Origin of the sequence: Tistrella mobilis, assembly GCF_041468085.1 — a bacterium.
GTDB classification, from domain to species: Bacteria; Pseudomonadota; Alphaproteobacteria; order Tistrellales; family Tistrellaceae; genus Tistrella; species Tistrella mobilis_A.
Map to the genome: position 1 here is coordinate 2495509 of NZ_CP121017.1, position 57334 is coordinate 2552842.

The following is a 57334-nucleotide window of genomic DNA, read 5'->3' on the forward strand; positions in this document are numbered from 1 at the left end:
GCATTGCTGACCAGAATGTCGAGCCCGCCCATGGCGGCTTCGGCATCCTTCACCAGCTGTTCGGCCGCACCATCCGCCGCCAGATCGGCAGTCAGGACATGGACCCGCGAGCCAAGCTTGGTGGCAAGACCTTCCAGCGCGTCCGCGCGGCGGCCGTGCAGCGCAACCACGGCGCCCTGAGCATGGAGAGCGCGGGCGATAGCGGCGCCGATGCCGCCGGTGGCCCCGGTCACGAGCGCGGTGCGCTGCGTCAGATCGAACATGGATGATCCATCACTGTGGTGGACGGGAAAGATCGCAGACGGGCGTGAGACCGCCCTCAGAGAGACTTCAGGAACGCCTCGATCTCGGCCGGAGTTCCAACCGACTGGGCCGAAAGCGAGCGGTCGATGCGCTTGGTGAGACCGGACAGAACCTTACCGGCCCCCAGCTCCACCGTTTCCTCGACGCCCGCCTCTTTCATCGCCAGCACGCTTTCGCGCCAGCGAACCATGCCGGTCACCTGGTCGACCAGCAGGCCGCGAATACGATCGGGGTCGGAGACCGGCGCGGCAAGGACATTGGCAATCAACGGCAGACGCGGCGCGTCGATCTCAACCTGCGCCAGGGCATCGGCCATCCGGTCGGCGGCCGGCTGCATCAACGGGCAATGGAAGGGCGCGCTCACTTCCAGGGGAATGGCGCGCTTGCCGCGGGCTTTGGCGATATCGACCGCACGGTCGATTGCCGTCTTGTGGCCCGACAGAACCACCTGGCCCGGCGCATTGTCGTTGGCAGCGACGCAGACCTCGCCGGAGCCGGCCGCCTCATCGGCGATGGCCCGTGCCTCGTCGGGGTCGACGCCCATCAATGCCAGCATCGCGCCCTGCCCGACCGGTACAGCCATCTGCATGGCCTGGCCGCGGATCTTGAGCAGCCGCGCCGTGTCACCGATGTCCAGCGCTCCGGCAGCGCAAAGCGCCGAATACTCGCCCAGCGAATGGCCTGCCACGAAAGCGGCCTTCTGGGCAAGATCGACACCCCCTTCCCGCTCCAGGACGCGCACCACGGCCATGGAACAGGCCATGATTGCCGGCTGGGCATTCTCGGTCAGGATCAGCTGTTCGGCGGGGCCTTCGAACATCAGGCGGGTCAGCGGCTGCTTCAGCGCCTCGTCCACCTCTTCGAAGACCTCACGGGCCGCGGCGAAGGCCGCTGCAAGATCCTGTCCCATGCCCACCTTCTGCGAGCCCTGTCCGGGAAAGACGAACGCACGTGCCATGGAGCCTCGCTTCAGTCTTGGCTGTCGACCCGATCACCGGACCGCAGCCCGCAGGCCCGGCCGGTCGTCGCCAAGTCATGACCGCGACCGCGACCGATTGTCAAGAACCGCATCGCCCCGCCGCACCGGATATGACCGCCGTGACCGGCACGATCAGCAGTTTCTGGAGCATCGGGGTGCGGAACGTCGGACGCCGGGTCGGCACCAGTTTAGCCGAGGCCGCAGAAGATGCGAGAGGCGAAATCAACCTTTGGTACGCATTTCGTCGAAAATTTATGATCGCCGAGCGAGTATGACATGTGCCGGCGCCGGGCCGGCCGGCAACCACCGATGATGCGGGCCACCGACGGCGATTTGCCTTGCGCACGGAAGGGCATGACGTATAGTGCGCAGCCTCCGCACCGGGTCGGTTGATCCGGTGGCGGGGATGTCGTGCGTGTACATCGTCGAGGCACGATGTATGTGCGCAACGCCACTCCTTGCCGGCATCGTGTGATGTCGGCTGAGCCCGTCCCGCCCGGACGGTCCGGTATCGCCAGACTGGCGACCACCGGAGACCGGGGCGTCGGGCAGGAAAAAGCCGTAAGGAGTCCATTTATATGCCCTTCTACGAGACGACGATCATCGTCCGTCAGGACGCCTCGACCCAGCAGGTCGAGAAGCTGGGCGAGGATATCAAGACCATCCTCGAAAACGCCCAGGGCCGCGTGATCAAGCAGGAGAACTGGGGTCTTCGCCAGCTCGCCTACCGGGTCAAGAAGTACCGTAAGGCCCATTATCTGCACCTGAACATCGAGGCCTCGGCCGAGGCGCTGGTTCAGATCGAGTACATGCTCCGCTACCAGGAAGATGTGCTGCGCTATCTGACCGTGCGCGTCGACGAAGTCTCCGAGGAGCCCTCGGTGATGATGCAGAGCCGTGGCCGCGGTGAGCGTGGCGAACGCGGTGAGCGCGGCGAGCGCCGTGGCGGCGACCGCTTCGAGCGTGGCGACCGTGGTGATCGCGGCGATCGCGGCGACCGCTTCGAGCGTCGCGAGCGCGCCGACCGCTGATCCCGTATCAGAAATCGCGAGGATAGATCGTCATGGCTTCCAACAAGTCGCAGAGCGCCGTCACGATTCCGGCAGCGCAGGGCCAGCGTCGCCCGTTCTTCCGCCGGAAGAAGACCTGCCCGTTCTCCGGTGCCAATGCTCCGGTGATCGACTACAAGGACGTGAAGCTGCTCAGCCGCTACATCTCGGAGCGGGGCAAGATCGTGCCGAGCCGGATCACGGCCGTGTCCGCGAAGAAGCAGCGTGAGCTCGCCCGCGCCATCAAGCGCGCGCGCATTCTCGCCCTCCTGCCCTTCGTGGTGCAGTAACCCATCAGCCCTTCAGACGCCGTCGGCTTAAGACGGTGATCGACAGGATCCGATGGGCCGACCGGCTGATCTGATCCGGATGGTCCCGGAAACACGACCTTCGACCCGGTACCGGTAACGGTGCCCCGGCTTCGGAGGCGGGCAGCGGAACAGGACGCCTATGCGGTTGTCGCGCGATATCTCCATCACCCTGGCGGCGGGTGCCCTTTCGGGCGTCGGCAGCCTGCTGGTCGTGACGGGGGTGCTGGGCGTGATCGCAGCCTATCTGGCGCCCGCACCGCTCTTCGCCGCCGCCTTCCGCTACGGGCTGCCCGGCGGGGTGATTTCGGCTGTGGCCGGCACCATCGCAGGCGCCGCCACCGCAGCGGCTCTGGCCGGGCCCGAGCAGGTTCTCTACGGCCTGGGCTTTGCGGTGGTCACCGCGCTGCCCGTGCTTGTCATCGCCCGTTTCGCCCTGCTTTCCCGCCCCGATGGTGCGGGGGGAACCGAATGGTACCCGGCAGGACGGCTGATGACGGTGGCCATCGCGCTTGCCGGCGCGCTGGTTGCCGGGGGATGGCTGTTCGCAGCCGGTGCCGAGGGTGGTCTGCGCGGCGAGGTCGCGCGGACGCTGGAACCGCTGATCGAACTGATGGCGGCAGATGCCGCCACGGCGAATGCCGCGGTTCTGGCCGAAAGTCTGGCGGGGCGTTTCGTCGCCTTCGCCGCGTGTTTCTGGGTGGTGCAGATGGTCCTTTCCGGCATGCTCGGCCGCTTCGCCGCGGACCGGCTGCTCGGGGGATCGATGCGGCCCGTGCCGCCGCTTGCCTCCTTCGATCCGCCCGAGGCGGTTCGCTGGGTGCTGGTCGCCGGAGTCGCACTGACCATCGCCACCGGCGGCGACGGTGATTTCGGCCTCTTTGCCGGAGTTGCCGCGGTGCTGGCCGCGATGCCCTATCTGGTCCTCGGTCTGGGTGTGGCACACGGGCTTGCCCGCGGTGTCCGCGGCGGCGGGCTTATCCTCGCTGCGGTCTATCTGCTGGCACTGATGCTGTACTGGCCGATCCTGTTGATCCTTGTCTTGGGCTTCGTCGAACGTTGGGCCGGGCTGCGCCGTCGCTCCGGTGCCGCCTGACACAGCCTTAGGAGTACATCCGATGGAAGTGATCCTGCTTGAGCGCATCCAGAACCTGGGCCAGATCGGCGACCGCGTGAAGGTCCGCCCGGGTTATGCGCGCAACTTCCTCCTGCCGCAGCGCAAGGCCATGCGCGCGACCAAGGAGAATCTCAGCTACTTCGAGACCCAGCGTAAGGCTCTTGTGGCGCTGAACGATCAGCGCCGCAGCGAAGCCGAGGTGCTGGCCGAGAAGCTGACCGGCCAGGTTCTGCCGGTCGTCCGTCAGGCGGCCGACAACGGCCAGCTCTACGGTTCGGTTACCGCCCGCGACGTCGCGATTGCGATGGAGCAGTTCGGGTTCGAGATCAACGGCCGTCAGGTTCAGCTGCGCGAGCCGATCAAGACCCTCGGCACGCAGACCGTCTCGATCTCGCTGCACCCCGACGTGGTGGTCGACGTGACCATCATCGTCGTCCGCAGCATGGACGACTTCCTGAACCAGCAGCGCCGCGCGGCCGAAGCCGACGAGCAGCTCGACGACGCCTATGAGCTCGCCGAGGAAAGCGCTGCCTATCAGGGCGACGAGGTTGAGGAGGAGGAAGAGGTCTGATCCTCTTCCGCCCGTGCAGCCCGTCGGGCCTTCTCGGGCCGACACATGCAGCCGCATTCCGGGTCATCCGGAATGCGGCTGTTTTGTTCTGGCGGGCGATTTTTGGGAACGCCGACGGGGGCCTGCCGATTTCACGGTTGATCGGGCTTGCGTCAGCGCTGTTGCAGAAATTCAACAGCCATGTGCATCAAGTCCGTAGACATTTGACGGCGGCTTTTGAAGGGGCATAAGATTGGAACGTGTCTAAACAACGCCGGCCCGGACCGGCGAGCGACGTCGGACCATCCCCCGCGCGTCGGCTGACCCACAATACCCGGTCCATGCTCCTCCCGCATGGTTCCCGGCATTCACGCGCGTGGAGTTCACCCCGCATAACCCGGCGCCCTTCGCCACGGCCCGGTCACGGCTCCTGACGGAGGCGATTGACCGTGATATCCGGTTTGACCTTCCTCGGCGGGCTGATCCGCACGGGGACGCTGGTTGTCAATGACGAGAATGGACGCAGTCACCGCTTTGGCGACGGCTCCGCCCCACATGTCCGCATCCAGATCCACGACCCGGCCATGCTGCGACGCATGGCGGTCAACCCTTCGATGGCTCTGGGCGAAGGATATATGAACGGCCAGTTCGACATCATCGACGGTGATGTCCGGGCCCTGCTCGATCTGGGTGTCAAGAACTATGCCCGCCAGTCGGCGCATGCACATCACTGGCCGGTCTGGGCAACCAGGCTGATCAATTTCTTCTATCAGCACAACCCCCGGAACCGGGCCCGGCGGAATGTCGCCCATCATTACGATCTGTCCGAAGAGCTGTACCGGCTGTTCCTGGATGCCGACCGCCAGTACTCCTGCGCCTATTTTCAGACACCGGATGACGACCTCGAAACCGCGCAGCGCCAGAAGAAACGCCATCTGGCGGCGAAGCTGCTTCTGGAGCCTGGCCAGAGGGTGCTCGACATCGGTTGCGGCTGGGGCGGGCTCGGGCTCTACCTGTCGGGTCATGCCGATGTCGAGGTGGTCGGCGTGACACTGTCGGAAGAACAGCACAAGGTGGCCCGGGCCCGCGCGGAAGCATCAGGCCTCGCCCAGCGCGCCGATTTCCGGCTCACCGATTATCGCGACCTCTCCGAGCGTTTCGACCGGATCGTGTCGGTCGGCATGTTCGAGCATGTCGGCCTGAAGCACTACGATGAGTATTTCCGCAAGATCTATGACCTGCTGACCGATGATGGTGTCGCGGTGGTGCACACCATCGGCCGCACGGACGGCCCCGGCGTCACCAACTCCTGGATCCGGAAATACATCTTTCCCGGAGGTTATGTGCCGGCACTGTCCGAGATGATGCCCGCGATCGAACGCGCCGGGCTGGTGGTCACCGACGTCGAGATCCTGCGCCTGCACTACGCCGAAACCCTGAAGCGCTGGTATGAACGCTTCATCGAGCACCGCAAGGACGTGCTGGCGCTTTACGATGAACGGTTCTGCCGGATGTGGGAGTTCTATCTGGCCGGCTGCGAGGCATCATTCCGGCACTGGGGCCAGGTGGTGTTCCAGGTTCAGCTTGCCCGCCGTCAGGACGCCGTGCCACTCACCCGCGACTACATCACCGACACGGAACGCGAATGGGCCGCACGGGAAGGCCGGCGCGAGCTGCATGTCGCCTGCTGACATGACGGCGCGGCCCGGTTCTCAGAAGCCTTTCATCCCGGCGCCCGCCGGTGCATGATCGCGGCCGTGGGCGACCGGTGGCCGGGGCGAGCCGTCCCGGCCACCGGTCGCCCACGACCTGACCTGTTTCTGAACCGATCCCGAGGCCGATGACCGACACCGATTTCGACGCAGCCGGCCTGCCCGCCATCACCGCCGGCGCCTCCACGGCGCTTACGGCAGGGTCCGATGCGGCCGGCACCGGGCTGGCGGTTCGCAGCCGCCCCAACAATGCCGAAGTCGAACAGGCGCTGCTCGGCGCCCTGCTCATCAACAACGAAGCCACCCACCGGGTCAGCAGTTTCCTGCGCCCCGAGCATTTCCACGAGCCGGTTCACCAGCGGATCTACGGCCAGATCCTGCGCTTCATGGAGCGCGGTCAGATCGCCAATCCAGCGACGCTGAAACCGCTCTTCGACGCCGACCCTGCCCTCGCCAATGTCGGCGGCGCCACCTATCTGGCGCGGCTGGTGGGGTCCGCCATCTCGATCATCAATGTCGAGGACTATGCGCGGATCATCCACGACTTCGCGCTCCGCCGCGCGCTGATCGACATCGGCGAAGAGGTGGTGAACGAGGCCTATGACGGCCGCGCCGAGCGCCCGGCCATCGAGCAGATCGAACATGCCGAGCACCGGCTCTACACCCTTGCCGAACAGGGCGAGATCGAGGGCGGCTTCGTCTCCTTCGACCGCGCCCTCAGCACCGCCCTCGACCAGATCGAAGCGGCCTATAAGCGCGACGGCAATCTGGTGGGTGTCGCCACCGAACTGATCGACCTCGACAATCTGATGGGCGGATTGCAGCCCTCGGACCTGCTGATCCTGGCGGGGCGTCCATCAATGGGTAAGACGGCACTCGCCACCACCATCGCTTTCAACGCCGCGCGCGCCTACCGGACCGAACCCGAAGAGGCCGGCGGCAAGCCGAAGCAGGTCGACGGCGCGGTCGTGGGCTTTTTCTCGCTGGAAATGTCGGCCGAGCAGCTGGCTGCCCGCCTTCTGGCAGGTGCAGCCGGCGTGCCTTCAGATCGGCTGCGCCGCGGCACCATGTCGCCCGAGGATTTCGAGAAGGTGGTGATGGCGGCGCGGGAGCTGTCGCGCATCCCGCTGTTCATCGACGACACGCCGGCGATCACCGTCCCGGCGATGCGCGCCCGCGCCCGCCGGCTGAAGCGGCAGCACGGCCTGTCGATGATCGTGGTCGACTATCTGCAGCTGATGCGGGCGGTGCGTGCCACCGATAATCGCGTGCAGGAGGTCTCCGAGATCACCCAGGGCCTGAAGGCGGTCGCCAAGGAACTGAACGTGCCGGTGATCGCCCTCTCCCAGCTCTCCCGTGCGGTGGAGCAGCGTGAGGACAAGCGGCCGCAGCTGTCCGACCTGCGTGAAAGCGGCTCGATCGAGCAGGACGCCGACGTGGTGATGTTCGTGTTCCGCGAAGAATACTATCTGGCCCGCGCCGAGCCCAAGCAGCGCCCGGACGAGAAGCCAGACAAATTCGCCGAGCGCTATTCGCACTGGCAAAGCCGGTTCGAGATGTCACGCAGCGTCGCGGAAGTGATCGTGGCCAAGCAGCGCCACGGCCCGATCGGCACCGTGCGGCTGCATTTCGACCTGAACACCACCCGCTTCGGCAATCTGGATCGCGATCACGCGGCCCTGCTGGCCGCCAACGCCCCATCGAGCGAATGAGCACGCCGGCCACCACCCCTGCTTTTCCGGCAGCACCTGCGGCCCCGCCGCCGGCCTGGATCGAAATCGACCTCGCCGCGCTGGCCGGGAACCATGCGCGGCTCACCAGGCTGATGCGTGTGCACAACCCGGCCGCCGAGGTGGCGGGTGTGGTCAAGGCCAATGGCTACGGGTTGGGGGCAGATCTGGTGGGGCCCGCTCTTGCCAGGGCCGGCGCCCCGGCGCTGTTTGTCGCGCATCTGGCTGAGGGCGCAGCGCTCCGGCAGGCGCTGGCGGCGGATCCATACCAGCTCCAGCTCGCACGGCCTGTTTACGTCCTGAACGGCATCGCCGAAGGCGAAGCGGATGATTTCCTGGCCTTCGACCTCCGCCCGGTGCTGAACGGCCCGGATGATCTCGATCGCTGGACCCGTGCGGGGCGGACCCGGGGCAGGCCGCTCCCGGCAGCCCTGCATATCGACACCGGCATGAGCCGGCTGGGTTTCGACGAGGCCGGTTTCGCGGCCCTCGCCGCCGATCCCTCGCGCCTCGGCGGCGTCGATATCCGGATCACCATGAGCCATCTCGCCTGCGCCGATGATCCGGCCCATCCGCTGAATCGGCGCCAGCTCGACCGTTTCCTGGCCGTGGCTGCCGCTATCGGGCGGGGCCGGCTCAGCCTGGCCAATTCAAGCGGGCTGTTCCTTGGCCCAGACTTCCATTTCGATCTGGGCCGCCCGGGTGTCGCGCTTTACGGCATCAATCCGATACCGGGGCGCGCGAACCCGATGGCGCCGGTGGTCCATCTGAAGGCCCGGGTGCTGCAGGTGCGAACCATCGACAGCTTCGAGAGCGTCGGCTATGGTGCGGCAGCCCGCGCGCGGCCGGGCATGCGGGTCGCGACGCTTGCGATCGGCTATGCCGATGGCTGGCCCTGGTCGGCTGCAGGCAAGGGTGAGGTGATGATTGGCGGCCATCGGGCTCCGATCCTCGGCCGCGTGTCGATGGATCTGGTGACGGTCGATGTCAGCGCCCTGCCTCCATCGCTGATCCATGGCGGCGCCGTGGCGGAGCTGATCGGCAGTCATCGGGACATTGATGCGCTGGCAGAAGATGCCGGTACCATCGGCTACGAGATCCTGACCCGCCTGGGCCGCCGCTATGCCCGGCGGCTGGTGACGTCAGGCCAGACGCAGGTTTATCCGATTGGCGTGCCCACGCCGCAGACGGAGGTCGACCCCGCACCATGAACCCGCTTGCCGCTATCGGCCGGGCCCTGCTCTCCCTGTTCGAGACCGTAGGCCGCGTCGCGCTCTTCGTCCTCGTCGTGCTGCGCCACCTGGTGACCCCGCCGTTCTATTTCCGTGCCATGGGCCGGCAGGTGATGGAAATCGGCTATTACAGCCTGCCGGTGGTCGGGATGACCGCATTGTTCAGCGGCATGGTACTGGCGCTGCAAAGCTATACCGGCTTCGCCCGATTTTCGGCCGAAAGTGCCGTCGCAGGTGTGGTCGTACTGTCGATCACCCGCGAACTGGGGCCCGTTCTGGCCGGCCTTATGGTCGCCGGCCGGGTGGGTGCCGCGATCGCAGCCGAGATCGGCACCATGCGGGTGACGGAACAGGTGGACGCGCTGACCACGCTGCGCACCAATCCGTACAAATATCTGATCGTGCCGCGGGTTCTGGCGGCGACCCTGATGCTGCCGGTGCTGGTGCTGATCGCCGACATCATCGGCGTGATGGGCGGCTGGCTGGTCGGCGTGTACAAGCTGGGCTTCATCTCGACCACCTATCTGGTCAACACCTTCAACTTCGTCGAGCCGCTCGACGTCATCTCAGGCCTGGTGAAAGCGGCGGTATTCGGCTTCCTGATCGCAACCATGGGCTGCTATCACGGCTTCAACAGCCGAGGCGGTGCCCAGGGTGTGGGCAGCGCCACCACCAACGCGGTGGTATCGAGTTCGATCCTGCTGCTGATCTTCAACTACGTCATCACCGAGCTGTTCTTCGCCCGCTGAACCGCAGCCCCGTGCCCGAGGAGCCCCAGGCGACATGACCACCGCCACCCCGAAGATCGCGCTTGCCGGCGTGCACAAGGCGTTCGGCCGCAAGCAGGTGCTGCGCGGCGTGGATCTTTCGATCGATGCCGGATCGTCGCTGGTGGTGATCGGCGGCTCTGGTACCGGGAAATCGGTGCTGATCAAGTCGATCCTCGGCATCATTCATCCCGACAAGGGCTCGATCCGCATCGACGGCCGCGAGACCATGGGGCTGGGTGCCCGCGACCGCGAAGAGGTCATGGCCGGCATGGGCATGCTGTTCCAGGGCGGTGCGCTGTTCGACAGCCTGCCCGTCTGGCAGAACGTCGCCTTCGGCCTGATCCAGGGCAAGGGTATCGCCAGGCGCAAGGCGCGGGAGATTGCGATCGAGAAGCTGTCGCTGGTGGGCCTGGGTGCCGATGTCGCGGAACTGGCCCCGGCAGAACTGTCGGGCGGCATGCAGAAGCGCGTCGGCCTGGCCCGGGCGATCGCCACCGATCCCGACATTCTGTTCTTCGACGAACCGACCACCGGACTTGACCCGATCATGGCCGACGTGATCAACGATCTGATCCGCAATCAGGTGAAGCGCCTGGGCGCCACTGCCGTCACCATCACCCACGATATGGCGAGCGCCCGCAAGATCGCCGACCATGTGGCGATGATCTATCAGGGCCGGATCATCTGGCACGGCCCGGTGGAAGAGATCGACCACAGTGGCAACCCTTATGTCGACCAGTTCATCCACGGTCGCGCCGACGGGCCGATCCAGATGGAACTGCGCCGGCCCTGACGCGCGTCGGCGCGACGGATTCCGGGAACAGAGTCGATGGCCAAAGCCACCACGCATTTCGTCTGCCAGTCCTGCGGTGCCACCGCCGCGAAATGGGCCGGGCGCTGCGAAGCCTGCGGCGAATGGAACACCATGGTCGAAGAGGCCCTGCCCCAGCCGGTGGCGGGTGGCCGTGGCTCGGCCGTGGCATCGGCGCGGCGCGGCCTCTCCTTCGTCACCCTGGACGGGCCGGTCGAGGTGGTGCCCCGGCGGCGTTGCGGTATCGGTGAACTGGACCGGGTGCTCGGCGGCGGTCTGGTACCGGGAGCCGCGATCCTGATCAGCGGCGATCCCGGGATCGGGAAATCCACCCTGCTGATCCAGGCCCTGGCTGCCCTTGCCGGTAATGGCGTCGATGCCTACTACGTCTCGGGCGAAGAATCGGTCGATCAGGTGCGGCTCCGCGCCCATCGGCTGGGCCTCGACCGCTCGTCGGTGAAACTCGCCGCCGAAACCAATATTCGCGACATCGTCTCGACACTTGAGAAGATCCCGACAGACCGGCCGGCCGTGGCAGTGATCGACAGTATCCAGACCATGCGCCATGACGGGCTGGAAGGCGCACCTGGTACGGTGTCGCAGGTGCGCGCCTGCGGGCAGGAGCTGATCCAGCTCGCCAAGCGGCGCGGCATCGCGGTTGTCATCGTCGGTCATGTCACCAAGGAAGGCCAGATCGCCGGGCCCCGCCTGCTGGAGCACATGGTCGATACCGTGCTCCACTTCGAGGGCGAGCGCGGCCATGCCTATCGAATCCTGCGCGCCGTCAAAAACCGGTTCGGCGCCACCGACGAGATCGGCGTGTTCTCGATGACCGACCTCGGCCTGATGGAGGTGGAAAACCCCTCTGCCATCTTCCTGGGCGATCGCGACGAGAAGGTATCAGGCAGCGCCGTCTTCGCGGGGCTGGAAGGCACCCGGCCGGTCCTGGTCGAAATCCAGGCCCTGGTGGCCGCCTCGGCGCTCGGCACGCCGCGCCGCACCGTGGTCGGCTGGGATGGCGGACGTCTGGCCATGATCCTCGCCGTGCTCGACGCGCGGTGCGGCCTTTCGCTCGGGTCGAACGACGTTTACTTGAACGTCGCGGGCGGGTTGCGCATCCTTGAACCGGCCGCTGATCTCGCAGTTGCAGCAGCGCTGCTCTCGTCGCTCACCGACCGGGCCCTGCCCAAGGAAACGGTGGTGCTGGGCGAAGTGGGGCTGTCGGGCGAAGTGCGTGCGGTCTCGCAAATGGAGGCGCGGCTCAAGGAGGCCGCCAAACTGGGCTTCACCCGCGCCTTCGTTCCCAAGGCCGGCGCCAGCCGGCAGATGCCGGTCGAGATCAGGCCACTGAAACGCCTGGCTGAACTGGTCGAACTCTTCGTGGGGCCGAATGGCGAATACGCCCCCAAACCTGCCGGCGATCAGGCAGGCGACCGGGACGGCGCTGCCCGCCCCGGTCGGCGCGGCCAGCCGCGCGGAACGATCGATTGACGGATGCGGGCTCCTCTGCCTCCCCCGCTGCCCGCCCCTGTTGAAGGAAGACCCGGATGTCCCTGACGCTCGCCGACGTGGTTGTGCTCGCCATCGTCGCCCTTTCGACCCTGGTGGCATTGATCCGCGGCTTCGTGCGCGAGGTGCTGTCGATCGTCGCCTGGGTCGGCGCGGCACTGATCACGGCCTATCTCTTCGATCCGCTGCGCCCGCTTGCCGATGATTTCATCGCCAGCGAGACCGCCGGTGACATCGCCACCATCGCGGTGATCTTCCTGGTCTCGCTGCTGATCCTTTCGGTCATCACCCGTGCGATCGGCGATGTGGTCTCGGGCAGCCCCTTCACCTTCCTCGACCGCCTGCTCGGCGCCGGTTTCGGTGTCGCCCGCGGCCTGGCGGTGATGGCGGCCATCTATCTGGGCCTGCTCTGGGTCTGGGGCCCGAACGGCGAGCCCGAATGGGTACGCAAGTCGGAAACCCGTCCCGCGGTGGTCGAGGCGGCCCGGATCATTCAGGAACTGGTCCCCGAGCGCATGCGCAGCCAGTTCCTTGAGCGCGCCGACCAGGCGGCGGGCGCCGCGGCAGGGGCAGCCGGCGATGCGGTTCGGGGCACGCTGGGCAGTGCGATGCCGGGCATGCCGCGTGACACCGCGCCTGGAACGGCGCCCGCGCAGAACAACCCCTCGGGCAATGTTACCGGTGCAACCCCCTCCGGCGGTGAAATCGGTTACGGCGAAGGGCAGAGACATGATATGAACCGCCTGCTCGATGCGATCGAGCCCGCACCTGCGGGCGGCCAGGGCACGCAAGGCCAGGGCAACTGACGCATCCGGCTGACGGAGCGACCGCGAGCCCCAAGACGGTCGTCGAAATCGGTGCGAGGCGATGATCATCACCCATCCCTTCCGATCCGGGCCCGACGGCCGGGACCTGGTCCATGCAGATGAGGATCATCTGCGCGAGGAATGCGGCATCTTCGGCATTCACGGCCATCAGGAGGCTGCCCGTCACGTGGCCCTCGGCCTGCATGCCCTGCAACACCGCGGCCAGGAGGCCTGCGGCATCGTCAGTTACGACGGCGACCAGTTCCATCCCCACCGCGCAGTCGGCCTCGTCGGCGATGCCTTCGCCGACGAGCGGCTGATGGCGCAGATGGCCGGCAAAATGGGCATCGGCCATGTCCGCTACGCCACGACCGGCGGTGCGGGCCTGCGCAACATCCAGCCGCTTTATGCCGATTTCGCCTTCGGTGGCTTGGCGATTGCCCATAACGGCAATCTGACCAATGCGCTGACCCTGCGCAGCCAGCTGGTCCAGCGCGGCTGCATTTTCCAGTCCACCTCGGACAGCGAAGTGATCGTGCATCTGATCGCGATCAGCCTCTATACCGATGTGGTCGACAAGCTGATCGATGCCCTGCGCCAGGTTCACGGCGCCTATTCGATCGTGGCCCTGACCCGCGACAAGCTGATCGGCGTGCGCGACCCCTGGGGGGTGCGCCCGCTGGTCATCGGCAAGCTCGACGGCGCCATGATGCTGGCCTCCGAGACCTGCGCACTCGACATCATCGGTGCCGAATTCGTCCGCGACGTTGAGCCGGGCGAGATCGTGGTCATCGAGGAAAGCGGTCTGCGCTCGATCAAGCCCTTCCCGAAGACCGCCAGCCGGTTCTGCATCTTCGAGCACATCTATTTCGCCCGCCCGGACAGCGTGCTGGAAAATGTCAGCGTGTACGAAGCGCGCAAGCGCATCGGTCGCGAACTGGCGCAGGAAAGCATGGTCGAAGCAGATGTGGTCGTGCCGGTGCCGGACAGCGGCGTGCCGGCGGCACTCGGCTTCTCGGAGCAGAGCGGCATCCCATTCGACTACGGCATCATCCGCAACCACTACGTCGGCCGGACCTTCATCGAGCCGACCGATCAGATCCGGCATCTGGGCGTGAAGCTGAAGCACAACGCCAATGTGCCGATGATCAAGGGCCGGCGGGTCGTGCTGGTCGACGACAGCATCGTGCGCGGCACCACCTCGACCAAGATCGTGAACATGGTGCGCGAGGCCGGTGCGGCCGAAGTCCATATGCGCATCGCCTCGCCGCCCACCACCCACCCCTGCTTCTATGGCGTCGATACACCAAGCCGCGAGAAGCTGCTGGCAGCGCGCATGGACATCGAAGAGATGGCCCGGTTCATCAATGCCGACAGCCTGGCCTTCATCTCGATGGACGGGCTATACCGCGCAATGGGTGAAGAGGGCCGCAATCCGGTTCAGCCGCAGTATTGCGATGCCTGTTTCACCGGCGATTATGCGCTGCCCTTGACCGACGGACAGGTGGATGGCAGCGATGCCAAGTTCCGCCTGCGCAGCGATTTCGCCTGAGCAGGCAGCGCAGCTGCCGCCCCCACGAGCCTCCGGAGCGCCACCGATGACCGAAGACACCCAGCCCGCCGCCCTCGCCGATCGCCCGCTTGAGGGCAGGATCGCCCTGATCACCGGTGCGTCGCGCGGCCTGGGTGCAGCGGTCGCCGAACGCTATGCCATGGCCGGCGCCCATGTCATTCTTCTCGCCCGCACGGTCGGCGGCCTGGAAGAGACCGACGACCGTGTAAAGGCCGCAGGCGGCAGCGCCACGCTGGTGCCGCATGATCTGGCCGATCTCGACAAGCTCGACAGCCTGGGCCAGCAGATCTACGAGCGTTTCGGCCGGCTGGACATCCTGGTGGCCAATGCCGGGTTGCTCGGCAACATCTCGCCCATGTCGCAGCAGAAGCCGCGCGACTGGGATCGGGTGATGACGGTCAACGTCTCAGCCAATCAGCGGCTGATCCGCAATTGCGAGCCGCTGCTGAAGCTGTCGACGGCCGGCCGCGCGATCTTCGTCACCTCGCGCGCCGCCCGCCGGATCCGCGGCTACTGGGGCGCCTACGCCACCTCCAAGGCGGCGCTTGAGGCCATGGTGAAGACCTGGGCCATGGAGATCGAGAACAGCCGCATCCGCGCCAACCTGGTCGATCCCGGTGCCCTGCGTACCCGCATGCGTGCCACGGCCTATCCGGGCGAGGACAAGGATCTCCAGACCCCACCCGAGGCGATCGCCGAGTTGTTCGTGGATCTGGCCCTGCCCGGCCTGACCGCCAATGGCGAGATCTTCGTGGCCCAGACCGCGCCGCAGGCACCGGCCCATGGCCACGATCATCATGGCCATGATCATGGCCCCGGTTGCGGCTGCCATTGAACGTCAGCCCACACACAACCCGACGAATCTTCCGGGGCGCCTGACGGCGCCCCTTTTTCGTGGCCAACCGTCAGGCGCCGGGAAGTTCCTCGATGATCGCCCGCATCAGATCCTCCGTCAGGCGAAGCTGGGGCGGTTTTCCCTCCCGGTGATCCGCCCCCGATGTCAGGCCGCCATCATCCAGCACACCGTGCACCAGCGCCACGCCCACCATCAGCGCCAGTGCCAGACGCGCCTTCTCCCGTGCATGTCTGCCGCCGATCCGCTCGACCAGATGGTCCAGAACATCGGCCTCCAGCCGTTCGCGGATCAGCGGCATGGCCGCACGGCTGTTGATCGAACTCATCAGGATCCGGCTCACCCGCTCGCAGGCCGCAAGAACAGCTGCATCGATCTCGTGATCGGCAGCCTCGTGACCATGCTGTTCGGCCATCCCGGCCGCCAGCAGGCCTGGCCGACCGGCCATCACGGTCAGGCGGGTCAGCACCCGTGCCAGCCTCTCCCGCGGCACGTCGCGCAGCAGAACATCGAAGGCGGCATCCCCAAGGCATACCGCGAACAGACGTTCCTTCGAGCCGTAATAGCGGATAACCAGCGAAACGTTGACGTCTGCAGCCCGGGCAATCTCCCTCAGGCCGACGGCGTCATAGCTGTTCGCTGCGAAGGCGTGGCGCGCTGCATCGAGGATCGCCGCTTTGGTCGCCTCGCTGTTGCGGGGCCTGCTCTCTTTATCTGACATCACTTCTTCATCAAATCAACTTCAAGTTATGCAAACACCTGTTGACATGTCCTGGGATGGACATCTAAGGTTTCAGACGACGGGTGGTGCTGCCGTCGACCAACGGCAGGTGGCGCAATTCCGCAGAGCCGGCGGACATCCTCTCCCTCTCCGATGCCGGCGCATACCCCAGCGTTCAGGTACAGTCTTCGGACTGCGCTGATGAGGGTTTTTGCCGCCACGGCGCAGAATTTGGACGACAGGCAATGCCCGAACAGGACGTGCACGGCCGGACGCAGGCCGCGCAGGTGCGACCCACGCGACTGAACACGCGGGAACTTCTGGAACTCGCCGCCAGCCTGTTGTCGGCGGCCGAAGCGGGGGACACATCGGTTGGCGGGCGTCTTGGCTCCCTTCCGGAGGATCTGCTGCGGGTAATCGACGATCTGCCGCCCGAATCCGAGGATCGATCGTCGGCATTCCGGTTTCTCGACATTGAGCAGGCGCGAGAGACCGTCACGATCCTGATCCGACCCAATGATCGCGACCAGGGGTGGAGTTGACCGGCCTTCTGCCCACACGATATCGGCAGCCGCAGGCGGCGCCCCCGCCCTGCGACAATCGCGGCCTATATGTTATGTGAATCCGACGGGATCTGCGCGCGAAGACCATGATAATGGGTGCGTTCAACGCTCATCCCTGCCCCTCCACGGCGGTCGCCCGCATGAAATGCACGTGAGGGTGGCGCAATTACGCAGGCAGCTGCTACCAGAACAATATTATTGCACAGTATGGAGAGGATCACAGGCGCCGTCGAAGCCGGTCAGCCTCGTTCGATCAGCTCAGCGAAGCGCATGAGATCGACATTGCCGCCCGACAGGATCACTCCGACACGCTGACCGCTGATGTCGATGGCTCCGGAAAAGGCGCCGGCGGCGGCGAGGCAGCCGGTGGGCTCGACGATCAGCTTCATCCGGCCGGCAAAGAAGCGCATCGCCTCCACCAGGGCAGCGTCTTCCACGGTGATAATCCGGTCGACCAGGGCCTGGATCACCGGGAATGTCAGCTTACCGGGGGCGGCTGTCTGGGCGCCGTCGGCAATGGTCTGCGGGGTGGGGATGGTGACGATCTCGCCGGCGGCAAGGCTGCGGCGGACATCGTCTCCGGCTGCCGGCTCAACTCCGATCACCCGGCACCCGGGCTGCAGGGCAGCTGCCACGACCGCGGACCCCGAGATCAACCCGCCACCGCCCACACAGACGAACAGCAGGTCCAGCCCGCCCGCATCGGGCATCGCCGTCACATCCTGGATTAGTTCCAGCGCAGCGGTCCCCTGCCCGGCCATGACATCAGCATGGTCGAAGGGTGGGATCAGCACCAGGCCGCGGGTCTCGGCAATGTGGCGGCCGATCGCCTCGCGGTCCTGGGTATAGCGGTCATAGGCAACCACCTCGCCGCCATACCCCTCCGTCGCCTGACGCTTGATCAGCGGCGCATCCGACGGCATGACGATCACCGTCTCCAGCCCGAGCAGACGCCCTGCCAGCGCCACCGCCTGGGCATGGTTGCCCGATGAAAAGGCGACGACACCCCGCGGCGGTCGTGGCTGCGCTTTCAGCTTCGCCAGCGCGTTATAGGCGCCACGGAACTTGAAAGCGCCCATCCTCTGCAGGTTCTCGGGCTTGAAGAAAAGACGTGCGCCGGTCATCGCATCGGCGGTGGCAGAGGTCAGGACCGGCGTGCGGTGAGCCACGCCCTCCAGCCGCGCTGCCGCAGCCCGGACATCCTCGATACCGATGACGAGACCGGCCATGCCGTCACCTCTTCTTCTTGCGGTCGGCGAAGGGGTTCTCGCTGGTGCGCAGCACAACCCGCACCGGCACGCCGGGCAGGTCGAAGCTGTCGCGCAAGCCGTTCACCACATAGCGAACATAGCTGTCGGGCAGTTCCTTCGGCTGGCTCACGAAGATCGCGAAACCGGGCGGACGGGTCTTGATCTGCGTGATATAGCGCAGCCGCAGGCGCCGGCCATTGGCCATGGGCGGCGGGTAGTTCTCGGTCATGCGTTCCAGCCAGCGGTTCAGCCGGCCGGTCGACACCCGGCGGTTCCAGATCCGGTAGATGTCGAAACAGGCATCGATCAGCCGGTCGGTGTTGTGGCCGGCCAGGGCCGAGATCGTCACCACCGGCACGCCCTTGACCTGTGGCATCACATGGCTCATCCGCCGGCGCAGCTCGGTCATGAAGGCATCGGCGTCGGTGACCGTGTCCCATTTGTTGACGGCCACAACCAGCGCCCGGCCTTCATCGACGATCAGCCGGGCAATGGTCATGTCCTGCTTTTCAAGTCCACGCTCGGCATCGATCATCAGGACCACGACATGGGCGAAGCGGATCGCGCGCAGGGTCTCGTCGACCGACATCTTCTCGATCCGGTCGTCGATCCGCGCCTTTCGGCGCATGCCTGCGGTATCGATCAGCCGGATGCGGCGGCCGGCATGCAGCCAGTCGACCGCAATGGCATCGCGCGTGATACCTGCCTCCGGGCCGGTCAGCACCCGTTCCTCGCCCAGCAGATGGTTCATCAGAGTGGACTTGCCGGCATTCGGGCGGCCGACGATGGCGATCTGGAGCGCCTTCTGCCGGCCGATCTCGGCCATGGCCCGCTCTTCGGCAGCCGCCAGCGTCTCTTCGTCCGCATCCTCGTCGATATCGACATCCGAGCCGTCATCGTCGAAATCGTCGAGACCGACCTCACGGGGGCCATGCTCGGCCAGCTCCGCCGCCTCTGCGCCCTCGGCACCGGCACGGGCCGCGGCGCGACGACGCGCGGCTGCCGCCTCGGCTTCAGCCGCGGCGGCATCTTCCAGCGCCTCGGCATGGGCCGCGCCATGGGCCGAGAGCACGTCGTAGAGATCCGAGGTATGGTCGCCATGGGCTGCGGAGAGTGGCATCGGCTCCCCCAGACCCAGCCCCCAGGCCTCGGCCAGGCCCATATCTCCGGCCCGGCCTTCGCATTTGTTCACCACCACAACCACCGGGGTCTCCACCCGGCGCAGCAGATCGGCGAAATGCTCGTCGGCCGGAGTGATCCCCGCCCGGCCGTCGATCATGAAGAGCACCAGATCTGCGTCGTCGATCGCGGTCCGGGTCTGGGCCTGCATGCGAGCGTTCAGATCCGACGGATCCTCGATCTCTTCGAGACCTGCGGTATCGACGACATTGAAGCGCAGATTACCGAGCCGCGCTTCGCCCATCCGGCGGTCGCGGGTGACACCCGGCGTGTCGTCGACGATGGCAATGCGCCGCCCGACCAGACGATTGAACAGGGTCGACTTGCCGACATTCGGCCGGCCGACCAGCGCCACGGTCAGCATGGACGCGGACCTCCGGAATGGACATGAGGTGGTCGCGAAGCCGCTGCGATCATCAAGACCGCCGGCTCCGCAGGATGAAGCTGCCAAGCGGACGCGACCCCGCAGGCCCTGTGCCTGCGGGGTCGACGCCCTGCATCGGTTCATGCGCATCAATGACGATGCGCGAGGCCCACGTCAACGATAAGCGATCAGCGTCGCATCGTCGCGGAGCACATAGAGTTTGCCATCGGCCACGATGGGCGAGATGTTCACTGCCCCGCCGACATCGGTTTCGCCGGTCTTGCTGCCGTCGGTCGGATCCAGCGCCATCAGGCTGCCGGCGCTGGATGCCAGATACAGACGGCCGCCTGCCAGCACCGGCCCGGTCCAGCGGATCGGATCCTCACGATCCTCGGGATCCTCGAAGGCCGGCAGATCGACCACCCAACGCACCCGACCGTCGCTGCGGCGCATGGCTACAAGGCGGGTCGAGTCGACCACGACATAGATGGTGGTGTCTGCCACCCACGGGGTCTGGTTCACCTTGAACGGCTGCTCCCAGACCCGCAGGCCCGAGCGAACGTCGAAGGCCGCAATCCGGCCGCCGACGGTGCCCGCGAAGACCATGTCGCGATCGATCACCGGATCCGACAGAATGTCGGTCAGCGCGCTCAGCGAAGATCCGGCCGCGGCGAAGCCGGCCAGCGTCTCCGCCCAGCCGACGCGGCCGCTGTCACCGCGCAACGCCACCAGATCGCCGCTGGAATAGGCTGCGACCACGAGGTTGCCCAGAACACCCGGGGCGGCCCCGCCCAGGATCATCTGGGTCGCGGGCACGCCGCCATGACGCCACAGCTCGCGGCCGCTGTCGCCGGCGAGCGCGATCAGCTGATTGTCGAAGCTCTGCACGAAGACGCGCCCCTCACCCGCCGCCGGCGGTGCGCGGAAAGGGGTATGCATCGACGTCCGCCACAGCTCGACACCGTCGGCGGGGTTGAGCGCCACCACGTCGCCGAACCCGGTCGCGGCATAAATCCGCCCGTCGGCAATCGCGAGGCCACCGCCATAGGCGCCCTCCAGCAGATCGCTGTCGGGGGCGAGTTCCACTGACCAGACCCCGCGGCCGGTCGTGGCGTCCAGTGCGACGACATTAGAGTCGGCATCGAGAATATAGATCCGGCCATCGGCCATCACCGGCTGGGACATCAGGCGCTTTGCCCCGCCCGAACCCACGCCCGCATCGCCCCGCCAGGCCTCGACCGGGGTCTCGGGGCCGGCCAGCGCATGCATGGCGTGGTTGCCGTAGCCGCTGGTCTGCGGCCATTCGCCGTTCTGCCAGGCCGGCGGCACCGTGATCGCCTCGGATGCCACGGCCGGATCGATCCGGATGTCGGCCCTTTCCGGCATCACGGCAATCCGCTCGCCCGGCAGGGCCGGCTTATCGTCCGATCCCCACCAGCTGCCGCAGCCGGACAGCAGCATCGCGGTCAACACCGCAAGGCCCGCTGCGCGCACCGGCCGCGACGGGCGACGGACGGCAACCATCTGCCGTCCGGGGCGAAGACTGGTCATTTCGCAGGCTCCTGATCTGCGTCGGTCGATGCGGCATCGGCGGGAGCAGCCCCGGCGGCGGCCTCAGAAGCGATGGGCGCCCCCAGCACACGGGCATAAGAGGCAGCGCGCCCACGCAGATCCTGCGGCGCATCCGCGTCGTCAGCCAGGCGGGCGAAGATCTCGCCGGCACGCTGGGTGTCACCGGCCTTGAAGGCGGCGAGTGCCACCAGTTCTTCGGCGAGCGGCCGCCAGTTTTCCTCGCTGTCGATCAGGCCCGAGACCCGGGCGCGGATCTGATCGGGCGTCTCGGTGCGGATGGCGAGCGACGCAGCCTTCAGCGTGGCAGTGGCCTTGATTGCGGGATCCAGATCGCCGCGGGCGGCCACGGACTCGAAGCCGGCCTGGGCCCCGTCACGATCCCCGGCTGCGAGCTTCGCCTCTGCGGCCCGCATCAGAGCAAGGCCGGCATAGCCGCTTTCGGCATCGGCGGCGAGAGCCTGAAACGCCGCTGCGGCCTGATCCTGCTTGCCCGAGGCGGCCAGCGCCTCGGCCGCAGCATAGGCGGAAGCCTGTTCGTTGCGGCGGTTTTCTTCCCAGGCACGCCAGGCGACATCGGCAGCCACGCCCACCACCACCAGCACCGCGGCGCCGATGATCCAGGGTCCGAAGCGTTTCCACAGCTTCAGGGCCTTGTCGCGACGCAGATCCTCTTCGATCTCGCGGATGAACTGTTCCGACACGCCCCGGGAACCTCCTTCAGACGCCACAATTGTCCGGGCATACGGGCAACGCCACGTCCGCCCGGTGGACGGCGGTTACCATAGTCGTTCGGCATCTTCATGGCAAATCCCCCGAAGCCGCGGGGGTGCATCACCCCGGCAGGTCGCCGGGGGCCGGTGGCGCCTCGGGGACAAGATGCAGATCGTGCAGCGCCGCCCGCGCCCGCACCACCGATGCCGCCCCTTCGCGGATCGCCTGGGCACCCTGGTCGAACTCCATCCAGCGGATATGGCCGACCCGTGGGGCGAGCACCAGGTCGGGCGGATCGCCTGCCATGCGACTGCGTGCGATCCGATCCTGCATGATGCCGATCGAGTGCATCATGACCTCGCCGATGCCGATGCCACCGGCACGCGCCGCAACTGCGGCCGCGCGCCGGTCGGGATCGATGCTGCGCCCGGTGAGCCCCATCAGCCGCCCGCCGAGCCCCAGCAGACGACGGGCCCCGCGCCGGTCGGCGGTCGTCGCCGCAGCAGCGGTCTGGGCACTGCGGGCAAGGCCATGGGCATGGGCTGTCGGGTGGCCGCGACTGGCGGGGCCCGGCTCCGGGTCGACCGGCCGGGGCACGGCATCCGCGGCCTGGGGTGAGGCGACCCCGGGGGCAGGCATCGCCGCTGCATCGATTCTGAGCCGCCGCCTGTAGCCTGCGAGATCGCCATGAAGGGTCACCGCAATCACCGCCTCAGCCCCCAGATGCCGGCACAGCGACACCGGCACCGGGTTGACCAGGCCACCATCGACCAGCAGCCGCCCCCCCGCCCGCACCGGTGCGAAAATCCCCGGGATACTCATCGAGGCACGCAACGCATCGACCAGATCACCATCGGTCAGCCAGACCTCCTGGCCGCTGGCGAGATCGGTGGCGATGGCGCCGAACGCCACCGGAAGATCCTCGATCCGGGTTTCGCCGAAAGCCTCGCGCAGCATGGCGGTCAGCCGGTCGCCGCCGACCAGGCCGCCCGAGCCCATCCGGAAATCCCCCAGCCGGACAACCTTGAGCCGGGTGAGATCGCGCACCCAGGCCTCGAACTCACCGAGCCGGCCGGCGGCATGAAACGCACCGACCACCGCTCCGGCACTCGCGCCGGCGATGACCTGCGGCACCACCCGCTCGGCAACCAGTGCATTCAATACGCCGATATGAGCCCAACCGCGTGCCGAACCCGATCCCAGCGCCACACCCAGCACCGGCGGCCGTGGCGCCGGGGCCGGCCCTTCGCCGCGCCGCGCGGCGGCGGCGTCACGCCGGCGACGCCGCCGCTGCGGCCGCGCCGGTTCGACGGCCGGAACCGGATCCGGAGCCGGAGCGGGGTCACCGCCCTGCGGATGCTGCGTCGCGGCAGATGTTGCAATCCTGGTGTCGCTTCGGGTTGGCGCGGCGGGTCTCGTCATGTAATGCTCGTCCTTGATGTCAGGACCGGTCGCCCGGGCCGGCTGCGCGAGCGAAAGGAAATGCCCATGCACAGGCTGTTCGTCGCTCTTCCTCTCCCGACCACGGTACGGGACCAACTCGCCGGCCTGCGTGGCGGCCTCGTCGGCGCCAGATGGACGGCGCCCGCCAATCTTCACCTCACATTACGCTTCATCGGCGAGGTCGAGGGGCCGTCGGTTGCCGATGCCATCGACGCGCTCGACATGATTGATGTCGTGCCGCTCACCCTGTCGCTCAAGGGGCTCGGTCTGTTCGGCCCCGCCCGGCGCCCCGGCATGCTGTGGGCCGGGGTCGAAGGCGGCGCGCCGCTTGCCGATCTGCAACGCCGCGTCGACGCCGCGATCGATGGCGCCGGCCTGCCGCGGGAACGTCGGCGCTTCACGCCACACGTCACGGTCGCCAGGCTGAAGCAATCACCCGATGATCGGCTCGATCGCTATCTGGCGGCCCATGCCGGTTTCACCAGTCCGGATTTCACCGTCGACACCATGCATCTATATGAAAGCCGCCTTGGCCACGACGGCCCGGTCTACACCAGCCTCGGTGCCTTCGGCAGCCTGCCAGCCACGACGTTCGGTGAGACATTGGCCTTTGGCGAGACATTCGACGAGGATGGCCTGAGCGAAGAGGCGGAACAGCCGGTGCTCGCGGCCGTCGACGGCGAGGTACTGCCGACCTTCGATGAGCGCGGCCGCGGCCGCACCAGTTGGGGCGGCCCACCCTCTCCCTGGCGAGATGCGGATATCTGGCCCAACGCAGGACGGCGGACACGCAGACGGTAACGTGTTGCGGAACGGTGACCGTCTTAACCACTTGGATACCATCCACCGGCTAGTCTTCGCCGAAGGCCGCTTTTCAGGCGACCTTCGGCAAACCTGCTCCCGGATCGAGACGAGATGGCGCAAGCTGTGGCAAACGGACCCACCGGCACCGATGGACGCACGGCCGATACGGCCACGGGCGGTGGCGTTGATGCGCGGCGGGTGATGCGCCAGCACCTGGCCGATCTGGATCGGCGGCTGGCTGAAAAGTCACGCCAGGGGCGGATGCAGATCCTGGCCTGGAATGCCTATGGCACCCGGCTGGAGCTGCTGATGGTTTCGACCAGCCATATTCACGAGGCGGTTGCCCGCGATCCCTTCCTGCTGGTGGGCCCGCGCAAATTCAGCTATGCCCGCATGCGCAGGGTCCTGCAACTCCTGGGGCTGAGGCCGATCGCGATCGAGCTGCCATTCACGCCGGGTACCGATCTGCCGGATACTGCGGTCGAAGCTGCCGTCCGGCGCTATGGCTGCACCGAAATCCAATATCGCGGCATCGCCGGCTTCGAGATCCGCGGCCTGTCGAAGCTGGATCCCCTGCAGGCGGCTCAGGCCGCCGCGGCCCTCTGGGGCCGGGTGGTCCGGGCCCGGCAGCTGCTGACCCGCTCAGGCCTGGAGATCGACCTCGCCAGCCTGCAGAGCGGTGATACGCTGCTGCTGTGGAGCCGCCAGCAGGGTCACAAGCCGGACATCACCCTCTTTGCCCTGATGATGCTGGTGCTGGCCGACGCCACGCTGGAACGCATGGCCGAAGCCGAGGCGAAGGTAGAGGGCGACAAGGCGGAGAAGACCGCAGACGCGCCCCGGGCCGAGCGCGAGCCCGGCACGGAGGAAGGAGAAGCGGAACAGCTCGGCAGCGGGCTTGCCGCCGCCTTCCATGTCGGCAGCCAGCTGGAAGTGTTTCCGCCCGAGAACGACCGCCCCGGCACCCAGCCGGTGGTGATGGGGGAAGCCGTGCGTCAGCTGCGCCAGATGCTGGCGGTTGCGACCGACGACCAGCTGCTGATCGGCGACTTCCAGGCACCGCTGGTCGAGGGGCCGGTGCGCCAGGGCAAGATCTACCGCATGGTCGATACGCCCCGTTTCATCACCCACGCGCAGAGCCTGCTCGACCGGATCGAGGGCGAACGCATGGGCGGAGCCGCCCTCAACCGTCTGGTGACCTACCTTACCGGCGACCGGCTGATCGAAGGCGTCTTCACCATCAAGCGCTACGAGATCGACCGCCCCGACGGCCGGAACTGCGGCTTCTTCAATGCCAAATGCACCCTGCACCGGCTGAACGCCGCCCCGGTCTTCCTGGGCCTGCAGAACGAGCGCATCCGCCGGGCGCCGGGCCGTACCACCACCTATGACAGCCCCCAGCCCCAGCCGCAGATGCTGTGGCCGGACGATCCGGTGACCGAGGCAGACACCCCTGCCTGAGGTCAGTCCGGAACCAGCACCAGAGAGCCCGTCACGTTGCGCGCTTCCAGGCGCGCATGGGCGTCGCCCGCGCGTGAAAGCGGCAGGACACCGGCGACGGTGGGCGAGAGCAGCCCCTCGACCAGAGCGGTGAACAGTGCCGATGTCGCCTCGCGCAGCCGCTCGCGATCGCCGATATAGGCAAAGACGCCAGGCCGATCGAGACCGAGCGCCCGCATCGGCCCCAGAATACCCACATCGATCGGCGGGATCGGCCCCGCCACCTGGCCGAAGCTGACGATCCGGCCGAAGGGCCGCACCAATGCGGCCAGTTTCGCGAAATCCGGCCCGCCAAGCCCGTCGAAAACGACATGGACACCAGCTCCACCGGTCAGCTCGGCAGCGGCGCGACCGGCATCGGCAAGGGCGGCAGCCCCTGTACCCACCACCACGCGTTCGGCGCCGGCTTCCTGAACCGCTTCGGCCTTGACGCGGGTCGCCACACCGGCGATGACCCGCGCGCCCATGGCGGCGGCCCAGCGCACCAGGATCAGCCCTACTCCGCCGCCGGCGCCCCGCACCAGCACGACGCGCCCGTCGAGCCTGAGGCCCAGGCCATAGATCATCATGTGCACGGCAATGCCGGGAAAGAGCGCAGCCGCCCCCACCTCCCAGGGAATCATATGGGGGAAACGCACGACCCGCCCCACCGGCAGCACCCGATGCGTGGCATAGGCGCCGAGCGGCGGCCCGGCATGTGCGATGCGATCGCCCGGTGCGAAGCGGTCGACACCAGGCCCGATCGCCAGCACCTCGCCCACCGAGGCGAGGCCCGGTATATCGACCCCGCCGCCTTCCAGTGGCAGCGTGCCGTCTCGGTAGTAGAGATCCAGATGATTGACGCCGATCGCCCGCGTCGCCATCAGCACCTCTCCCGGTCCCGGCCGCTTCAGCGGCACGGTCGCCGGCGCCAGCACATCGGGGCCGCCCGGATGGGTGACATGCATCACCGTCGCCCGATCAGGCAGATGGGTGGCCGGGCTACCGGGGGAAAGCGGGGTCGGCGGGGTCGTCATCGGATGCGCACCTTCAGGGACGGGCGTCTGTCACGGAACCGCCCCATAGCACGCCCGCCACGCCGCCGCGTCAAGCCTGTGTCGTGCGTCACATCTGTCGGGCAAGTCGCCCGGGCGTTACGCCGAAGCGGCGACGAAAGGCCGTGGTGAAATTGGCGACATCGCCATATCCGGCATGAAAGGCGGCTTCGGCGATGCTGCGGCGGCCGGCGGCAATGTCTGCATGGGCATGGTCCAGCCGACGGCCACGCAGCCAGCCGGCGATCGACGTGCCATAGGCGGCACGGAACAGGCGCTGCATCGTGCTGACACTCACACCGCAGTCCGCCGCGACCTGAGCGAGGGTCGGGGCACTGCCGTCGCGTTCAGAGGCGATGCACAACATCTCCAGCCGCTCGCGCAGCCGGGCGGCACGTTGAAGATCGGCAGGCTTCAACCCCCGCCCGCCTGTTGCTGCGTCTCCCCCGGCCACTGCCGCCAGAATGCCGGCCGCCGTCTCGATGGTATGAGCCTCGGCAACCAGACGCGCCACCGGCGCGGTCAGCGGTTCGGGGGCGATCAGGGCGGCGGCAAGCGCCGCCAGCCGCGGTGAGGGTTGCCATGATACCGATGCGAGATGCCGACCGCAGAACCGGCCTGCTGCCGTACCGGGCTCGACGCCGGCCGCTTCCAGCCAGGGCTGCTCCAGGCGGATGGTCACCTTGCGGACATGGGCACCGGTGTGGAAGTGGCGGCGCAGCAGGTCGGGCTCCGCCAGGGCCACGGCGAAGGCCGCAGGCGCGTCGGGGGTGGCGACGCAGATATGGGGACGGCCGCCGAAACTCGCTTCGACCAGACCATCGAGCACGATCACCGCCGTCAGGGACGGCACGATCAGACGGTCATGGACGCGGTCATCCCGCTCAACGCCGTCGGTCGTGTGGACCATCAACCCCGGACGCGGATGGGCGACGGTCAGGCCGCCATCGGCCAAAGCTGCGGGCTCCACCCCCTCCCCCGGCGACATGACAGCACCTCCTGCAAATGCGCGATTGCGACTTATTCTCATATTTGGGCTTTGATATTGCAAGCCCGCCGCACGGGAGCATCGCCCGTGACACGGCTGCACAAGATTTCGCCGCGGCCGCACAAGCCGGCAGCATGGCGCATACCGGCGCAAGATCGTAATTGAAACTCATTCGCAATTGCGGCAAAGCAGCCCCATCCGCCGGAGACCTGTGACCCATGCGCCAGCCCTGCCCGTTCCTCGTTTTGCCTCTGCTCGCCACCGTCGCCACGGGGGCATTGATGGTCAGTCAGGCCCGCGCCGAGGATGCGCAAAGCCTGCCGTCGCTGGAGGTCGAGGACGAGCGGAGCTTCCCGTCCGATCCCGGCCGGACCGAGGGCAGCACCGGCTATGGTTCCGATCGTGTCGCTGTGGGCGGCAAGCAGGTGCGCGATATCCGCGAGGTACCCCGCTCGGTCAGTGTTGCGACCCGCGCGCGGATGGACGACCAGAACATGACCCAGCTCGAAGACGTCGCACGGCGCACCCCCGGCTTCATGGCCCTGACCAACGATCCCGGCCGGTCGAGCATCTTCGTGCGTGGCTACGAGATCGACAACGCCCTGGTCGACGGTCTGCCGGCACCGATCTCCAGCATCTACGGCACCCAGCCCGACCTTGCGATCTTCGATCGCGTCGAGCTGCTGCGCGGCCCCTCGGTGCTGTTCGGCGGCACGGGGGAACCCGGCGGCATCGTCAATCTGGTCCGCAAGCGGCCGACCGAAACCTTCCAGGCCCGGGGCACGCTGGAGGCGGGGTCGTGGAACAATTACCGCGGGGTCGCCGACGTCTCCGGCCCGCTCTCCCCCGACGGCTCGATCCGTGGCCGGGTGGTCGGCGCCTATCAGGACCGGGAGAGCTTCACCGACGTGACCGAAAACCAGGTCGGCGTCGGCTATGCCGCGATCGATGCCGATCTGGACGAGGATACCCTGCTCTCGCTCGGCGCCTGGCGGCAGGAGCGGGAGGCAACCCCGTTCAGCGGCCTGCCGGTTTCGACGACGGGCGAGCCGCTGGGCCTCAGCCGGTCGACCTTCGTGGGCGCCGACTGGAACCGCTTCGAGAACAGCTCCAACGAGGCCTCGGCCAGCCTCACCCATCGCTTCGGCGATGACAGCCGGCTGCAGCTTGGCGGCCGGGTGGCAGATCGCAGTGTCGATCTGAAATATGCCTATGGCTCCACCGCAGTCGATCCTGCGGTCGGCACCACCAACATCATCGCCATCCAGCGCCACTATGAAGAGCGCGCCTATGCGCTGGATGCCAATTACCTGAAGCCGATCGAGGCTTTCGGTCAGCGTCATGAGTTGCTGATCGGCGCCGACTGGCGGCGTTACGTCCAGTCCCTGGATGCCGGCAGTGCCCGCGGCCTGGGGACCGTGAATGTCTACGACCCGTCGCCGGACATTGCCGAGCCGGACATCGCCATCACCCAGCGGACCCGCACCGAACCCGAACAGTTCGGCATCTACGGCCAGGCTACCATCCGCCCGGTCGACGACTGGACCGTCCTTCTGGGTGGCCGCCTGGCCTGGGCCGAGACCCGGGTGACCAACCGCAACGATGGGTCGGTATCGAGCACCAAGGACAGCGCCGAGTTCATTCCCGATGTCGGCGTCGTCTACGACGTGACGCCCGACATCGCGCTCTATGCCAACTATTCCGGCATCTTTCAGCAGCAGACGGGGACCAATGCAGCCCTGGAGGCGCTCACCCCCCGCACGGGTGAGCAGTACGAGTTGGGTGTCAAGGCCAGGCTCGGCGACAGCGGGCTGATCGGCACGTTCGACGTCTTCCGGATGCGCGACAAGGACCGGGCGGTTGCGGTCACGGGCACCACATACTATGCCGAGGGCGCAGAGGTCGAATCCCGCGGCGTCGAGGCCGAGATCGCCGGCACCATCCTGCCGGGCTGGGAGGTCGAAGCCGGCTACACCTTCACCCGCACCGAATATCTGAAGACTGCGACCACCGCGTCGGGCGGCACCTACAGCACCTATACGCCCAAGCACATGATCACCGCCTTCACCCGCTACACCTTCCAGGACGGGCCGATGGCAGGTGTGCATCTGGGCGGCGGCGTGCGCTGGCTCAGCTCGTTCTACAATGTTGCCGGCAATCTCAAGATCGAAGAAGACGGCTATGTCGTGACCGATCTCCAGGCCGGTTGGGGCTTCGCGCCCGGCTATGACGTCACGCTCTCGGTCAACAACGTCTTCGACGAAGTCTATTACGACCGGGTCGGCGGCGCGGGGTTGTTCAACTATTACGGCGCACCGCGCAACGTGCTGCTGTCGCTCAAGGCCAGCTTCTGAACGACCAGGAACGCCCCTAAGGAGGCCGTCTCATGCCCCGTTCCGAAGCCCGCGTGGCCACCCGGCTCGGCCAGCGCTACATGACCCTGCTCTGCCGGCATTTCCGCCACAAAGTGCCGGCAGAGGTCACCGGCGACACCGCCCGTGCCGATTTCCCCTGGGGGGCGATTGCCGAGATGGCGGCAACCCCCGAGCAGTTGCGGGTGACCTGCACGGCCGGCAGCCCGGCGGATCTTGTCCGTACCCAGGACGTGATCGCCATCCACCTCGCCCGCTTCGCCTTCCGCGACAGGCCGGAAATCAGCTGGCAACCGCTCGCCGACTGATCAGCGCCCGCCGCCGGCGTGCCGGAAGGTGATGTTGATCCGTCGCCGACCGGTCGCCGGGTGAAACCCGTCGCGCAGCTCCTTCACCCCGTGATGGGCGAGCCGCCAGGCACCACCCCAGACCACGACATCGCCATGGACCAGTTCCATGTTGGTAACGGGGTCCTTGCGCGACGGGCCGCCGAACTGGAACACCGCCGGCAGGCCGAGCGAGACCGAGACGATCGGCCAGGTCAGGTCGCCCTCGTCGCGGTCCTGATGCATGCCGAGCCGGGCGCCGGGGGTGTAGAGATTGATCAGGCAGGCATCGGGCCGGAAGCCCGGAAAGCCCGCCGCCACCGCAGCCCGGTCGGCGAGGTCGCGGAAGAGTGCCGGCATCTCGGGCCAGGGGTGGCCGCTCTCGGGGTCGATCGGATCATAGCGATAGCCGCGCCGGTCCGAGACCCAGCCGAGCCGGCCGCAATTGGTCATGGCCACCGACATCCGGCGGCCGCCCGGCGTCAGCAGATGGCGGAAGGGCGCTGCTGCGGTGATGGTGTCGACCGCCTGCAACAGCTCCGTCGCAATCGGCAGGGCAAAGCCGTCGAGCAGAAACGCGCCCGGCGCGCTTCCCCGCGGCAGATCGTCGAAGAGCAGGCCGTTGGCGGACATGAGGCCATTCCTCTCCGTCAGGCGGCATCGTGGAAGATGATGCCCAGCGTCCGCCGCCGGCCGCTGCGCACGGTTGCCACACCATGGCGCATCGTGACGCGATAATCGCCGCGCGAGCCCCTGACCGGCCGCTGGTTGACCGCGAAGATGACCGCATCGCCCTGCCCCAGAGGCACCACCTCGGGCCGTGACTGCATGCGCGGGCGCTGTTCGGTCAGCACGAACTCGCCGCCGGTGAAGTCCCGGCCGGGTGCAGAGAGCAGAACCGCGATCTGCAATGGGAAGACGTGCTCCCCATAGAGATCCTGGTGCAGACAGTTGTAGTCCCCGGGGCCGTAATCGAGCAGCAGCGGCGTCGGCCGCATCTGACCGGCCTGGTGACAGCGGGCGATGAAATCGCTGTGGGTGTCGGGGAAGCGGACATCCAGGCCCATCCGCTGGTGCCAGCCATGGGCGATGGGCACAAGATGCGGCCAGGCCGCCTCACGCAGGGAGGCGACCACTTTCGGCAGCGGGCGGGCGAAATATTTGTAGCGGCCCTGCCCGAAACCGTGCCGGGCCATGATCACCTCAGAACGGAAGCCCTCTGCCCGCTCATAGAGCCCGGCCAGCTCCGTGCAGGTCGGCTCGTCGAGCAGCCCCGGCAGCAGTGCCTGGCCGCCTGCATCCAGCGCGGCGGCAATGGCCGTCCAGTCGGTCGCGTTCAACCGGGCTGTGGGATCATGCTGCATGGGGGGCCTCTCATGCGGGTCGGGTGGAGAAAGACGGGGCCGGATCATGCGGTTCCGTCCCGTCTCCTGCACCTCGCGACCGGACGGAGAAGTCAGTTTCCGTCCGCGCGGACCACCCGGATGTTGTTGGTCGACCCCGCCTGACCAAAGGGAATACCGGCAACAACCACCACCGGATCGGCAGGGCCGGCCAGTTCCTGTTCCCTTACCGTGCGGGTCGCCTTTTCCACCATTTCCTCGTAGGAATGGATCTCTTCCGAGAGCACGCTATGCGCCCCCCAGAGCAGGCAGAGCCGGCGCGAGACCGACAGATTGGGGGTGGTCGCCAGGATCTGCGCGGCCGGACGGCGGCGGGCGATACGGGCCGCGGTCGTGCCGCTGGAGGTGAAGGCGACCAGCGCCGGTGCCCCCAACGCCACGGCGAGATCCGCGGCGGCGGCGGCCACCGCATGCGGCGCGCTGGTTTCTTCCCGCGGGCCCGAGGCATCGACGATGCTGCGATAGAATTTGTGCTGCTCGGTGCGACGGATGATCCGGTCCATCATCTCCACCGCCTCGACCGGATACTGACCGGCGGCCGATTCGGCCGAAAGCATCACCGCATCCGCCCCGTCATAGATCGCCGTCGCCACATCGGACGCTTCGGCGCGGGTCGGCGTCGGAGCGGCGACCATCGAATCGAGCATCTGCGTCGCCACGATCACCGGCTTGGCGGCGAAGCGGCAGGCGCGCACCAGCTCCTTCTGCCGGCCCGGCACATCCTCGGGCGGAATCTCCACACCCAGATCGCCCCGGGCGACCATCACCGCATCGGCGAGCGCCACGATCTCGTCGACATGGTCCAGCGCCGAGGGCTTTTCGACCTTGGCAACCAGCCCTGCCCGATCGCCGATCAGCCCGCGCGCCTCCAGCAGATCGCCCGGCCGCTGTACGAAAGAGAGCGCCACCCAGTCGACCCCCAGCTCCAGCCCGAAGGCCAGATCGGTGCGGTCCTTGGGCGTCAGCGGCGACATGTCGAGCACGGTGCCGGGCAGGTTCACGCCCTTGCGGTTGGAGATCACGCCGCCGATCTCCACCTCGGCATCGATGTGGTCGTCACCGAGGCCGGTGACCCGCAGCCGGACCCGGCCGTCATCGATCAGCAGATGATGGCCCGGCAGCACCGCCGCAAAGATTTCGGGATGCGGCAGAGGAATCGCCTCAGCTCCGCCATCACTGCCTTTCAGCACGAAGCGCAGCGCCTGGCCCGGTGTCACCTCGATCCGACCGTCACGGATGGTGCCGACCCGGATCTTGGGGCCCTGAAGGTCCTGCAGGATGCCGATAGGCCGGTGATGCTTCTCTTCCAGCGCCCGGATGGCGGCATGGACCCGGGCGTGGTCGTCATGGCTGCCATGGCTGAAATTCAGCCGGAAGGTATCCACCCCGGCGCGGAACAGCGCCTCGAGCATGGCCGGGTCCGCACTTGCGGGCCCGACGGTTGCGACGATCTTGGCGCGACGCTTGCGGCGCATGATCACGAACGGCCCCGGGGGCCGCCTCCCTTGTCATGACTGGGGCCGCCGGGGGCGGCCATGGGATCGGCAAGCATGGGCTGCGCCGGTCCCGGTTGCAAGTCTCCCGGTGAGGGGCCGTCGCGCGCGCCCGTCTTCACCCGCCGGGCCGCAAGACGGTGATGAAAGGCCGGTGCCGGGCGCCCGGCCGTTTCGGTCATGCCCCGCACCCGCGCCTCCGCCCCGGCGATCAGCTCTGGGATCAGGGCGGCTTCGGGCAGGTTCGCCCAGTACTTCACCGGCATTTCCGCACGCATCGCCCTGGGCTTCAGCCGGGCCGGATTGAAGATGCCGGCGTAATAGGTCAGCCACAGCGCCTCGGTTTCGTCGGCCAGATCCGGGCGCGTGGCGGGTTCGGCCGAGACCGTCAGCGTGGTGCCGTCGAAAGCGGCACTGCCGCGTGGCGTCAGGATCATCCAGTCCATATCGGCAAAGCGGCCCCGGAAGAAGGGGGCGGTGCGGGCAACGACGTAGTGATCGGGCTCGAACCAGGCGACGAAGCGCCGCCGGCCGGTCGGGCCCGGTGGCCCCGCCTCGCGGAACCGCACGAAAGCGGTCATCTTATGGGCATCGCGTCGCACCGCCTTCTCCAGCCTCGCCGTTGCGACGACATCCGGATCGGTGCGCTGTCCAAGCAGCTGCCGATCCTGCACCAGGCGCCAGAGCAGACGGTAGAGCAGCCCGAAACGGACCGGATCGGCATGGCAGATCACCGACCGGGCAAGGGTGAGGAACCCCGCCGGTACGCCCGGTGCCACGGCGCCGGGGGCCGGATCAGGAAGGGGCGGCGGCGGGTCGAACAGCTGCGCCTCGCCTGCCGGTTCCCAGGCCACATATTCGGGCGGCACCCCGGCCATCAGCAGGGCCCGTGCAGCCCGCCGCCATTCCTCGAAATCCCCCCGTCCGGCCAATGCGACCCGCATGTGCCCCTCCCGGTTCAGAACAACGCCAGCTGTGCCGGTGGCGCCACCAGCGTCCGCAGATCCTCGCGATCGATCAGCCTGAGCGGCGTCCAGCCCCGGGCGGTGACGAAGGGTTTCACCTTGGGGAGCGACACGCGCAACCGCCCCAGATCATCGAGCCCCAGCCGGCGATGGCGCCGGGCGGAGAGGATCGCGCCCACCGTCTTCACGCCGAAGCCCGGTACCCGGAGCAGCATCTCCCGCGGGGCCTGGTTGACATCGACCGGGAAGAGCTGGCGGTTGGCCAGCGCCCAGGCGAGCTTGGGATCGATCTCCAGATCCAGCATGCCATCCGGCCGGCCGGCAGTGATCTCCCCCGGCGCGAAACCATAGAAACGGAACAGCCAGTCGGCCTGATAGAGCCGATGCTCCCGTTCCAGTGGCGGACGGACCGGCGGCAGCCGGCGCGACGCCTCGGGGATCGGGCTGAAGGCCGAGTAGTAGACCCGCCGCAGCCCATAGGCATCGTAGAGGCCCCCGGCCGTGCCCAGAATCTCCGCATCGCTGGTCTCGCAGGCACCGACGATCATCTGGGTCGACTGGCCGGCGGGGGAGAAACGGCGCCGCTTGCGGGTGCGCAGGGTCGGCTCGGCCCCCTCTTCGATCCGGGACCGGATCTCACCCATCGCCTGGCGGATCTCCCGCGGCCGTTTCTCGGGCGCCAGCTCGGCCAGGCCGCGCTCTGTCGGCAGTTCGACATTGATCGACAGCCGGTCGGCGAACAGCCCTGCCTCCGCAATCAGCTCCGGCGCGGCATCTGGGATGGTCTTCAGATGGATGTAGCCCCGGAAGCCGTGGGTCAGCCTCAGCTCACGCGCCACCCGAACCAGCTCGGCCATGGTGTGATCGGGGGAGCGGATGATGCCCGACGACAGGAACAGCCCTTCGATGTAGTTGCGCCGATAGAATTCCAGCGTCAGCCAGACCACCTCTTCGGGCGTGAACCGCGCCCGGGCGACATTGCTGGAGGAGCGGTTGATGCAATAGGCGCAGTCATAGATGCAGAAATTGGTCAGCAGGATCTTGAGCAGGGAAATGCAGCGCCCATCCGGCGCATAGGCATGGCAGATTCCCATTCCGGTGGTGGAACCGAGGCCGCCCGTCGCCGCGGAATCGCGCCGGCCGCCGCCACTCGATGCGCAGGAGGCATCGTATTTGGCGGCGTCGGACAGAATGGCCAGGCGGTCTTTCAGCGACATCTTCATAGATGTTCACTATATGTTCGGAAGACGGCCGGTCAAGGCCCCGCCTCTGCCTCTCCGCTGCGCCGCGCCACCTGCTGCCGCCAGGCCTCGGGCGTCTGCGGCTTCACATAGAGGGCCACAACCTGAGGATGGTCTGCGGTGAGCGCCGCCTCCAGCCGTTCGATACAGGCCTCGATGGCGGTGGTGGTGGTCATGTCCTCGAACTCGGCGCTCAGCGCCACCACCACCTGTTCCGGCGCCAGATGAACGGTGACCACGCCGTTCACCGCCCCGACCACGGGATCGGCATGGGCACGTTCGATGATCGCGGCCTGCAACGCCGGTGCAGCCCGTTCCCCGATCAGCAGCCCCATGCTCTCCCGCGCCAGAACAACTGCGGTCGCCGCCAGAACCAGACCGATGCCGATGGAGGCGGCACCATCCAGCTCCGGCATCTTCAGCAGATCGGCGGCAAGGATGCCGGCAGCCGCGATGACGATGCCAAGCAGGGCTGCGGTGTCTTCCAGCAATACGGTGAACACCGTCGGATCCTTGCTGCGCCTTATCGCGGACAGCCAGCCGAGATCGCCCTTCCGGGCGCGGAACTCCAGCAGGGCCACGCGCCAGGACCAGCCTTCGAAAAGGAAGGCCAGCCCCAGCACCACATAGCTGACGGTCAGGTTCCCGGCCGGTTCCGGCGCCAGTACATGGCGGATGCCTTCATAAAGCGAGACCCCCGCCCCCAGGGCAAAGACCAGCAGCGCGACCACGAAGCTCCAGAAATAGAGTTCGCGGCCATAGCCCAGCGGGTGGATCTCGTCCGGCGGCCGGGACGATCGGCTGAGGCCGAGGAGGAGGAGCAGTTCATTGCAGGTATCGACCAGCGAATGCACCCCCTCGCTCAGCATGGCGGAGCTGCCGGTATGAAGTGCGGCGGCGAATTTCGTCACCGCGATCGCCAGATTGCCGGCGAGTGCCGCATGGATCGTCCGTCTGGTTCCGGCACGCGCCGTCATTCCAGATCCTTTCAGCCCTCGGGCAGCGCATAGGCGATCAGTTCATCGCCGATCGGCGTTTCCATGAAGTGATGCCCGCCGGCCATGATCACCAGATACTGGCGGCCATCGATCTCGTAGGTCATCGGCGTCGCCTGACCGCCGGCCGGCAGCACATCGGACCAGACCGTTTCGCCGGTCTCGATGTCGATGGCCCGGATCAGGTTGTCGGTGGCTGCGGCGATGAACACCAGCCCGCCTGCGGTCACCACGGCGCCGCCGTTATTGGGCGTGCCGATGTCGACCGGCAGCATGGAAGGGATGCCGAACGGGCCGTTGGTACGTGCCTGACCGAAGGGCCGGTCCCACAGCGTCTCGCCGGTTTCCATGTCGATCGCCCGGATACCGCCATAGGGTGGCTCCTTGCAGAGCAGCAGGGTGACCGGCAGCCGCCAGCCGGCATTGACATTGATGGCGTAGGGGGCGCCCATCTGCGGATCGCCGGCACCTTCCTGGCCGCCGAACTCGCCCCGATCCTCGCTCCGCGGCGCCCAGCCCAGCCGTTCCGCCTCCTCACGCGGGACCAGGCGATTGTGGTTCGGCATGTCGTTGTAATTGGCGATGATCACCCCGCGGCTGGGATCCACGGCGATGCCGCCCCAGTCGGACCCGCCGTTATAGCCCGGATACTCCACCCAATGGGTGTCGGTGGCAGGCGGGGTGTAGAAGCCCTTGTAACTCGCCTGACGATACTGGATGCGGCAGATCATCTGATCGATCGGCGACATCCCCCACATCTTCGCCTCGGTCAGATCCTCGCGGCGCAGCGTGTGGTAGAGCGAGAAAGGCTGGGTGGCCGACCTTTCGTCGGGCTCTACGCCGCCCTGCGGAACCGGCCGTTCCTCGACACCGGTGATCGGCCGGCCGGTACGGCGGTCGAGCACATACATGTCGCCCTGCTTGCTGGGCAGGATCAACGCCGGCACCGGTCCCTCGCCCGTCGGAAAATCGACCAGCGTGGCCTGCGAGCCCAGGTCGTAATCCCAGACATCCTTGTGCACGGTCTGGAACGACCAGGCAGGGCGGCCGGTGTTGACGTCGATCGCGACCAGCGAAGTGGAATAGCGGTTCTCCGCCTCCGATCGGTCGCTGCTCCAGTAATCGACGGCCGAATTGCCCATCGGCAGATAGACCAGCCCCAGCTCCTCGTCACCGGATGCCGTGGTCCACATATTGGGGGTGCCGCGGGTATAGGTCTCGCCCTCGGGCGGCAGGCCGGTGATATCGGGGCGGACCATGTCCCAGGCCCAGCGCAGCTCGCCGGTGACGGCGTCATAGGCCTGTATCACGCCCGAGGGGGCATCCCGCTTCTGGCCGTCCAGCACCTGGTGGCCGGTGACGATCACCCCCTGCACGATCACCGGCGGCGAGGTGATCGATACCATCCCCGGCACCACCGGCCCCATGCCCTGCTTGATGTCGACGGCGCCATTTTCGCCGAAGCCGACGCAGGGCGCGCCCGTGCGGGCATCCACCGCCAGAATACGGCCGTCCAGCGTCCCCTCGATGATCCGGGTCGCGCAGATCTCTGCGGCCGACGCGTCAGGCACCTGGTAATAGCTGACCCCACGGCAGGCGGCGGTATAGGGAATGAAGCGATCCTCGACGCCCGGATCGTGACGCCAGCGCTCCTCGCCACTCTCGGCATCGAGCGCGATCAGGATGTTCTTGGCCGAGCACAGATAGAGCATGTCGTCGATCTTGAGCGGCGTGGTCTCGGCGCCATAGGACCCTTCGGCCGCTTCGCTCGGCAGGTCGCGGGTGTGATAGACCCAGGCCCGTTCCAGCCCCTCGACATTGGCAGGCGTGATCTGGTCGAGCGGCGACCAGCGGCGGGCGGCATAGGTGCCGCCATAGGCCGGCCAGTCGGCCCCGGTGTCGCGCAATGACGGATCACTCATCTCCAACCGGCCCGGAGGCGGCAGGCTGGCCAGCTGCCGGTCGGGCGTGCTCTGGACCACGACGACGCCAACCAGCACCGCCACCACGATCAGCACCACGACGCCGGCCACGGCACCGCTCGCATGCAGGCGGACCGGGCGGAGCATGGGGGCGAGCGCCACCATGATCAGCAGCAGCACCAGCGGCCCGACCAGCCGCGGGACCAGTGCCCAGCCATTCATCCCGACCTCCCAGAAGGCCCAGAGCAGAGTGGCCGTGAAAACCGCCGCATAGACCCAGAAGCCGGACCAGCGCCGCACGGCCAGCAGACCGCCGGAGATGATCAGGCCAAGCCCGGCCGGCAGGTAGTAGGCCGAGCCGCCGAGCGCCAGCAGCCAGCAGCCGCCGATGGCGAGCACCAGGCCGATCAGTACCAGCACGGCGGCCAGGATCCACAGCGCCCAGGGACGACGCCTCCGTTCGGGGGCGGGAACGGTTCCGTCGGACATGTCTCTGCTCTCCCGTCATGCTCGGTGCGCGCATCATGCATGCGCATTTCCGCAACGGCGGAACGGCGCAGGACGTTCCCGAAAAGCTTGACGGCCTTATACTCATTCTGACTATATTTACCGGCCCGGCCCTGCCGGGATTTATTGCCCCCTGGAAATGCTCAAATTGAGCATTAATGCCTCCCTCGGGAGGTGCTTCGGGAGATCACGCCGATGACCGCCTTCCAGCCCGCCGTGCCCATGCCGGCCCCGCTCCGCCATCTGATGCCCGAGATCGAATGGGCCGTCCATGCCGAGGAGGTGGCGGCAATCCGCCGGCTCAAGCGCGAGCGCGATGCCGTGATCCTGGCCCATAACTACCAGACGCCCGAGATCTTCCACGGCGTCGCCGATATCGTGGGTGACAGCCTGGCCCTGGCGCGCGAGGCCGTGGCGACCGATGCCGCGGTGATCGTTCTGGCCGGGGTACACTTCATGGCCGAGACCGCCAAGATCCTGAATCCGGATCGTACGGTGCTGATCCCCGACGACATGGCCGGCTGTTCGCTGGCCGATTCGATCACCGCCGCCGACGTGGCGGCACTGCGGATCCGCCATCCGGGCGTACCGGTGGTGACCTATGTGAACACCTCGGCCGAGGTGAAGGCGGCGTCCGACATCTGCTGCACCTCGGGCAATGCGCTGAAGGTGGTCGAAAGCCTGGGCGTGCCCGAGGTGATCATGATTCCCGACGGCTATCTGGCACGAAACATCGCCGCCCGGACCTCCGTGCGGATCATCACCTGGGACGGCGCCTGCGAGGTGCATGAGCGCTTCACCCCCGACGACATCCGCCGGATGCGTGCCGAACATGCGGGCGTCACTGTGGTCGCCCATCCCGAATGCCCGCCCGAGGTGGTCGCCGAGGCGGATTTTGCCGGCTCGACGGCCGAGATGATCGATTTCGTCGCCCGCCGGCGCCCGCCGCGCGTGGCGCTGATCACCGAGTGCTCGATGAGCGACAACGTCGCCGCCGGCTTCCCCGAAATCTCGTTCGTGAAGCCCTGCAACATGTGCCCGCACATGAAGCGCATCACCCTCCCCGGCATCCGGCATGCGTTGGAAACCATGAGCCACGAGGTGACCGTACCCGCCGACATCGCCCATGGCGCACGCCGGGCGGTCGAGCGCATGCTCAGCATCCGGTGACGTCGATGTTCACCCCTCTCGATCCACCGATGGAGACACTCGCGGCCGAGGTGGTCGTGGTCGGTGCCGGTGCCGCCGGCCTTGCCACCGCGCTCAATCTCGCGCCGCGACGCGTGGTGGTTCTTGCCCTCGGCCCTGCCGCCACCGGATGGGCCCAGGGCGGCATTGCCGCTGCCACCGGGCCGGATGACAGCCCGGCGCTTCATGCCGCGGATACCGAAGCCGCCGGCGCCGGCCTGGTCGATCCGCTGGTCGCCGCCCTGGTGACGGCGGCCGCACCGGGCTGCATAGACTGGCTGCAGGCCGCCGGTGTGGTCTTCGATCCCGGGGCAGACGGTCGTCCGGCGCGCGGGCTGGAAGCCGCTCATGGCCGGGCACGCATCCTGCATTCCGGCGGCGATGCAACCGGCCGGGCCATCCTGGCCGCCCTCACCGCCCGGGCGGGGGCCTCGCCCCATATCCACCGGCTCGACAGCGCCGAGGCCACAGCCCTGCTGACCGACGCCCGGGGCCAGATCGCCGGTATCACCGTCGATCTGGCCGGCCGCCGGCTGATGATCCGCGCCGCAGCCATCGTACTGGCGACCGGCGGTATCGGCGGGCTCTACGCCCACAGCACCAACCCGCCCGGCGCCGTCGGCCGCGGCCTCGCTCTCGCCACCCGGATTGGCGCCCGGCTTCGCGACCTCGAATTCGTGCAGTTCCATCCGACCGCCATGGATCTCGGCAGCGATCCGATGCCGCTCGCCTCGGAAGCGATCCGCGGCGCCGGGGCAGTGCTGATCGATGGCGCCGGACAGCCGGTCATGGCCGGTATCCCCGGCGGCGATCTGGCCCCCCGCGACGTGGTCGCCCGGCAGGTCGCCGCGGCCATCGATGCGGGCAGCCGGGTGTTCCTGGACGCCCGTGCAGCGATCGGCCCCGGCTTCACCGACCGTTTTCCGTCCGCAGCTGCCGCCTGCATGAAAGCCGGGGTGGATCCGGCGCGCCAGCCGATCCCGGTCGCGCCGGCTGCCCACTACCACATGGGTGGCATTGCCGTAGACCTCGCCGGCCGTACCAGCATTCCCGGCCTCTGGGCGGCGGGGGAAGTGGCCGCCACAGGGCTGCACGGCGCCAATCGGCTCGCCTCGAACTCGCTGCTCGAAGCCCTGGTCTGCGGCAGCTGGGTGGCGCGCGACATCCTTGCCGCTTCGCCGGATGCCCGTGCACCGGTCATCCGCCCGGCGCTCCGGGGCCCCAGCGCCGACAGTGGCGACAGCGCTGCCGCAGTCCGACATCTGCGTGTTGCGATGTCGCGTCAGGCCGGCGTGCTGCGCGATGCCCCGGGCCTCGATCATCTGATCGGCCTTGCGGCCGCGATCGAAGCCGACCCGAAGCAGCCGGCGGCGATCGCCGACCGCGCCCTTGTCTGCCGGCTGATCGCCGAAGCTGCCCGTGACCGTCCCGACAGCGTCGGCGCCCATCGACGCACCGACACCGCCCCCCTCGCCTCCCGGGAAATCCGTCATGTCCATGCCTGACCTCTCGCCGCTTCCCGAGATCCTCGTGGAGCCGATCCTGCGGGCCGCCCTGATCGAGGATCTGGGCCGCGCCGGCGACATCACATCCGCAGCGGTGATCCCGGCCGGGGCGCGCATGGCGGCGGTGATGGCGGCACGTCAGCCGGGTGTGATGGCGGGCGGCGCCGTCGCCGCCCTGGCCTTTCGTCTGCTCGATCCCGGAATCGAGACACAGATCATCATCCCCGATGGCGCCCCGGTGGTGCCAGGCGATGTGGTGATGACGATCGAGGGGCCGGCCCGGTCGGTTCTGGGTGCGGAGCGGGTGGCGCTCAACCTCGCCTGCAGGCTGGCCGGCATCGCCACGGCAACCGCCGGCCTGGTTGCGGCAGCAAGCCCCCATCGGGCCCGGATCACCTGCACCCGCAAGACCACACCCGGCCTGCGCGCCCTCGAAAAATATGCGGTGCGGGCCGGCGGCGGCGCCAATCACCGCTTCGGTCTCGACGACGCGGTGCTGATCAAGGATAACCACATCGCGGTCGCGGGCGGTGTCGGCGTCGCCATCCGCCGGGCGCGCGCCCATGTCGGACATCTGGTGAAGATCGAGGTTGAAATCGACCATCCCGACCAGTTGGACGAAGCGCTGGACGCGGGCGTCGATGCGGTTCTGCTCGACAACATGACACCGGCACAGCTTGCCGGGGCCGTAGCCCGCATCGGCGGGCGGGCGATCACCGAAGCCTCGGGGCGGATCACCCGGGAAACGGTCGCCGCGGTCGCAGCCACTGGCGTCGACCTGATCTCGGCCGGCTGGCTCACCCACAGCGCGCCGATCCTGGACCTCGGCCTCGACCTGCCATGAGATACCGTCACGCTGAGCAAGCGCTTTTTTCAGTCGGCGAGCTTTGGCACGAAGGGTTTTCGAGCCTTGGCGACGGCGTAGACGGCGACGAGGAGTTTTCGCATGGCGGCGACGAGGGCGAGCTTTGGTGGCTTTCCCTGTGCGCGCAGTCGGTCGTAGAAGGCTTTGAGCCACGGGTTTCGGCGGACAGCGGTGAGGGTTGGCATCCACAAGGCGGTGCGCAGGCGCGCGTTGCCGATCGGGGTGATGCCGGCGCGGGTGGGGCGGCGCTTTCCGGAGTGGCGCAGGGCTGGGATGACGCCGACGTAGGCTGCCAGGGCTGCGGGGCTGTCGAAGCGGGCCGGATCGCCGAGTTCGGCGATGAGGCGTGCTGCGGTGCTGGGACCGATTCCGTCGATGGAGGTCAGCAGCGAGCCGACCTCGTGCTCGTCGAGCAGACGGGTGATGTCGTCGTCACGGTCGGCCAAGCGGCGGCGCCACAGATCGAGATCCTGACAGATGTCGCGGACCTGGACGCGGTAGGCGGGGCCGTGGTGCTGGCCGACCGAGCGCTTGGCCGCGGCGATGATCTGGTCGGCCAGTTCGCTTCCGACGGCGTGGCGGCCATCGTAGCGCAGCTTGGCGAGCCGGCGTGGCGTGGCTTTGGCGACGGCCTCGGCGGTGGGGTATTCCGCCAGGATGGCGGTGGCCAGCATGCTGTCGAGCGTGCGGACATAGCGTCGGAATTCCGGGAAGCCGAGATCGACCAGCCGGCGGAGCTGGCGGACGCGGTCGTCGAAATCCTGGCGCAGCCGGTCGCGGTGGCGAACCAGTTCGCGCAGCTCCTCGCTGGCCCGGCTGCCCAGCCGGGTCGGGGAGGGGCGCTTTTCCCGCCCGAAGCGGGCCAGGCCGAGGGCGTCGATGGCGTCGGTCTTGGTGCGCTCCAGGCTCTCGCCCTGGAAGCGGTGGGTGCGCAGCGGGTTGATCAGGGCGACCTCGTAGCCCTTGGCCGCCAGCACGGCGAACAGGTTCTTCCAGTAATGCCCGGTCGCCTCCATGACCACCAGCGCCTCACCCGGCGGGGCCAGCGCGGCCAGCAACGCGCCGTGCCCGGCCGCGTCTTCGGTGAACGGCTTGGGTTTGGCCAGGACCGTGCCGTCCGCATCAAGGATGGCGAAGACATGGGTTTCCGACGCGATGTCGATGCCGACGAATTGCATGGCGCCTCCCGTGCGGATGAGCCGGAAGCCTCGGAGCCGGTGCTCGTGCCCCTGCTTGTCCATGCGCGGATGACCGCCCCGATCGGGGCGGTCATCCGCCCCCTCGCCACGACACCGCCGGATACCGTTCGGGCAAAAAGCACCGGGCGAGGGCGCCAATCTCATGCACGAAGATCATCCTTCGAGCGCAACGCGGCGACCCTCTCCCGGCTATCAGGCCAAACATCCTACCAGGAGACGGCCCGATGAGTGGAATTCATACAAGCACACTGCAAGACTGATACGTGCATGTCGTCTATCGCTTTAAACGTTCTTTCAGAATTAGGGGATGATAGTCTGGAAACTTTCATGCTCTGCGGGACGATCGACACGTGACCGAAGACGGCGAGGCAGGCGGCTCATCCGGCCGCATCGCGACATTGCTGCTGAACGCGACGGGCGACGATCTGGCGACGATCCTGGATCTGATCGCAGCACCGGCTTTCGTCGTCGATCCGGCGGGAGATGGCTTCATGTTCCGCGCGAACAACATCGCCCATGCGCATGCCACCGGCCTCAGCTTTCGTGAAAAGGCCGGCCAGCGTATGGACGAATTCCTGCCCGACGACATCGCCGCCCAGGTCTGCCGCAATTATGCGACCTGCGTCGCCGAGCGGGTACCGCTCACCTATGAGGAATGCCTCGATCTGCCGGCCGGCCGTCGGTGGTGGCGCACCACCCTGATCCCGCTGATCGGCCCGGACGGCATGGTGCGGCGGGTGATCGGTACCGGTAACGATATCACCGTGGTCCATCAGCTGAGCGAACGCGCCCATGCCCTGGTGGTGGAGCAGGAAGCACTGCGTCGGCGCCTGACCAGGACGCTGAAGACCGCGGTTGACGCGCTCGTCACCGCCATGGAGACACGGGATCCATACACCGCCGGGCATCAGCGCCAGGTCGCGGAGCTTTCGGAAGCGATTGCCGCCGCCTTCGGTCTGGACGACGAAACCCGTGAGATGATCCGGCTGGGCGCCGTGCTTCACGACATCGGCAAGCTGGGTGTGCCCACTGAACTGCTGGTGAAACCGGGGCGGCTGCGGCAGGAAGAATACGCCCTGATCCGAGCCCATGCGCGCGTCGGTATCGAGATGATGGACGGGATCGATCTGCCCGAAATCGTGCGTACCATCGTGACCGATCATCACGAGCGGCTGGACGGCAGCGGCTATCCGCGCGGGTTGACCGCTCGCCAGATCGCCTTGCCGGTGCGGATCGTCATGGTCGCGGATGTAATCGATGCCATGCTGACCGACCGCCCCTATCGCCGACACCTGGATCTTGCGGCGGTCACCGAAGAATTCTCCCGCCATGGCGGCAAGGCCTATGACCAGGAAGTGGCTGCCGTCGCGCTGTCGCTGATCCGGGGCGACCTGCCGGGCTTCTCCCTCCCCGAAACCTGGCACATGCATCGCGCGCCGCGGCTTCTCTGATGCGGGCGAGGGAGGTTGGGTCTTGCAGATTGCCGCAAGACACCGTCCCATCATGCACCGGCTTTTCGCCGGCCCGGTATCGGGTGTCGTATGGCCCGGAGAAGGCCCCCTGAACCGGTTCACGGCTCCAGGGAAGGAGACGCACCCTCATGTCCCGCAACCCGCTTGACGGCTTCACCGTCGATCGCGACCGGATCGGCACGATCGGCCGCGACCTGCAGCGCCCGGAATGCATCCTGGCCGAGCGTGACGGCACGCTCTGGGCGGCGGATGCCCGCGGCGGGGTCACCCGCATCTCCGCCGATGGCAGCCAGCGCTTCATCGCCCAGCACGCAGATGCCCGCTTCGCCACCGCCGATCAGGCCACACCCGGTGCGCTCGAAGCCAGGTTCACGCAGGGCACGCTGCCCAACGGGCTCGCCTTCGCCCGCAATGGCGACATCCTGATCTCGAATTTCGGCACCGACCGGCTCGAAGTCATGACCCGCGACGGCGAGGTCCGCACGCTCTACGACACGATCGACGGCCAGCCGATCGGCAAGGTGAACTTCGTTCTGCGCGACAGCCGCGACCGGATCTGGCTGACGGTCTCCACACGGGTCAACCCGTGGACCGAGGCAGCGGCCCGGCGCGTACGCGACGGGTATATCGCCGTGGTCGACCAGCACGGGCTCCGCGTCGTCGCCGACGGTTTTGCCTTCACGAACGAGATCCGCTTCGATGCAGCTGAAGACTGGCTGTACATCGTCGAGACCACCGGCCCGCACATCACCCGGATGCGGGTGGTCGAGGATACGGCGGGGGTCCGGCTCACCAATCGCGAGATCTTCGGGCCGGCCCATCTGGGCGGCTGCCCCGACGGCATCGCCTTCGACGCCTTCGGCAATCTGTGGTGCACGCTGATCATGGTCGACCGTCTGGTCGCGATCACGCCGGAGGGTGAGCTGCGGGTGCTGCTCGACGACGGCGATCCCGAGATTTCCCGCGCATACATGGCGAAATTCGATGCCGGCACGATCACCGTCGACGACATGATGCAGGCTCAGGGAACGATCGCCCCCTGGATGGCCAGCGTCACCTTCGGTGGCCCCGACCTGCAGACCGTCTATCTGGGCAGCCTTCGCGGCACCACCATCCCGTTCTTCCAGGCCCCCGTGGCGGGATTGCCGATGATCCACTGGAACGAGCAGCACTGAGGTGAAACCAGCGGCGGCCGCCGGCCGGGCGCCGCTCAGCCGGCCCGGAAGAAGGCGATGGTCATCGCCACGCCGATGGTGATGACCACCGCCTTCAGCCAGGGCCGCGGAATGCGGCGGCCGAGCCGGGCACCGGCAATGCCGCCTGCCACCGCCGCTACCGCCATCACCGCGGCCGGCTGCCAGGCGACCACACCGGCCGCGGCATAAGCGATGACGGCGATGGCGGTCAGAACCACCGACATCAGGTTCTTGAGCGCATTGGCCGCGTTCAGATCGGCAATGCCCATGACGGTGAACAGCGCCAGCAGCAGAATGCCGACTCCGCCGTTGAAATAGCCGCCATAGGCCGAAACCAGGAACAGCCCCGCAACCAACTGTGCCGGGCCGCCCGCTCCCATGCGGGTGAGTGCGCGGGCAAGGCGGTCACCGGCTGCGAACAGCAGGGTGGCCGCCGCCAGCAGCCAGGGCACCAGCCCGCGGAACACATCGTCCGGCGTCACCACCAGCAGCCCCGCCCCCACCAGCCCGCCCAGCAGGGCGGCGACCAGCAGCGGCCAGGGCCTGCGGCCACGGAAAACCGTGCCCATCTCGGCGCGATAGCCCCAGCAGCTGCCGACATAGCCGGGCAGCAGGGCCACGGTGCCCGTGGCATTGGCCATGACTGGCGGAATGCCGGCCTGGATCAATGCCGGCAAGGTCAGAAAACTGCCGCCGCCGGCCAGCGCGTTCAGCACACCGGCAACGAAGGCCGCGCCGGCCAGCAGGGCCAGGCCGGACAGATCATGGACGACGTACATCGGGCGGGGGATCCGAGACTTCGGGTCATCATATGTTTCAGGCGAAACGAACGGCCGCCCCCATAGAAAGGGTGCGGCCGTCTCGGCAAGACAGGCAGATCAGGCCTTGCGCATCGCCTGGACGCGCGCCAGTGCCTTCGACAGGGCCTCGCGATCGGCAACCGCCTGGGCGCGCCGCTCGCGATTCTCCTCCACCACCTCTTCCGGCGCCTTGGCGACAAAAGCCGGGTTGTCGAGCCGCTTGTCGATGCCAGCGATGTCGCGGTCGAGCTTGGTGATTTCGCCTTCCAGACGCTTGATCTCGACAGCGGCGTCGATGACGTCGGCGATCGGCAGCAGCACCACCTCGCCGTTCACGATCGTCTCGACCGTGCCCGCCACTTCGCCGTCGACGAACTCGATCCGCTCGGCACGGGCCAGGCGGGCCAGCGCATCGCCGTGGGTCGCGGCACGGTTGCGGGTCACCTCGGACGCGTTCCGGAACAGCACCGGCACCTTGGCGGCCGGCGGCACGTTCAGTTCCGAGCGCACGCTACGCACGGCGGAAACCGCCTCGATCAGCCAGCCGATCTCGGCATCGGCTGCCGGGTCGGCGAGCGTTGCCGGAGCAAGCACCGGCCAGGCGCCCGTGATCGCCTGCGCAGGTGTCCGGCTGCCGGGGCGGGTCTCCCAGAGCTGCTCGGTCATGAACGGCATCATGGGATGGAGCAGCAGCAGGATCTGATCCAGCACCCAGGCCAGCGTTGCCCGGGTCTCGGCCAGGGCCGCGCTCTCCCCGCCCTGCAGGATCGGCTTCGCCAGCTCGACATACCAGTCGCAGACGATGTCCCAGGTGAAGCGATAGGCAGCCTGGGCCGCCTCGTTGAAGCGGAACGCCTCCATCGCCTCGGTGACGGCCTGGGTCGCCCGCGCCGCCTCGCCCACGATCCAGCGGTTCAGCACATGGCTGACCGCGGCAGGATCGAAGCCCTCGACGCTCTCGGCCCCGTTCATCTCGGCGAAGCGCGCCGCGTTCCAGAGCTTGGTCGAGAAGTTGCGATAGCCGGCGACGCGCGCTTCCGCGAGCTTGACGTCGCGGCCCTGGGCGGCCAGCGCCAGCAGGGTGAAACGCACGGCATCCGCGCCGTATTTGTCGATCAGGTCGATGGGGTCGATGACGTTCCCCTTCGACTTCGACATCTTCTGGCCCTTTTCATCGCGGACCAGAGCGTGGATGTAGACGGTGCGGAACGGCACATCGCCCATGAAATGCAGGCCCATCATCATCATCCGGGCAACCCAGAAGAAGATGATGTCGAAGCCGGTCACCAGGACGTCGCCCGGGTAATAGCGGTCAAGCTCCGGGGTCTGTTCCGGCCAGCCGAGCGTGCCGAAGGGCCAGAGCGCCGAGCTGAACCAGGTGTCGAGCACGTCGCTGTCCTGGGTGAGTTCGACGGTCTCGCCATAATGAGCGGCCGCTGCCGCCTTGGCCTCGGTCTCGGTTTCTTCGACGAACACCGTGCCGTCCGGCCCGTACCAGGCCGGCACGCGATGGCCCCACCAGATCTGGCGCGACACGCACCAGGGCTGGATGTTGCGCATCCACTCGAAATAGGTGTTCTCCCACTGCTTCGGCACAAAGACGGTCTTGCCGGTCTCCACCGCCTCGACCGCCGGGATGGCGAGCCTGGGCGCATCGACATACCACTGATCGGTCAGCCAGGGTTCGATGACCACGCCCGAACGGTCGCCGTATGGGACGGTGTGGGTGACCGGCTCGATCCCCTCCAGCAGACCTGCTGCCTCCATGTCGGCAACGATCCGCTCGCGCGCCTTGAACCGGTCCAGACCGCGATAGGCGGCCGGAATCACCGGTTCATCGACGATGCAGGCATCGGCATCGAGCACGTTGATCATGGCGAGACCATGACGCCGGCCGACCTCGAAGTCGTTGAAATCATGTGCCGGCGTGATCTTCACCGCGCCCGACCCCTTCTCGGGGTCGGAATAGGTGTCGGCGACGATCGGGATCCGCCGGCCGGTCAGCGGCAGCAGGATCTCCTTGCCGACCAGATCGGCATAGCGCTCGTCATCGGGATGCACCGCAACCGCGGTATCGCCCAGCATGGTCTCGGGACGCGTGGTCGCGACCACGATGTGGCGGCCCGAGCCGTCGGCCAGCGGGTAGCGCAGGTGCCAGTAATTGCCCTTCACTTCCTTCGGCTCGACCTCCAGGTCCGAGATCGCGGTCTTGAGCTTCGGATCCCAGTTGACCAGCCGCTTGTCGCGGTAGATCAGCCCCTGCTTGTAGAGGGTGACGAACACCTTGCGCACCGCAGCCGAGAAGGCCGGGTCCATGGTGAAACGTTCGCGGGGCCAGTCGGCCGAGGCGCCAAGCCGGGTGAGCTGATCCAGAATACGACCGCCCGACTGCTCCTTCCACGTCCAGATCCGGTCGATCAGACCGTCGCGGCCGACATCGTTGCGGGTGATGCCCTGCTCGGCCAGCTGGCGTTCCACGACCATCTGGGTCGCAATGCCCGCATGGTCCGTGCCGGGCTGCCACAGCGTGTCGCGCCCGGTCATGCGCCGATAGCGGATCAGCGCATCCTGGATGGTGAAGGTCAACGCATGGCCGATATGCAGGCTGCCGGTGACGTTCGGCGGCGGCATCATGATCGTGTACGGGTCCGCCCCCGAGCGCACATCGGCGCGGAAGGCCCCGCTCCTGCGCCAGCCCTCGTAAATCGGCGCCTCGGCCTCTTGAGGCCTGAAGGTCTTGTCCAGCATGCCGTTCCGTTCCGCTGTCTTCTGGGGCGGTCGGTCTGGCCCGAACGGGCTCACCGGCCGCCGATCTGTGCAGGGCCGGGCGCGGCGTCGGCCGGATGACCCGGCCTTTCGTCCCCGTCCGGCGTGATCAGGGCGTGCCCGCGGGCACGCCCGCCGGACAGCCTGCGGCTCATGAACGCAGCGAGCGTTCCGCGAGCCGCTGGATTTCCTCACGTACCAGACGTTCCACCATCGGCGGCAGGTTCTGGTCCAGCCAGTCCTTGAGCAGGGGACGCAGGATGTCGGCAACCAGCTCTTCCAGCGTCCGGCCACCAAAGGCGGCCTGGGGCCGCCCTTCATTCTGCCCGGCACCCGTCAGGGCCTGGCCCAGCGTCGCAAAGGCTGCAACCGTGGCTGCACTCGCCGCCTGAGACATCAGCCCGTCCCCATCCGCGGCCGCAGGCCGGGGAGCCGGCGCAGGCCGGGGGGCCGGTGCGGGTGCCGGCGCAGGTTCCGGTTCGGGCTCAGGATCCGGTTCAGACGCGAAGCCGTCATCCTCGTCGTCCTGAAGCGCATCCCAGGGATCGGCCGCGGGTGCCGCGGGTCTGGCCGGCTCGTCGTCGAAAAGATCGTCATCGGCAGCGGCCGCAAAGCTGGGGCCGGGGCCGAAATCGTCGTCGTCGAAATCGTTGCCGCCACGCGGATCGGGTTCGGGTTCGGGCGCCGGATCGTCGAAGGGATCGGGCTCGACCACATCGATCAGATCGAGCACGTCCTCGCGATCGTCGCGCGGCTGCGACGCGCCACCGGCTGCAGCCGGTGCCGCGGCACCACCCTCTTCACCGTCCTCTTCGGCGATGATGCGCCGGATGGAGGCGAGAATTTCCTCCATCGACGGTTCCTGGTTTTGAGTCCTGTCGGTCATCGGCCCCTTGGGGCTCCTCGCGCGTGTCCGGTTGCCGCCACTCTAAGGCAGTCGGCCGATGAATGCCAGCAACGACGAACCGGCCCCGCTGCGGGCGGGGCCGGTCGGTCCGGCATCCGGGGTGGGTCGGGAGGGGATGCCCCTCCGGTCAGTCGCCCGTCCCCCACCAGGCATCACGTACCTTGCGGTAATTGTCCTGGGGGTCGTAGACGGGTACGTCGGCGGAAATCGCCTGGATGTCGAGTGCACCGACGGCCGCTGCCAGCTCGAAACCGGCAACGATGACGTTGCGCTGCGCCCGAACCAGATTGACCCGGGCGATGAAGAGTTCCTGTTCGGCGTCGAGCACGTCGAGCGTCGTGCGGGCACCGACGGCCGCCTCCTCGCGCACGCCTTCAAGCGCGATCTCGGCCGCGCGAACGGCCGCATCCAGAGAGGCGATCGAGGCCTGGGCAGAGCGCAGCTGCTCCCAGGCGGCGGTGGCGCCCTCGACCGCCTGGCGTTCAGCGGTCATCAGCTCGCCGCGACGCTGGGCCCGGGTCTCCTTGGCCTGGCGGATACCGGCGAACTCGCCGCCGCCCTGATAAAGCGGCACGGTGACCTGGGCGACGATCCGGCTGTCCTCGGTCCGATCCAGCGCGTAAGAGCTGTCACGCTCGCGCTGATGGCTGCCGACCACCGACACCTGCGGCATGCGCGTCGCTTCCGAAGATCTCACCTGCTGCTCGGCGACGTCGACGGTATAGCGGGCGGCCCGCACCGAGGGATTGTCGTCGCGGGCCCGACCGATGGCATCGGCACGGGTGCCGGGCAGGTCGGGAAAAGGACGCGGTGGCTCAAGCGTCTCGGGTGTGCGGCCGATGACCCGCAGATAGGTCGCCTCGGAACTGGCCAGCGCCCCCTGGGCTGCCGTCAGATCCGCCCGGGCACTCGCCAGCCGGGCTTCGGCCTGGGCAACGTCGGTACGGGTGACCTCCCCCACCTCAAACCGGTCGCGCGTCGCCTGCAGCTGACGTTCCAGCACGCGGACATTGTTCTCGTTGAGGTCGACCACGGCACGGTCACGGAAAACGTCGCCATAGGTCGATGCCGCTTCGCGCAGCACATCCTGCTCGATTGCCCGTACCTGCTCGCGGGTGGCGAGCACCTGTGCCTCGGCCTGGCCCAGCTGGGCATCCACACGTCCGCCGGTCCAGACCGGCTGGGTCACCTGCAGGGTGACGGAGCGCGGATCGGTGCCATAGGTCTTGCTGTTCTGGACCGAGGTTCCGGCGCGGCCGGCGCTGGCCTGAATCTGCGCCTGCGGCCTGCGGCCCGCCAGGGCTGCGGGTATATTCTCGTCGACGGCGCGCAGCTGGGCGCGGATCGCATCGATGCGCGGATTGCCGGCATAGGCCGAGACCAGCGCGTCCTGGAGCGATTCAGCCGACGCGACAAAAGGCGTCGCCAGCATGGTTCCGGCGGCAAGTACCGCCGCGAGTACCGATCGTCTCACCGTCCCGTCTCCCCATCCCTGGATGTCGGCCGGATCTCCCTGCCCGGCAGTCGCACATCCGAGGTCCCGTCACCAGGGATGTGCGATGGTCCCGTCGTCAGAAAACGAAGCCGACTTTCTTGCGGAAGGCGGCGATGTGCGGCGTCGAGGCATCGAACAGGGTGCGGCGGGCGATTGCACCGGCATAATTGGTGAAAATCGTTGCGCGGCCGACGCGACCTTCGTCGTTCATGACCGCGACCAGACGGCCGCCATCGGCAAGCTGGTCCAGCAGCGCCTTGGGCTCCACTTCCAGCGCGCCTTCCACGACGATCACATCGTAGGGAGCCTGGGCAGCGTAACCCTCCGCCACCGGGCCCGAAACCACGGCGGCATTGCTGACCCCCAGCTGATCGAGGAGCTCCCCCGCCTGTTCGGCGAGTTCCGGCTGATCCTCCAGCGCCACCACCGCCGAGGCGAGGCGGGCGAGAACCGCGGTCGAGTAGCCGGTCGCACAGGCGACGTCGAGCACCGCCTCGTGCGACTTCACGTCGGCAGCCTGAAGCAGCCGCGCAAACAGCATCGGCTCCATCAGGAAACGGCCATGGCCGACCGCCACGTCCTCGTCGACATAGGCCACGGCCCGATGGCTCGCGGGGACGAAGCGTTCGCGCGGAACCGCGCCCATGGCTTCGATCACGCGCTCGTCGGTGACCTTGTTGGTGAGGAGCTGGCTCAGCACCATGTTGCGGCGGGCATCGCTGTAGTCGTGCATGCTACGGGCTCTCGGCTGCTTCCGGTCGGTCAGACGACGACGCGGCATCGGATGACGCATCGCCGCAACTTATACCGGGGGCCGCGGGGGATGACAATCACGCCGTCCGCCGCAGATGCAGACGGGCCGTGACGGAAGCCGCCCGAGCCGATAGACTGGTCTTTGCAGCGGATCGTCGACATGGCTGCGATTGCGGGGTTGACCGCACCGGTCGACCTCTCTATAAACGCGATCCGTCACGGGACGGTCATCGGCGGAAGCCGGCGACACGGCTTGAAGACATCGCCGCCTGAAAGATTACGGGTCGACAGATCACGGATCCGGATGGCGGCCTGCAGTGAAGACCCGGTGGCCGGGTAGCAAAGTGGTAATGCAGGGGACTGCAAATCCCCGACCGGCGGTTCGATCCCGCCCCCGGCCTCCAACTCTTCCATCCTGCCCCGGCAGGATGCCGGTATACCGGAGACTTCCGAACAGACCTTGGAAGCGACCGAAAATAAAGCTGGACAGGCAGGCAGAGCGGTGATAAAAGCCCGGCCCACAGACGACACGGACGGGACGCCCTACCGAAGGCCCCGGACGCACTGATCCCCGATAGCTCAGTCGGTAGAGCAGGTGGCTGTTAACCACCGGGTCGCTGGTTCGAGTCCGGCTCGGGGAGCCAATTGAGAAAGCCCTGCAGGTTCGCCTGCAGGGCTTTTTCTTGTCGCCGGCACACCGCTCAGCGCTCTTGCGTTGGCGAGGCCATGCACGGGTCACCAGACGGATCACCCCACGGCACACGCGAAGATCTTCCCCCCTTTGGAGCCTGCTGCGGGAAGCGCGCAAATGGCGGTTTTCTGCGGCCTTTGCCAGGGTGCAAGCCAGTTCACAAAGCGGTACCGACGCGGTAGTCTGGCCCCCGCCGGCAACCCGTACAACGACCGGCGGCCCGCTTGGGGGAGCGGTATCGTGCGGCAGGGGTTGCGACGGACATTCCAGGACACGGCCGTTCAGGCGCGGCCGGCCGACGCGGCTCCCGAAGATGGAGCTGCGCCACTGCATATCCCAAGGGAGGATCCATGCGCGGCCAGATGATGGACACGCAGCTTCTGATCGCACCGCTGATCAGGAACGCCGCCAGGTTTCACGGCGACGTGGAGATCGTGTCACGGACCTGCGAAGGCCCCATCCACCGCTACACCTATGCGGACGCCTATAAGCGCGTGCAGCAGCTTGCGAATGCCTTGGCCTCGCGCTTCGGCATCGCCATGGGCGACCGCGTCGGCACCCTGGCATGGAACGGCTATCGCCATTTCGAGGCCTATTTTGCGGTGTCGGGCATGGGTGCAATCCTGCACACGATCAACCCGCGCCTGTTCCTTGAGCAGATCGAGTACATCGTCAATCATGCCGAAGACCGGGTCATCCTGGTCGACCTGACCTTCGTCCCGATCATCGAAAAGCTGATCGGCAAGATCCCGACGGTCGAGGCCGTGGTCGTCATGACCGACCGGGCCAACATGCCCGAAACCTCGATCCCGAATGCGATCTGCTATGAAGAGCTGATCGCGGATCAGTCTGACAGCTATGACTTCCCGACCTTCGACGAGAACACCGCCTCGTCGCTGTGCTACACCTCGGGCACCACGGGCAACCCCAAGGGCGTGCTCTATTCCCACCGCTCGAACGTGCTGCATTCCTACGGCGTGTGCATGACCGACACGCTCGGCATCTCGGCGACCGATGCCGTGCTGCCGGTGGTGCCGATGTTCCATGTCAATGCCTGGGGCCTTCCCTATGCCTGCCCGATGGTCGGGGCCAAGCTGATCTTCCCCGGGCCGCGGCTGGACGGCCCCGGCCTGGCCGAGTTGATCGAGATGGAGCGCCCGACGGTGCTGGCCGGCGTGCCGACCGTGTGGCTCGCCCTGCTCAACCATCTGGACGAGATCGGCCGGCGCATGGACGGCGTGCGCATCGCCGTGGTCGGTGGCTCGGCTGCGCCTGAGTCGATGATCCGTAAGTTCCAGGAAAAGCACGGCACCTTCCTGCTCCATGCCTGGGGCATGACCGAACTCAGCCCGATCGGCACCGCCTGCACCTTCAAGGCCAAGCACCTGTCGCTGGATCAGGAGGCGAAGTACAAGCTTCAGACCAAGATCGGCAAGCCGGCCTATGGCGTCGAAATGCGGATCACCGACGACGAAGGCAATGAACTCCCCAATGACGGTGTCGCCTTCGGCCATCTGAAGGTTCGCGGTCCCTGGGTTCTCAAATCCTATTTCCGCCGGGATGACGAGAACATCCTCGACGAGGACGGCTGGTTCGATACCGGCGACATCGCGACGGTCGATCAGGACGGCTATGCCCAGATCGTCGACCGCGCCAAGGACGTGATCAAGTCGGGCGGTGAGTGGATCAGCTCGATCGATCTGGAGAACGCGGCGGTCGGCCATCCCGACGTCAAGGAAGCGGCCGTCATCGGCGTCGCTCATCCGAAGTGGCAGGAGCGCCCGCTGCTCCTGGTCATCCGGCGCGAAGGCGCGACGCTCGACAAGCAGGGCATGCTCGATTACCTGGAGACCAAGGTCGTGAAGTGGTGGCTGCCCGACGATGTGATTTTCGTCGAGGAGCTGCCCCACACCGCCACCGGAAAGCTGCTGAAGCTGAAGCTGCGTGAGGCCTATGGCGACTGGCTGATGAAGCAGGCCGGCTGATCCGGCGACCGTCGGCACACGCACACACACGAAGCAGGGCGGTATCCGGGAGGATGCCGCCCTGCTTCGTTCAGATCCGCCCCTTGTCCCGTACCGGCCACGAAAAAGGGGATGCAGCCATAGGGTCTGCATCCCCTCGCCTGCTTCCGGGGGGATCTGCCGGGCACATCCGTGCCGGCAGACGGAAGCATCGGATCACCAGCTGCGGGTATCGGGCGATACCCGCAGCCGGTCGAATTTTCAGAGAATGGACGACAGCTTCATCGCCACCGCCATGTCGCCTTCGACCTTCAGCTTGCCGGTCATGAAGGCCATGGTCGCCGACAGATCGCCGGTCATCAGCCGGTCCAGGGTTTCCGCCGAACAGCGAATGGTGCAATCGGCCTCCCGATCCGCCGCTGAAACCTCGGCAGGGGTGGACCGGCCGTCAATGAAGATCGTGCCGTCCTCAAGCTCGAACTTCACGGTCGCCCCAAGGGCACCGCCCCTGGCTGCCTTTTCCTGCATACGCCGGACCAGATCGTCTGTGCTCATGCTTCCCCTCCCCGTACAGGCCGGCTTCAGCCGGTCGCTGATTAACGTTAACGTAAACGTAAAGATTGACGACGTCAAGCGCACCCTCTTCGCAGAATGCCTGCCCGGGGCCTGTGGTTCCAGCCGAATGGCGTGCATACACACATTATTATTTCCGACATATTTCAACTTTTGATTGTGTGAGAAAATACGTCGTTGCAAGTACCGCGGCATATCACGTCGGTGTAAAATGCAGCTCTCGACAGGCGGCACGACCGGCGACGGGGAGCGGCACGCCATGGACTTCACCCAGGGACCACCCGTCACATGTTCATGCAGCATTGGGGCCCGTTGCTGCTGCCCTTGATACAAAATCTGGGGGTGGTCGCGCTTGCCGCAGTCGCCTTCGGCGCTTTCGGACAGTGCCGCCTGCAGATGAGCCGGCTGACCCGCGGGATCGTCGTCGGCCTGATCTTTGCGGCTGCCGCCCTGATCTCGATGATGATCTCTGTGGAGATCGCTCCCGACATTGCTTTCGACGGCCGGGCCATACTGGTTCTCTTGTCTGCACCATTCGGCGGCCCGGCAGCCACACTGGTGGTGGGTGCGACGACGATTGCGTCACGGGTGCTGCAGGGCGGGCCGATTGCGACCGGAACGGCGCTGTCGCTGGTGATTGTCAGCCTTATGTCGGTGGGCTGGTGGGCGCTGCGACGCAGAACCGGCATCCGCATGACCGATCTGTTCATTGCCGGCGCCCTGGTAGGTGCTCCAGCCATGGTACTGGTCCCGACCATCCACGGCCTGATGTATGACGGGCGCCTGCTGAAACAGTTCGCCCCCCTCCTCTTCCTCAGCGGATTGATCGCCACCGTGGTCCTGGGTGGACTTCTGACGGTTGAACGCCGGCGTCTGACCGCGGAACGGGCCCTGGCGTCGGAGCGACGGCGCTTTCAGGCGATCGCCGACAACGTACCGGGCGCAATCCTGCAGATCCGCCTGGATCCGGGCGGCGATATTGCCGTGCTCTACGCAGGCGCCGGCATCCGCAATCTGACCGGCGGCCTTTCGCCCGACATGATCCGCTCCGATCCGCAGCAGCTGGACGAAATGGCCCTGCGCGACGACCAGCGCCTGCTGCCCGCCATCAGAGCCGCCATCCGCGGTGATATGCCACCCGGCTTCGGCCTGCCGCTTCCCGGCCGCGACGGGGTGACGCGCTGGGTGCTCCTCTATGCCACCACGCCGCGCCCCACGGCCGATGGCTGCCTGATCGCCGACGTGCTGGCGATCGACGGCACCGGCCTGCATCGCATCGAACAGGATCTGCGGACCGCACGCGCA

At 67.3% G+C, this 57334-nt stretch carries 50 protein-coding genes and 2 tRNA genes (2 of these 52 running past the window's edge); 28 read left to right on the top strand and 24 right to left on the bottom strand.

Features of this window, described 5'->3' with window-relative positions; genetic code table 11:
• Together fabG and fabD are read right to left on the bottom strand one after the other, a co-directional pair.
• A protein-coding gene (gene fabG, locus P7L68_RS17140) for a 3-oxoacyl-[acyl-carrier-protein] reductase (RefSeq protein ID WP_372000148.1) crosses the window boundary here: on the bottom strand, positions 1-263 show its start. The gene continues 475 nt to the left of window position 1, outside the view; 263 of the gene's 738 nt are visible here — the first part of the coding sequence; the start codon lies at positions 261-263; its stop codon lies off the left edge, out of view.
• A 56-nt stretch (positions 264-319) separates the two neighbouring features.
• Entirely contained in the window at positions 320-1261 is a 942-nt protein-coding gene (gene fabD / locus P7L68_RS17145) for an ACP S-malonyltransferase (protein WP_372000149.1), read from the bottom strand.
• Positions 1262-1338: 77 nt separating this feature from the next.
• Here fabD and P7L68_RS17150 point away from each other — a divergent pair, with 77 nt between their 5' ends.
• From P7L68_RS17150 to P7L68_RS17215, 14 genes are all read left to right on the top strand, one after another.
• Positions 1339-1557, top strand: coding sequence for a hypothetical protein (locus tag P7L68_RS17150; RefSeq protein WP_372000151.1), 219 nt, complete (start codon positions 1339-1341; stop codon positions 1555-1557).
• Between the two features lie 303 nt (positions 1558-1860).
• Positions 1861-2313 (top strand): 30S ribosomal protein S6, encoded by a 453-nt coding sequence (rpsF, locus tag P7L68_RS17155; protein ID WP_014745385.1) that lies wholly within the window; start codon positions 1861-1863, stop codon positions 2311-2313.
• Positions 2314-2345: 32 nt separating this feature from the next.
• The gene (gene rpsR / locus P7L68_RS17160) at positions 2346-2621 is read left to right on the top strand and encodes a 30S ribosomal protein S18 (protein ID WP_014745386.1); all 276 of its coding nucleotides are present in this window, start codon (positions 2346-2348) and stop codon (positions 2619-2621) included.
• Between the two features lie 166 nt (positions 2622-2787).
• Positions 2788-3735 (top strand): hypothetical protein, encoded by a 948-nt coding sequence (locus P7L68_RS17165; protein ID WP_372000153.1) that lies wholly within the window; start codon positions 2788-2790, stop codon positions 3733-3735.
• Positions 3736-3757: 22 nt separating this feature from the next.
• On the top strand, positions 3758-4327 hold the full coding sequence (gene rplI / locus P7L68_RS17170; protein ID WP_372000154.1) for a 50S ribosomal protein L9: 570 nt from the start codon (positions 3758-3760) through the stop codon (positions 4325-4327).
• Between the two features lie 428 nt (positions 4328-4755).
• A complete protein-coding gene (locus tag P7L68_RS17175; protein WP_372006867.1) occupies positions 4756-5997 on the top strand; it encodes a class I SAM-dependent methyltransferase in 1242 nt (413 codons plus the stop codon).
• Between the two features lie 149 nt (positions 5998-6146).
• Complete coding sequence (locus P7L68_RS17180; protein WP_372000156.1) at positions 6147-7730, top strand: replicative DNA helicase; 1584 nt, start codon at positions 6147-6149, stop codon at positions 7728-7730.
• Positions 7727-8959, top strand: a complete 1233-nt coding sequence (gene alr, locus P7L68_RS17185) for an alanine racemase (RefSeq protein WP_372000157.1) — start codon at positions 7727-7729, stop codon at positions 8957-8959. The genes P7L68_RS17180 and alr overlap by 4 nt, the downstream gene beginning before the upstream one ends.
• Positions 8956-9729, top strand: a complete 774-nt coding sequence (locus P7L68_RS17190) for an ABC transporter permease (RefSeq protein WP_062765262.1) — start codon at positions 8956-8958, stop codon at positions 9727-9729. Before alr ends, P7L68_RS17190 begins: the two co-directional genes overlap by 4 nt.
• Before the next feature lie 34 nt (positions 9730-9763).
• Positions 9764-10543, top strand: coding sequence for an ABC transporter ATP-binding protein (locus tag P7L68_RS17195; protein ID WP_372000159.1), 780 nt, complete (start codon positions 9764-9766; stop codon positions 10541-10543).
• A 36-nt stretch (positions 10544-10579) separates the two neighbouring features.
• Complete coding sequence (radA, locus tag P7L68_RS17200; protein WP_372000161.1) at positions 10580-12052, top strand: DNA repair protein RadA; 1473 nt, start codon at positions 10580-10582, stop codon at positions 12050-12052.
• A gap of 56 nt (positions 12053-12108) precedes the next feature.
• Positions 12109-12876, top strand: coding sequence for a CvpA family protein (locus P7L68_RS17205; RefSeq protein ID WP_372000163.1), 768 nt, complete (start codon positions 12109-12111; stop codon positions 12874-12876).
• A gap of 61 nt (positions 12877-12937) precedes the next feature.
• Positions 12938-14428 (top strand): amidophosphoribosyltransferase, encoded by a 1491-nt coding sequence (gene purF / locus P7L68_RS17210; RefSeq protein WP_372000165.1) that lies wholly within the window; start codon positions 12938-12940, stop codon positions 14426-14428.
• A gap of 46 nt (positions 14429-14474) precedes the next feature.
• Positions 14475-15284 (top strand): SDR family NAD(P)-dependent oxidoreductase, encoded by an 810-nt coding sequence (locus tag P7L68_RS17215; RefSeq protein ID WP_372000167.1) that lies wholly within the window; start codon positions 14475-14477, stop codon positions 15282-15284.
• Positions 15285-15354: 70 nt separating this feature from the next.
• On the opposite strand, the gene P7L68_RS17220 is transcribed toward P7L68_RS17215, so the two are convergent.
• Positions 15355-16023 carry a TetR family transcriptional regulator gene (locus tag P7L68_RS17220; RefSeq protein WP_372000169.1) on the bottom strand — a complete coding sequence of 223 codons (669 nt, stop codon included), beginning with the start codon at positions 16021-16023 and terminating at the stop codon, positions 15355-15357.
• Positions 16024-16268: 245 nt separating this feature from the next.
• Here P7L68_RS17220 and P7L68_RS17225 point away from each other — a divergent pair, with 245 nt between their 5' ends.
• A complete protein-coding gene (locus P7L68_RS17225; RefSeq protein WP_372000170.1) occupies positions 16269-16565 on the top strand; it encodes a hypothetical protein in 297 nt (98 codons plus the stop codon).
• A 260-nt stretch (positions 16566-16825) separates the two neighbouring features.
• On the opposite strand, the gene P7L68_RS17230 is transcribed toward P7L68_RS17225, so the two are convergent.
• The 5 genes from P7L68_RS17230 to P7L68_RS17250 all read right to left on the bottom strand — a co-directional run bounded on the left by P7L68_RS17230 (position 16826) and on the right by P7L68_RS17250 (position 23084).
• Positions 16826-17815, bottom strand: a complete 990-nt coding sequence (locus tag P7L68_RS17230; protein WP_372000172.1) for a threo-3-hydroxy-L-aspartate ammonia-lyase — start codon at positions 17813-17815, stop codon at positions 16826-16828.
• A 4-nt stretch (positions 17816-17819) separates the two neighbouring features.
• The gene (gene der / locus P7L68_RS17235) at positions 17820-19379 is read right to left on the bottom strand and encodes a ribosome biogenesis GTPase Der (protein WP_372000174.1); all 1560 of its coding nucleotides are present in this window, start codon (positions 19377-19379) and stop codon (positions 17820-17822) included.
• 174 nt (positions 19380-19553) lie between these two features.
• A complete protein-coding gene (locus tag P7L68_RS17240) occupies positions 19554-20930 on the bottom strand; it encodes a PQQ-binding-like beta-propeller repeat protein (RefSeq protein WP_372000176.1) in 1377 nt (458 codons plus the stop codon).
• Positions 20927-21652, bottom strand: coding sequence for a tetratricopeptide repeat protein (locus P7L68_RS17245; protein ID WP_372000178.1), 726 nt, complete (start codon positions 21650-21652; stop codon positions 20927-20929). The genes P7L68_RS17240 and P7L68_RS17245 overlap by 4 nt, the downstream gene beginning before the upstream one ends.
• Before the next feature lie 130 nt (positions 21653-21782).
• The gene (locus tag P7L68_RS17250) at positions 21783-23084 is read right to left on the bottom strand and encodes a patatin-like phospholipase family protein (RefSeq protein WP_372000180.1); all 1302 of its coding nucleotides are present in this window, start codon (positions 23082-23084) and stop codon (positions 21783-21785) included.
• 66 nt (positions 23085-23150) lie between these two features.
• Here P7L68_RS17250 and thpR point away from each other — a divergent pair, with 66 nt between their 5' ends.
• The gene (gene thpR, locus P7L68_RS17255) at positions 23151-23906 is read left to right on the top strand and encodes an RNA 2',3'-cyclic phosphodiesterase (RefSeq protein WP_372000182.1); all 756 of its coding nucleotides are present in this window, start codon (positions 23151-23153) and stop codon (positions 23904-23906) included.
• A gap of 114 nt (positions 23907-24020) precedes the next feature.
• Positions 24021-25370 (top strand): hypothetical protein, encoded by a 1350-nt coding sequence (locus tag P7L68_RS17260; RefSeq protein WP_372000184.1) that lies wholly within the window; start codon positions 24021-24023, stop codon positions 25368-25370.
• 2 nt (positions 25371-25372) lie between these two features.
• Here P7L68_RS17260 and P7L68_RS17265 read toward each other — a convergent pair whose 3' ends face one another.
• Both P7L68_RS17265 and P7L68_RS17270 read right to left on the bottom strand, forming a co-directional pair.
• Positions 25373-26425 (bottom strand): zinc-binding dehydrogenase, encoded by a 1053-nt coding sequence (locus P7L68_RS17265; RefSeq protein ID WP_372000186.1) that lies wholly within the window; start codon positions 26423-26425, stop codon positions 25373-25375.
• 88 nt (positions 26426-26513) lie between these two features.
• Positions 26514-27431, bottom strand: coding sequence for a helix-turn-helix transcriptional regulator (locus P7L68_RS17270; RefSeq protein WP_372000187.1), 918 nt, complete (start codon positions 27429-27431; stop codon positions 26514-26516).
• A 218-nt stretch (positions 27432-27649) separates the two neighbouring features.
• On the opposite strand from P7L68_RS17270, the gene P7L68_RS17275 reads away from it, so the two are divergent.
• Complete coding sequence (locus tag P7L68_RS17275; RefSeq protein WP_372000189.1) at positions 27650-29785, top strand: TonB-dependent siderophore receptor; 2136 nt, start codon at positions 27650-27652, stop codon at positions 29783-29785.
• Between the two features lie 32 nt (positions 29786-29817).
• A complete protein-coding gene (locus P7L68_RS17280) occupies positions 29818-30111 on the top strand; it encodes a DUF2218 domain-containing protein (protein ID WP_372000191.1) in 294 nt (97 codons plus the stop codon).
• Here P7L68_RS17280 and alkB read toward each other — a convergent pair whose 3' ends face one another.
• The 7 genes from alkB to P7L68_RS17315 all read right to left on the bottom strand — a co-directional run bounded on the left by alkB (position 30112) and on the right by P7L68_RS17315 (position 38637).
• Entirely contained in the window at positions 30112-30762 is a 651-nt protein-coding gene (alkB, locus tag P7L68_RS17285; RefSeq protein WP_372000193.1) for a DNA oxidative demethylase AlkB, read from the bottom strand.
• 17 nt (positions 30763-30779) lie between these two features.
• Entirely contained in the window at positions 30780-31493 is a 714-nt protein-coding gene (locus P7L68_RS17290; RefSeq protein WP_372000195.1) for a 2OG-Fe(II) oxygenase, read from the bottom strand.
• A 92-nt stretch (positions 31494-31585) separates the two neighbouring features.
• Entirely contained in the window at positions 31586-33007 is a 1422-nt protein-coding gene (pyk, locus tag P7L68_RS17295; RefSeq protein ID WP_372000197.1) for a pyruvate kinase, read from the bottom strand.
• 2 nt (positions 33008-33009) lie between these two features.
• Positions 33010-33969, bottom strand: a complete 960-nt coding sequence (locus P7L68_RS17300; protein WP_372000199.1) for a TIGR03915 family putative DNA repair protein — start codon at positions 33967-33969, stop codon at positions 33010-33012.
• A 14-nt stretch (positions 33970-33983) separates the two neighbouring features.
• Positions 33984-35213 carry a putative DNA modification/repair radical SAM protein gene (locus tag P7L68_RS17305; protein ID WP_372000201.1) on the bottom strand — a complete coding sequence of 410 codons (1230 nt, stop codon included), beginning with the start codon at positions 35211-35213 and terminating at the stop codon, positions 33984-33986.
• A gap of 32 nt (positions 35214-35245) precedes the next feature.
• Positions 35246-36208, bottom strand: a complete 963-nt coding sequence (locus tag P7L68_RS17310; RefSeq protein ID WP_372000203.1) for a cation diffusion facilitator family transporter — start codon at positions 36206-36208, stop codon at positions 35246-35248.
• Positions 36209-36219: 11 nt separating this feature from the next.
• Positions 36220-38637 carry a membrane-bound PQQ-dependent dehydrogenase, glucose/quinate/shikimate family gene (locus P7L68_RS17315; protein ID WP_372000205.1) on the bottom strand — a complete coding sequence of 806 codons (2418 nt, stop codon included), beginning with the start codon at positions 38635-38637 and terminating at the stop codon, positions 36220-36222.
• 213 nt (positions 38638-38850) lie between these two features.
• Between P7L68_RS17315 and nadA the strand changes: the two genes are divergently transcribed.
• The 3 genes from nadA to nadC are packed head-to-tail and all read left to right on the top strand — an operon-like array spanning position 38851 to position 42192.
• Entirely contained in the window at positions 38851-39825 is a 975-nt protein-coding gene (nadA, locus tag P7L68_RS17320) for a quinolinate synthase NadA (RefSeq protein ID WP_372000207.1), read from the top strand.
• 5 nt (positions 39826-39830) lie between these two features.
• Positions 39831-41348, top strand: coding sequence for an L-aspartate oxidase (locus tag P7L68_RS17325; protein WP_372000209.1), 1518 nt, complete (start codon positions 39831-39833; stop codon positions 41346-41348).
• Positions 41341-42192 (top strand): carboxylating nicotinate-nucleotide diphosphorylase, encoded by an 852-nt coding sequence (nadC, locus tag P7L68_RS17330; RefSeq protein ID WP_372006868.1) that lies wholly within the window; start codon positions 41341-41343, stop codon positions 42190-42192. The genes P7L68_RS17325 and nadC overlap by 8 nt, the downstream gene beginning before the upstream one ends.
• 29 nt (positions 42193-42221) lie before the next feature.
• Here the strand turns inward: nadC and P7L68_RS17335 are convergent, their stop codons facing one another.
• Positions 42222-43454, bottom strand: coding sequence for an IS110 family transposase (locus tag P7L68_RS17335; protein ID WP_372000016.1), 1233 nt, complete (start codon positions 43452-43454; stop codon positions 42222-42224).
• 308 nt (positions 43455-43762) lie between these two features.
• On the opposite strand from P7L68_RS17335, the gene P7L68_RS17340 reads away from it, so the two are divergent.
• On the top strand, positions 43763-44863 hold the full coding sequence (locus P7L68_RS17340) for an HD-GYP domain-containing protein (protein WP_372000211.1): 1101 nt from the start codon (positions 43763-43765) through the stop codon (positions 44861-44863).
• A gap of 149 nt (positions 44864-45012) precedes the next feature.
• Positions 45013-46059, top strand: a complete 1047-nt coding sequence (locus P7L68_RS17345) for an SMP-30/gluconolactonase/LRE family protein (protein WP_372000213.1) — start codon at positions 45013-45015, stop codon at positions 46057-46059.
• 35 nt (positions 46060-46094) lie between these two features.
• Here P7L68_RS17345 and P7L68_RS17350 read toward each other — a convergent pair whose 3' ends face one another.
• The 5 genes from P7L68_RS17350 to P7L68_RS17370 all read right to left on the bottom strand — a co-directional run bounded on the left by P7L68_RS17350 (position 46095) and on the right by P7L68_RS17370 (position 52781).
• Positions 46095-46859, bottom strand: a complete 765-nt coding sequence (locus tag P7L68_RS17350; protein WP_372000215.1) for a sulfite exporter TauE/SafE family protein — start codon at positions 46857-46859, stop codon at positions 46095-46097.
• A gap of 99 nt (positions 46860-46958) precedes the next feature.
• Entirely contained in the window at positions 46959-49628 is a 2670-nt protein-coding gene (locus P7L68_RS17355; RefSeq protein ID WP_372000217.1) for a valine--tRNA ligase, read from the bottom strand.
• A gap of 169 nt (positions 49629-49797) precedes the next feature.
• Positions 49798-50532, bottom strand: coding sequence for a DUF2497 domain-containing protein (locus P7L68_RS17360; protein WP_372000219.1), 735 nt, complete (start codon positions 50530-50532; stop codon positions 49798-49800).
• Positions 50533-50680: 148 nt separating this feature from the next.
• Complete coding sequence (locus P7L68_RS17365; protein ID WP_372000221.1) at positions 50681-52027, bottom strand: TolC family outer membrane protein; 1347 nt, start codon at positions 52025-52027, stop codon at positions 50681-50683.
• Between the two features lie 97 nt (positions 52028-52124).
• A complete protein-coding gene (locus tag P7L68_RS17370) occupies positions 52125-52781 on the bottom strand; it encodes a protein-L-isoaspartate O-methyltransferase (protein WP_372000223.1) in 657 nt (218 codons plus the stop codon).
• Positions 52782-53131: 350 nt separating this feature from the next.
• Here P7L68_RS17370 and P7L68_RS17375 point away from each other — a divergent pair.
• The 3 genes from P7L68_RS17375 (at position 53132) to P7L68_RS17385 (ending at position 55477) form a co-directional block, all read left to right on the top strand.
• Positions 53132-53205 (top strand) — tRNA-Cys (locus P7L68_RS17375).
• Between the two features lie 164 nt (positions 53206-53369).
• Positions 53370-53445 (top strand) — tRNA-Asn (locus P7L68_RS17380).
• Positions 53446-53842: 397 nt separating this feature from the next.
• Positions 53843-55477, top strand: a complete 1635-nt coding sequence (locus P7L68_RS17385) for a 3-(methylthio)propionyl-CoA ligase (protein ID WP_372000225.1) — start codon at positions 53843-53845, stop codon at positions 55475-55477.
• A 240-nt stretch (positions 55478-55717) separates the two neighbouring features.
• On the opposite strand, the gene P7L68_RS17390 is transcribed toward P7L68_RS17385, so the two are convergent.
• Positions 55718-56011 (bottom strand): SCP2 sterol-binding domain-containing protein, encoded by a 294-nt coding sequence (locus P7L68_RS17390; RefSeq protein ID WP_372000227.1) that lies wholly within the window; start codon positions 56009-56011, stop codon positions 55718-55720.
• A gap of 306 nt (positions 56012-56317) precedes the next feature.
• Between P7L68_RS17390 and P7L68_RS17395 the strand changes: the two genes are divergently transcribed.
• A protein-coding gene (locus tag P7L68_RS17395) for a response regulator (RefSeq protein ID WP_372000229.1) crosses the window boundary here: on the top strand, positions 56318-57334 show its 5' portion. The gene runs 1575 nt beyond the window's last position; only the first 1017 of its 2592 coding nucleotides appear in the window; its start codon is at positions 56318-56320; its stop codon lies off the right edge, out of view.

What these genes read in the sequence shown, in the direction of transcription:
- P7L68_RS17305 (WP_372000201.1), bottom strand. Translation starts at nt 35,213, where the DNA reads ATGAAGATGTCGCTGAAAGACCGCCTGGCCATTCTGTCCGACGCCGCC.
- purF (WP_372000165.1), top strand. Translation starts at nt 12,938, where the DNA reads ATGATCATCACCCATCCCTTCCGATCCGGGCCCGACGGCCGGGACCTG.
- P7L68_RS17370 (WP_372000223.1), bottom strand. Translation starts at nt 52,781, where the DNA reads ATGCACGACTACAGCGATGCCCGCCGCAACATGGTGCTGAGCCAGCTC.
- P7L68_RS17190 (WP_062765262.1), top strand. Translation starts at nt 8,956, where the DNA reads ATGAACCCGCTTGCCGCTATCGGCCGGGCCCTGCTCTCCCTGTTCGAG.
- rplI (WP_372000154.1), top strand. Translation starts at nt 3,758, where the DNA reads ATGGAAGTGATCCTGCTTGAGCGCATCCAGAACCTGGGCCAGATCGGC.
- P7L68_RS17360 (WP_372000219.1), bottom strand. Translation starts at nt 50,532, where the DNA reads ATGACCGACAGGACTCAAAACCAGGAACCGTCGATGGAGGAAATTCTC.
- nadC (WP_372006868.1), top strand. Translation starts at nt 41,341, where the DNA reads ATGCCTGACCTCTCGCCGCTTCCCGAGATCCTCGTGGAGCCGATCCTG.
- P7L68_RS17385 (WP_372000225.1), top strand. Translation starts at nt 53,843, where the DNA reads ATGCGCGGCCAGATGATGGACACGCAGCTTCTGATCGCACCGCTGATC.
- P7L68_RS17230 (WP_372000172.1), bottom strand. Translation starts at nt 17,815, where the DNA reads ATGGCCGGTCTCGTCATCGGTATCGAGGATGTCCGGGCTGCGGCAGCG.
- P7L68_RS17220 (WP_372000169.1), bottom strand. Translation starts at nt 16,023, where the DNA reads ATGTCAGATAAAGAGAGCAGGCCCCGCAACAGCGAGGCGACCAAAGCG.
- P7L68_RS17390 (WP_372000227.1), bottom strand. Translation starts at nt 56,011, where the DNA reads ATGAGCACAGACGATCTGGTCCGGCGTATGCAGGAAAAGGCAGCCAGG.
- P7L68_RS17335 (WP_372000016.1), bottom strand. Translation starts at nt 43,454, where the DNA reads ATGGACAAGCAGGGGCACGAGCACCGGCTCCGAGGCTTCCGGCTCATC.
- P7L68_RS17240 (WP_372000176.1), bottom strand. Translation starts at nt 20,930, where the DNA reads ATGACCAGTCTTCGCCCCGGACGGCAGATGGTTGCCGTCCGTCGCCCG.
- P7L68_RS17215 (WP_372000167.1), top strand. Translation starts at nt 14,475, where the DNA reads ATGACCGAAGACACCCAGCCCGCCGCCCTCGCCGATCGCCCGCTTGAG.
- P7L68_RS17180 (WP_372000156.1), top strand. Translation starts at nt 6,147, where the DNA reads ATGACCGACACCGATTTCGACGCAGCCGGCCTGCCCGCCATCACCGCC.
- P7L68_RS17345 (WP_372000213.1), top strand. Translation starts at nt 45,013, where the DNA reads ATGTCCCGCAACCCGCTTGACGGCTTCACCGTCGATCGCGACCGGATC.
- P7L68_RS17290 (WP_372000195.1), bottom strand. Translation starts at nt 31,493, where the DNA reads ATGCAGCATGATCCCACAGCCCGGTTGAACGCGACCGACTGGACGGCC.
- P7L68_RS17315 (WP_372000205.1), bottom strand. Translation starts at nt 38,637, where the DNA reads ATGTCCGACGGAACCGTTCCCGCCCCCGAACGGAGGCGTCGTCCCTGG.
- P7L68_RS17275 (WP_372000189.1), top strand. Translation starts at nt 27,650, where the DNA reads ATGCGCCAGCCCTGCCCGTTCCTCGTTTTGCCTCTGCTCGCCACCGTC.
- P7L68_RS17265 (WP_372000186.1), bottom strand. Translation starts at nt 26,425, where the DNA reads ATGACGACCCCGCCGACCCCGCTTTCCCCCGGTAGCCCGGCCACCCAT.
- P7L68_RS17310 (WP_372000203.1), bottom strand. Translation starts at nt 36,208, where the DNA reads ATGACGGCGCGTGCCGGAACCAGACGGACGATCCATGCGGCACTCGCC.
- P7L68_RS17300 (WP_372000199.1), bottom strand. Translation starts at nt 33,969, where the DNA reads ATGCGGGTCGCATTGGCCGGACGGGGGGATTTCGAGGAATGGCGGCGG.
- P7L68_RS17195 (WP_372000159.1), top strand. Translation starts at nt 9,764, where the DNA reads ATGACCACCGCCACCCCGAAGATCGCGCTTGCCGGCGTGCACAAGGCG.
- rpsF (WP_014745385.1), top strand. Translation starts at nt 1,861, where the DNA reads ATGCCCTTCTACGAGACGACGATCATCGTCCGTCAGGACGCCTCGACC.
- P7L68_RS17280 (WP_372000191.1), top strand. Translation starts at nt 29,818, where the DNA reads ATGCCCCGTTCCGAAGCCCGCGTGGCCACCCGGCTCGGCCAGCGCTAC.
- pyk (WP_372000197.1), bottom strand. Translation starts at nt 33,007, where the DNA reads ATGCGCCGCAAGCGTCGCGCCAAGATCGTCGCAACCGTCGGGCCCGCA.
- fabD (WP_372000149.1), bottom strand. Translation starts at nt 1,261, where the DNA reads ATGGCACGTGCGTTCGTCTTTCCCGGACAGGGCTCGCAGAAGGTGGGC.
- P7L68_RS17325 (WP_372000209.1), top strand. Translation starts at nt 39,831, where the DNA reads ATGTTCACCCCTCTCGATCCACCGATGGAGACACTCGCGGCCGAGGTG.
- P7L68_RS17250 (WP_372000180.1), bottom strand. Translation starts at nt 23,084, where the DNA reads ATGACGAGACCCGCCGCGCCAACCCGAAGCGACACCAGGATTGCAACA.
- P7L68_RS17350 (WP_372000215.1), bottom strand. Translation starts at nt 46,859, where the DNA reads ATGTACGTCGTCCATGATCTGTCCGGCCTGGCCCTGCTGGCCGGCGCG.
- alkB (WP_372000193.1), bottom strand. Translation starts at nt 30,762, where the DNA reads ATGTCCGCCAACGGCCTGCTCTTCGACGATCTGCCGCGGGGAAGCGCG.
- P7L68_RS17225 (WP_372000170.1), top strand. Translation starts at nt 16,269, where the DNA reads ATGCCCGAACAGGACGTGCACGGCCGGACGCAGGCCGCGCAGGTGCGA.
- P7L68_RS17150 (WP_372000151.1), top strand. Translation starts at nt 1,339, where the DNA reads ATGACCGCGACCGCGACCGATTGTCAAGAACCGCATCGCCCCGCCGCA.
- der (WP_372000174.1), bottom strand. Translation starts at nt 19,379, where the DNA reads ATGCTGACCGTGGCGCTGGTCGGCCGGCCGAATGTCGGCAAGTCGACC.
- P7L68_RS17260 (WP_372000184.1), top strand. Translation starts at nt 24,021, where the DNA reads ATGGCGCAAGCTGTGGCAAACGGACCCACCGGCACCGATGGACGCACG.
- alr (WP_372000157.1), top strand. Translation starts at nt 7,727, where the DNA reads ATGAGCACGCCGGCCACCACCCCTGCTTTTCCGGCAGCACCTGCGGCC.
- P7L68_RS17355 (WP_372000217.1), bottom strand. Translation starts at nt 49,628, where the DNA reads ATGCTGGACAAGACCTTCAGGCCTCAAGAGGCCGAGGCGCCGATTTAC.
- P7L68_RS17205 (WP_372000163.1), top strand. Translation starts at nt 12,109, where the DNA reads ATGTCCCTGACGCTCGCCGACGTGGTTGTGCTCGCCATCGTCGCCCTT.
- P7L68_RS17270 (WP_372000187.1), bottom strand. Translation starts at nt 27,431, where the DNA reads ATGTCGCCGGGGGAGGGGGTGGAGCCCGCAGCTTTGGCCGATGGCGGC.
- radA (WP_372000161.1), top strand. Translation starts at nt 10,580, where the DNA reads ATGGCCAAAGCCACCACGCATTTCGTCTGCCAGTCCTGCGGTGCCACC.
- nadA (WP_372000207.1), top strand. Translation starts at nt 38,851, where the DNA reads ATGACCGCCTTCCAGCCCGCCGTGCCCATGCCGGCCCCGCTCCGCCAT.
- rpsR (WP_014745386.1), top strand. Translation starts at nt 2,346, where the DNA reads ATGGCTTCCAACAAGTCGCAGAGCGCCGTCACGATTCCGGCAGCGCAG.
- thpR (WP_372000182.1), top strand. Translation starts at nt 23,151, where the DNA reads ATGCACAGGCTGTTCGTCGCTCTTCCTCTCCCGACCACGGTACGGGAC.